General features: G+C 43.8%; 53 protein-coding genes and 1 riboswitch (2 of these 54 only partly in view). Of the genes, 50 read left to right on the top strand and 3 right to left on the bottom strand.

Annotation, left to right across the window (positions count from 1 at the left end):
• Together carB and ACTNA4_RS03670 are read left to right on the top strand one after the other, a co-directional pair.
• A protein-coding gene (carB, locus tag ACTNA4_RS03675; RefSeq protein WP_441028575.1) for a carbamoyl-phosphate synthase large subunit crosses the window boundary here: on the top strand, window positions 1-34 show its 3' end. It extends 3167 nt beyond the left edge of the window; the window shows 34 of its 3201 coding nt (coding positions 3168-3201); its start codon lies off the left edge, out of view; it ends in the stop codon at window positions 32-34.
• Between the two features lie 17 nt (window positions 35-51).
• On the top strand, window positions 52-396 hold the full coding sequence (locus ACTNA4_RS03670) for a cupin domain-containing protein (protein ID WP_427805871.1): 345 nt from the start codon (window positions 52-54) through the stop codon (window positions 394-396).
• Window positions 397-653: 257 nt separating this feature from the next.
• Here ACTNA4_RS03670 and ACTNA4_RS03665 read toward each other — a convergent pair whose 3' ends face one another.
• Complete coding sequence (locus ACTNA4_RS03665; protein ID WP_441028573.1) at window positions 654-1787, bottom strand: pyridoxal phosphate-dependent aminotransferase; 1134 nt, start codon at window positions 1785-1787, stop codon at window positions 654-656.
• 124 nt (window positions 1788-1911) lie between these two features.
• Between ACTNA4_RS03665 and ACTNA4_RS03660 the strand changes: the two genes are divergently transcribed.
• The 18 genes from ACTNA4_RS03660 (at window position 1912) to ACTNA4_RS03575 (ending at window position 25278) form a co-directional block, all read left to right on the top strand.
• Window positions 1912-5196, top strand: a complete 3285-nt coding sequence (locus ACTNA4_RS03660) for a DUF5717 family protein (RefSeq protein ID WP_441028571.1) — start codon at window positions 1912-1914, stop codon at window positions 5194-5196.
• Window positions 5197-5262: 66 nt separating this feature from the next.
• On the top strand, window positions 5263-6546 hold the full coding sequence (locus tag ACTNA4_RS03655; protein ID WP_427805773.1) for a DUF5716 family protein: 1284 nt from the start codon (window positions 5263-5265) through the stop codon (window positions 6544-6546).
• Window positions 6521-7282, top strand: coding sequence for a hypothetical protein (locus ACTNA4_RS03650; RefSeq protein ID WP_441028569.1), 762 nt, complete (start codon window positions 6521-6523; stop codon window positions 7280-7282). The genes ACTNA4_RS03655 and ACTNA4_RS03650 overlap by 26 nt, the downstream gene beginning before the upstream one ends.
• Before the next feature lie 99 nt (window positions 7283-7381).
• Window positions 7382-8812, top strand: a complete 1431-nt coding sequence (gene purF / locus ACTNA4_RS03645; RefSeq protein WP_427805771.1) for an amidophosphoribosyltransferase — start codon at window positions 7382-7384, stop codon at window positions 8810-8812.
• A 59-nt stretch (window positions 8813-8871) separates the two neighbouring features.
• Window positions 8872-10305: an adenylosuccinate lyase gene (purB, locus tag ACTNA4_RS03640; RefSeq protein WP_441015731.1), complete on the top strand. Its 1434-nt coding sequence runs from the start codon at window positions 8872-8874 to the stop codon at window positions 10303-10305.
• Between the two features lie 294 nt (window positions 10306-10599).
• Window positions 10600-11961: an alanine/glycine:cation symporter family protein gene (locus ACTNA4_RS03635; protein WP_427820386.1), complete on the top strand. Its 1362-nt coding sequence runs from the start codon at window positions 10600-10602 to the stop codon at window positions 11959-11961.
• 171 nt (window positions 11962-12132) lie between these two features.
• Window positions 12133-12256, top strand: a riboswitch (glycine riboswitch).
• Between the two features lie 204 nt (window positions 12257-12460).
• Entirely contained in the window at window positions 12461-12847 is a 387-nt protein-coding gene (locus tag ACTNA4_RS03630; RefSeq protein WP_427805869.1) for a GrdX family protein, read from the top strand.
• Window positions 12848-12923: 76 nt separating this feature from the next.
• Entirely contained in the window at window positions 12924-14204 is a 1281-nt protein-coding gene (locus ACTNA4_RS03625) for a glycine/sarcosine/betaine reductase component B subunit (RefSeq protein ID WP_427805868.1), read from the top strand.
• A 19-nt stretch (window positions 14205-14223) separates the two neighbouring features.
• Window positions 14224-15537 carry a glycine reductase complex selenoprotein B gene (gene grdB, locus ACTNA4_RS03620; protein ID WP_441028567.1) on the top strand — a complete coding sequence of 438 codons (1314 nt, stop codon included), beginning with the start codon at window positions 14224-14226 and terminating at the stop codon, window positions 15535-15537.
• Window positions 15538-15684: 147 nt separating this feature from the next.
• The gene (trxB, locus tag ACTNA4_RS03615) at window positions 15685-16632 is read left to right on the top strand and encodes a thioredoxin-disulfide reductase (RefSeq protein WP_427805768.1); all 948 of its coding nucleotides are present in this window, start codon (window positions 15685-15687) and stop codon (window positions 16630-16632) included.
• A gap of 25 nt (window positions 16633-16657) precedes the next feature.
• Window positions 16658-16975 (top strand): thioredoxin TrxA, encoded by a 318-nt coding sequence (trxA, locus tag ACTNA4_RS03610; protein ID WP_427805767.1) that lies wholly within the window; start codon window positions 16658-16660, stop codon window positions 16973-16975.
• Between the two features lie 151 nt (window positions 16976-17126).
• Complete coding sequence (gene grdA, locus ACTNA4_RS03605; RefSeq protein WP_441028565.1) at window positions 17127-17600, top strand: glycine/sarcosine/betaine reductase complex selenoprotein A; 474 nt, start codon at window positions 17127-17129, stop codon at window positions 17598-17600.
• 171 nt (window positions 17601-17771) lie between these two features.
• Window positions 17772-19304 carry a glycine/sarcosine/betaine reductase complex component C subunit beta gene (grdC, locus tag ACTNA4_RS03600; protein ID WP_441028563.1) on the top strand — a complete coding sequence of 511 codons (1533 nt, stop codon included), beginning with the start codon at window positions 17772-17774 and terminating at the stop codon, window positions 19302-19304.
• Between the two features lie 14 nt (window positions 19305-19318).
• A complete protein-coding gene (grdD, locus tag ACTNA4_RS03595; protein ID WP_427805764.1) occupies window positions 19319-20473 on the top strand; it encodes a glycine/sarcosine/betaine reductase complex component C subunit alpha in 1155 nt (384 codons plus the stop codon).
• A 111-nt stretch (window positions 20474-20584) separates the two neighbouring features.
• Window positions 20585-21343 carry a threonine/serine ThrE exporter family protein gene (locus tag ACTNA4_RS03590; protein WP_441028561.1) on the top strand — a complete coding sequence of 253 codons (759 nt, stop codon included), beginning with the start codon at window positions 20585-20587 and terminating at the stop codon, window positions 21341-21343.
• 15 nt (window positions 21344-21358) lie between these two features.
• Window positions 21359-21865: a threonine/serine exporter family protein gene (locus ACTNA4_RS03585; protein ID WP_427805762.1), complete on the top strand. Its 507-nt coding sequence runs from the start codon at window positions 21359-21361 to the stop codon at window positions 21863-21865.
• Window positions 21866-21938: 73 nt separating this feature from the next.
• A complete protein-coding gene (gltX, locus tag ACTNA4_RS03580) occupies window positions 21939-23396 on the top strand; it encodes a glutamate--tRNA ligase (RefSeq protein ID WP_427805761.1) in 1458 nt (485 codons plus the stop codon).
• 25 nt (window positions 23397-23421) lie between these two features.
• Window positions 23422-25278 carry an ATP-dependent helicase gene (locus ACTNA4_RS03575; protein ID WP_441028559.1) on the top strand — a complete coding sequence of 619 codons (1857 nt, stop codon included), beginning with the start codon at window positions 23422-23424 and terminating at the stop codon, window positions 25276-25278.
• 110 nt (window positions 25279-25388) lie between these two features.
• Here the strand turns inward: ACTNA4_RS03575 and ACTNA4_RS03570 are convergent, their stop codons facing one another.
• Window positions 25389-25724: a DUF1292 domain-containing protein gene (locus ACTNA4_RS03570; protein ID WP_427805759.1), complete on the bottom strand. Its 336-nt coding sequence runs from the start codon at window positions 25722-25724 to the stop codon at window positions 25389-25391.
• A gap of 126 nt (window positions 25725-25850) precedes the next feature.
• On the opposite strand from ACTNA4_RS03570, the gene ACTNA4_RS03565 reads away from it, so the two are divergent.
• The 27 genes from ACTNA4_RS03565 (at window position 25851) to ACTNA4_RS03435 (ending at window position 54466) form a co-directional block, all read left to right on the top strand.
• Entirely contained in the window at window positions 25851-26837 is a 987-nt protein-coding gene (locus ACTNA4_RS03565; RefSeq protein ID WP_441028557.1) for a sugar ABC transporter substrate-binding protein, read from the top strand.
• A gap of 10 nt (window positions 26838-26847) precedes the next feature.
• Window positions 26848-28545 carry an alpha-amylase family glycosyl hydrolase gene (locus tag ACTNA4_RS03560; protein ID WP_427820347.1) on the top strand — a complete coding sequence of 566 codons (1698 nt, stop codon included), beginning with the start codon at window positions 26848-26850 and terminating at the stop codon, window positions 28543-28545.
• A gap of 8 nt (window positions 28546-28553) precedes the next feature.
• Window positions 28554-29123: a DUF5662 family protein gene (locus ACTNA4_RS03555; protein WP_427805756.1), complete on the top strand. Its 570-nt coding sequence runs from the start codon at window positions 28554-28556 to the stop codon at window positions 29121-29123.
• Complete coding sequence (locus ACTNA4_RS03550; protein WP_427805755.1) at window positions 29120-29299, top strand: DUF4250 domain-containing protein; 180 nt, start codon at window positions 29120-29122, stop codon at window positions 29297-29299. Before ACTNA4_RS03555 ends, ACTNA4_RS03550 begins: the two co-directional genes overlap by 4 nt.
• Window positions 29300-29322: 23 nt before the next feature.
• Window positions 29323-30780, top strand: coding sequence for a tRNA (N6-isopentenyl adenosine(37)-C2)-methylthiotransferase MiaB (gene miaB / locus ACTNA4_RS03545; protein ID WP_427805754.1), 1458 nt, complete (start codon window positions 29323-29325; stop codon window positions 30778-30780).
• A gap of 146 nt (window positions 30781-30926) precedes the next feature.
• Complete coding sequence (locus tag ACTNA4_RS03540; protein WP_441028555.1) at window positions 30927-31655, top strand: ABC transporter transmembrane domain-containing protein; 729 nt, start codon at window positions 30927-30929, stop codon at window positions 31653-31655.
• A gap of 5 nt (window positions 31656-31660) precedes the next feature.
• Window positions 31661-32149, top strand: coding sequence for an ATP-binding cassette domain-containing protein (locus ACTNA4_RS03535; RefSeq protein WP_427805752.1), 489 nt, complete (start codon window positions 31661-31663; stop codon window positions 32147-32149).
• Between the two features lie 59 nt (window positions 32150-32208).
• The gene (locus tag ACTNA4_RS03530) at window positions 32209-32640 is read left to right on the top strand and encodes a putative ABC transporter permease (protein WP_427805751.1); all 432 of its coding nucleotides are present in this window, start codon (window positions 32209-32211) and stop codon (window positions 32638-32640) included.
• A 165-nt stretch (window positions 32641-32805) separates the two neighbouring features.
• Window positions 32806-33456 carry a hypothetical protein gene (locus ACTNA4_RS03525; RefSeq protein ID WP_441028553.1) on the top strand — a complete coding sequence of 217 codons (651 nt, stop codon included), beginning with the start codon at window positions 32806-32808 and terminating at the stop codon, window positions 33454-33456.
• Window positions 33457-33693: 237 nt separating this feature from the next.
• Complete coding sequence (gene mutS, locus ACTNA4_RS03520; protein ID WP_441015761.1) at window positions 33694-36363, top strand: DNA mismatch repair protein MutS; 2670 nt, start codon at window positions 33694-33696, stop codon at window positions 36361-36363.
• A gap of 34 nt (window positions 36364-36397) precedes the next feature.
• Window positions 36398-38536: a DNA mismatch repair endonuclease MutL gene (gene mutL / locus ACTNA4_RS03515; protein ID WP_441028551.1), complete on the top strand. Its 2139-nt coding sequence runs from the start codon at window positions 36398-36400 to the stop codon at window positions 38534-38536.
• Window positions 38537-38585: 49 nt separating this feature from the next.
• Window positions 38586-39569, top strand: a complete 984-nt coding sequence (gene miaA / locus ACTNA4_RS03510) for a tRNA (adenosine(37)-N6)-dimethylallyltransferase MiaA (protein ID WP_441028549.1) — start codon at window positions 38586-38588, stop codon at window positions 39567-39569.
• Window positions 39570-39604: 35 nt separating this feature from the next.
• Window positions 39605-40864: an aminotransferase class I/II-fold pyridoxal phosphate-dependent enzyme gene (locus tag ACTNA4_RS03505; protein ID WP_427805866.1), complete on the top strand. Its 1260-nt coding sequence runs from the start codon at window positions 39605-39607 to the stop codon at window positions 40862-40864.
• A complete protein-coding gene (locus ACTNA4_RS03500) occupies window positions 40864-42102 on the top strand; it encodes an NAD(P)/FAD-dependent oxidoreductase (RefSeq protein WP_441028547.1) in 1239 nt (412 codons plus the stop codon). Before ACTNA4_RS03505 ends, ACTNA4_RS03500 begins: the two co-directional genes overlap by 1 nt.
• Window positions 42095-43786 (top strand): NAD(P)/FAD-dependent oxidoreductase, encoded by a 1692-nt coding sequence (locus ACTNA4_RS03495; protein ID WP_441028545.1) that lies wholly within the window; start codon window positions 42095-42097, stop codon window positions 43784-43786. Before ACTNA4_RS03500 ends, ACTNA4_RS03495 begins: the two co-directional genes overlap by 8 nt.
• Window positions 43787-43867: 81 nt before the next feature.
• Entirely contained in the window at window positions 43868-44128 is a 261-nt protein-coding gene (locus ACTNA4_RS03490; protein WP_427805738.1) for a DUF4321 domain-containing protein, read from the top strand.
• A gap of 69 nt (window positions 44129-44197) precedes the next feature.
• Window positions 44198-44908 (top strand): RadC family protein, encoded by a 711-nt coding sequence (gene radC, locus ACTNA4_RS03485; RefSeq protein WP_441028543.1) that lies wholly within the window; start codon window positions 44198-44200, stop codon window positions 44906-44908.
• Between the two features lie 20 nt (window positions 44909-44928).
• Entirely contained in the window at window positions 44929-45951 is a 1023-nt protein-coding gene (locus ACTNA4_RS03480) for a rod shape-determining protein (RefSeq protein WP_427805736.1), read from the top strand.
• The gene (gene mreC / locus ACTNA4_RS03475) at window positions 45952-46812 is read left to right on the top strand and encodes a rod shape-determining protein MreC (RefSeq protein WP_427805735.1); all 861 of its coding nucleotides are present in this window, start codon (window positions 45952-45954) and stop codon (window positions 46810-46812) included. It begins immediately after the preceding gene.
• A 2-nt stretch (window positions 46813-46814) separates the two neighbouring features.
• A complete protein-coding gene (gene mreD, locus ACTNA4_RS03470) occupies window positions 46815-47342 on the top strand; it encodes a rod shape-determining protein MreD (protein ID WP_427805734.1) in 528 nt (175 codons plus the stop codon).
• Window positions 47343-47403: 61 nt separating this feature from the next.
• Window positions 47404-50274 (top strand): penicillin-binding transpeptidase domain-containing protein, encoded by a 2871-nt coding sequence (locus tag ACTNA4_RS03465; RefSeq protein ID WP_427820352.1) that lies wholly within the window; start codon window positions 47404-47406, stop codon window positions 50272-50274.
• Between the two features lie 5 nt (window positions 50275-50279).
• Window positions 50280-50936 (top strand): septum site-determining protein MinC, encoded by a 657-nt coding sequence (locus tag ACTNA4_RS03460; RefSeq protein ID WP_427805733.1) that lies wholly within the window; start codon window positions 50280-50282, stop codon window positions 50934-50936.
• 11 nt (window positions 50937-50947) lie between these two features.
• Window positions 50948-51739: a septum site-determining protein MinD gene (gene minD / locus ACTNA4_RS03455; protein ID WP_441028541.1), complete on the top strand. Its 792-nt coding sequence runs from the start codon at window positions 50948-50950 to the stop codon at window positions 51737-51739.
• Window positions 51740-51750: 11 nt separating this feature from the next.
• Window positions 51751-51981: a cell division topological specificity factor MinE gene (locus tag ACTNA4_RS03450; RefSeq protein ID WP_427805731.1), complete on the top strand. Its 231-nt coding sequence runs from the start codon at window positions 51751-51753 to the stop codon at window positions 51979-51981.
• Entirely contained in the window at window positions 51978-53102 is a 1125-nt protein-coding gene (locus ACTNA4_RS03445; RefSeq protein WP_441028539.1) for an FtsW/RodA/SpoVE family cell cycle protein, read from the top strand. Before ACTNA4_RS03450 ends, ACTNA4_RS03445 begins: the two co-directional genes overlap by 4 nt.
• Window positions 53103-53115: 13 nt before the next feature.
• Window positions 53116-53511 (top strand): methylglyoxal synthase, encoded by a 396-nt coding sequence (locus ACTNA4_RS03440; RefSeq protein ID WP_427805729.1) that lies wholly within the window; start codon window positions 53116-53118, stop codon window positions 53509-53511.
• The gene (locus tag ACTNA4_RS03435; RefSeq protein WP_441028537.1) at window positions 53495-54466 is read left to right on the top strand and encodes a D-alanyl-D-alanine carboxypeptidase family protein; all 972 of its coding nucleotides are present in this window, start codon (window positions 53495-53497) and stop codon (window positions 54464-54466) included. Before ACTNA4_RS03440 ends, ACTNA4_RS03435 begins: the two co-directional genes overlap by 17 nt.
• Window positions 54467-54503: 37 nt before the next feature.
• Here the strand turns inward: ACTNA4_RS03435 and ACTNA4_RS03430 are convergent, their stop codons facing one another.
• The gene (locus ACTNA4_RS03430) at window positions 54504-54710 is read right to left on the bottom strand and encodes a DUF378 domain-containing protein (protein WP_427805727.1); all 207 of its coding nucleotides are present in this window, start codon (window positions 54708-54710) and stop codon (window positions 54504-54506) included.
• Between the two features lie 110 nt (window positions 54711-54820).
• Here ACTNA4_RS03430 and ACTNA4_RS03425 point away from each other — a divergent pair, with 110 nt between their 5' ends.
• The 3 genes in view from ACTNA4_RS03425 to ACTNA4_RS03415 are tightly spaced (at most 32 nt apart) and all read left to right on the top strand, a layout consistent with a single transcriptional unit that may run on beyond the window.
• Entirely contained in the window at window positions 54821-55792 is a 972-nt protein-coding gene (locus ACTNA4_RS03425; protein ID WP_427805726.1) for a TIGR01212 family radical SAM protein, read from the top strand.
• Between the two features lie 32 nt (window positions 55793-55824).
• Window positions 55825-57249 carry an HlyD family efflux transporter periplasmic adaptor subunit gene (locus tag ACTNA4_RS03420; protein WP_441028535.1) on the top strand — a complete coding sequence of 475 codons (1425 nt, stop codon included), beginning with the start codon at window positions 55825-55827 and terminating at the stop codon, window positions 57247-57249.
• A 13-nt stretch (window positions 57250-57262) separates the two neighbouring features.
• Window positions 57263-57671, top strand: partial view of a YggS family pyridoxal phosphate-dependent enzyme gene (locus ACTNA4_RS03415; RefSeq protein ID WP_427805724.1) — the 5' portion only. 284 nt of this gene lie beyond the right edge of the window; the window shows 409 of its 693 coding nt (coding positions 1-409); its start codon is at window positions 57263-57265; its stop codon lies beyond the right edge, outside the window.

The following is a 57671-nucleotide window of genomic DNA, read 5'->3' as shown; positions in this document are numbered from 1 at the left end:
ACTTACGTTGATCGATATCGCGAAGATTAAATAAAAGTGCAGGTGAGAATGATGACAAAAGCAAATGAAAGAGAGACGCTCAAAATTGAAAACATGTCCGGAGGAGCAGGCTATATCCTGAAAGAAGTGCTGCTTGGCAAAGAAGAAATGGGAGAGTACTGCAAGCTGTTCGGACAGGTGACTCTCAAACCGGGATGCGAAATCGGATACCATGAGCATCACGGAGAGACAGAGACTTACTATATCGTAAAGGGATCCGGAGTCTATACAGATAATGGGGAAAAATACCCGGTGGAGACAGGGGACGTAACCTTCTGCAAAGATGGAAGCGGACATGGGCTGCTGAATACCGGTGATGAAGATATGGTGATTATTGCATTGATTTTGTTTGTTTAAATCGGACGGCCCCGGAGGAGACACAGGGATTTCTCACTCCGGAGAACGGACAAAATTCGGCAGGCTGTTCGCCCTTTTGGGCGGACAGTCTGCCTTTTTTTGTTCGTTCTAGTCGCAATACAATCCCTGTGTCTCCTCCGGGGCCTGGGGATTTAAGACGGGAATTCGTAGGGGCAAGACGGGAGGGAGTCGACTAAGATCTACTGATTGGATTAAAATGATTTGACGCCTTTGGGAGGCGCGAATCATTTTAGCTTTCATTTTAAAGTATGTGTATAGTTGTTCAGTTCATTCAGGAGTCGGATGTTATCCTGGGGAGACATGATGCAGAAGCGGATGTATTCGCCTTTGAGCTGTTCGAAGGCGGAACAGTCGCGTATCATGAGGCCCTGGCGGATGAGGTGATCGAAGGCTTCCTGGGAGGTGAGGCCGGGGGTGAGCAGGCGGACCAGGATGAAATTGGCGTAGGCCGGGTAGGTTTTCAGGTGGCTGTTGCCTGCCAATGTTTCCAGCATGCGGGCGCGTTCGCTAAGGATCAGGGAGCGGGTTCTGGAAATATAGGATTCGTCGGTGAGCATGAGCCTGCCGGCGAGTGCGCCGATGCTGCTAAGGCTCCATGGGTTCTGCATCTGGATCAGGGATGAGAGAAAATCGTGGTTGCTTGTGGCACCGTAGCCCAGGCGCAGTCCGGGGGCTGCAAAGAATTTGGAGACGCCGCGCAGAACCATTAGTTCGGGATAGTCCGGGACGAGCTGCATGGCGGTGATCTCACTGATGTCGGGAGCAAATTCGACATAGGTTTCATCGATCATGAGAAAGCTTCCGGCACTGCGGCAAGTTTCCAGTATGGTGCGAATCTCTTCCTTGCTGAGGGCGGAGGAGGTCGGATTATTCGGGTTGCAGATGATGACAAGATCGTAGTCATTTTCCCGGATCGTACGGCAAAAATCCGGAATATCCAGATGGAAATCCAGTTCTTCTTTTAAATTATAATAGGAAAGAGTGCTTTCTGTAAGGGTAAGCTCTCGGCTGTATTCGGAATAGGTAGGGCCGAGAAGCAGCGCTTTTTTGGGGCGTCTAGTCTGAATGAGAAGTGAAATGAGTTCCGTGGAGCCATTTCCGACGATGATATGTTCCGGAGATGGAGTTTTGGCATCACAGGAACCGTGTGTGCCAAGATATTGGCTGATCGCAGTCTTTAGTTCGGTGTAATTCCGGTCAGGGTATGAGGACAGGACATCCAGATTCGCGGCGAGCTGTTCTTTTACGTAGGAAGAAAGTCCGAGTGGGTTGACATTTGCTCCAAAGCTTACGATCTGCTCTTTTGGTATGTGGTAATAGGCCTCGACCGCTTCCAGATCGCTGCCGTGAAATTGTGGTTTTGTATTCATAATATAGTTCTCCTTTTCTGAAGTACGTTTTTTCAGATTTGCGTTGCCTGATAAGTCGAATAATGTTATAATTCATTATAATGCCTTTTTGAAAAAATGCAATGCAAGAAGTAGGTGGCTTAGCATGAAGAATAAAATTAAACGATTTTCCAAGGGAGATTTTGGCATGGCCAGACCGGATGTTGTACTTCCGGAGACGAATCTCGTACTGACAATTGGAGAAGGTGAAGTGTATCGCGGATGCTTTACCCTGAAGAACAGGAAAGAAGGAGATATCAGAGGACTTGTATATCCTTCTTCTTTTCGTGTACATCTTGATGAACAGGGATTTGAGGGGAATCCGGTAGAAATCTGGTTCACATATGACGGGAAGGGACTGAAGCCGGGACATGTAGAATCAGGGAAATTTACGATCGTGTGCAGTGGCGGAGAATTTGAAGTAACATACACTGTGATTATAGAGAAACCATATATCATGACTTCTTATGGAAAGGTGCAGAATACCCGTGATTTTAAGAAACTGGCACTTCAGGATTTTACAGAGGCTCAGAGACTGTTCCGTTCCAGAGATTTCTATGAAGTGATTAAGTATGAAGAGCCGCGGATCCGCGCCCTTTATGATAATATGCGAAAATGGTCGCTGGGCGAACAGGCAATGGAAGAGTTTCTGGTGGGAATCAAGCAGAAAGAGTGCATTTTCCTGACAATGGGAAGGACTCAGAGAACGTTCCGTAACCTGAAGGAAGCGACGAAAGAGATCATTCATTTTACAAAGAATACTTGGGGATATATGCCGGTGAGAGTCCATGTGGACGGGAAGTTTATCCAGATCGCAAGAGACAATTTTTCGACAGATGATTTTGTCGGAAATCTGTATGATTTCAGCTATATCATCCATCCGGAGAAGACCCATGCCGGGAACAATTACGGAAAGATCGTGTTTGAGAGTCCGTATGAATCACTGACCTATGAGATCATGGTGGCGGATCACAAGGATCATGCGGAAGACCACAGAGATGCGGATATGATCTTTGCAGAGGTGATGAAGGAGTTTCTCGCCAGCATGTCGGGAAGAATTCCGGTAAAAGAATGGGCGGAACATACGAGAGAGAAGCTCTCGAAGCTGGATATCTACACGGGCGAAGGCGATGTGTATCCGCTGATCGATGCACATATGCACCTGCTCTGCGGAGAGGTCAGCGAGGCAAATGATATTCTGGACGACTATAATTACAGTCGTTTCGGGATTGGAAAGGATGCAATCGTTTCTGCATATTACCTGTATCTTACAGCCTTGATCCGCAAGACAGGAAGCCATGTAAATCGAGTGGTGGAAGAACTGAATAAAGCATATATGAAGCGGCCTAGATCATGGCAGCTTGTCTGTATGCTGGTCGAGATCGATCCGGAATATAAGAATTACAGCAAGAGACTCCACGTTCTGGAACGACACTACTATAACGGAGCGAATCAGATCATCCTTTACTGGCAGGCATACCGCTGTTTCCTGGAACATCCGACTTCGCTGAAGAAGCTCGGCTCTTTTGAGGTGCAGATCCTGAATTTCGCTGTGAAATATAAATTACTCACCAAGGACATTGCGTTTTATATGGCAAATCTTGCGACGCAGCAGAGAAATTACGACAAGAATCTGGATCGGGTCCTTCGAAAAGTGTATGCGATGTATCCGGATACCATGATTCTCACTGCAATTTGTACATTGCTCATCCGCGGAAACAGAACGACTCCGGATTGCTTTGAATGGTATGAAAAAGCAGTCGAAGCCGATCTTAAGATTGCGCAGCTGTATGAGTATTATATGATGACGATCGACGATGATCATCTCAAAAAAGAATTTCCGAAATCGGTATATCTGTATTTTATGCATGGAAATAATCTGAATTATAAAAAAGCGGCGGTACTGTATGCGAATATGATTTCCTATCAGGATGAGACAGGACCATTGTATGCAGCGTATCGTGAACAGATGGAGCGTTTTGCGTGGGAGCAGCTGGAACAGCGGAGAATCAATGAGGCGCTGCGGATCATTTACAAACGCTGCTGCACCGAGCGTGATATGACACCGGAACGGATGAAGGCGATGTACGATATCTGTCATGCTTACGAAGTAAAAACGCCTATGAAGAATATGGCGTATATCCTGGTTCTGGAACCGGATGGGACGATTGGACAGAGAGTGGCCTATAATCCTGCCGGAACGATCGTTTACTTATACAGTAAAGACTCTCGGATCGTGTGGGAGTCCAAGGAAGGAAGGCATTATGTGGATTCGATTCCCTATGATACAATCCGGCTGTTTTATGAAAGCCGTTATATGGGAATTTTCCGCAAATACCAGCTTGAAAACGGCGATGGTGGATACAAGAGAGAACAGGAAGAATTAAACTGGAAGAGTATCCGTGAATATGGAATAGATGCGTTTGAGGAAGCGGATATTTTCCGCCTCTGCAGTATGCGGATCCGGGAAGAAGGATATGAGGAAGACGATTTCCTGAGTTATGTATGCTTTGAACTCTTTAAACGAGATCAGTATGATAAAGTGACACTGACGTATCTTTCCGAATACTATTGCGGCGCTACGGAAGATATGAAGAAATTGTGGCATAAGGCGAGAGATTACGATATTACCACTTATAAACTGTCAGAGCGTATCATCACGCAGATGCTTTTCTCTGAAATGATGTTCGGAGAAGAAGAAATTTTTGCGGATTATTATGAGGGCCGCACCTATTTCCGCCTGAAACAGGCATATCTGGCCTATGTATCGCGCGAGTATGTGGTATGCGGGCGTCAGGTAAAAGGATGCGTTTTTACAATTATTGCAAATGAATACCGGAAGGAAGAGGAACTGGCCGACATCTGTAAGATCGCTCTTCTGAAATACTATTCCAGCCGGGAAGTGCACAAGGAACTGGAGCCGATGCTGAGAGAGTTTCTGAGAGAAATGTGTGAAAAGCAGGTTTTCTTTTCATTCTATTTGAACTATCCCGAAACCTGGCTGAGAGAAGTACAGCTTTATGACAAGACGATGATCGAATATCATGCGAAACCGGGCAGCAAAGTGACGGTATCTTATCAGATCAGGAAAGATGGCAACGACAGTCTGAATTATCAGCAGGAAGCATTAACGCCTGCATATGAAGATACTTATATTAAGACCTGGATTCTCTTTGGAGACGAATCGCTCCGGTATTATTTTACTGAAACCGGAAATGGAGAAGTTACGGTAACGGAGAAACATGTCTATGAACCAAAGCAGGTGAAGCCGATCGGCCGTTACGGAAGGCTGAATGATATGGTCGGATTGAAAGAAGACGCATTGCAGATCGCCATGACCGAATATGCTGCGGAACTGGCGCTGGCGGAAGACATTTTCGTCGCTTATTAAATGAAATTACGGAGTTAAGGTCTTTTGCCCCACGATGCTTACGGATAATTTAAGGAGGAATACTTCATGTCACATGGAAGTATCATAGGATACGATATTAATTCGAAGATTTGCCAGATCAGTTTTCTGAATGAAGAAACGCAGGAACCGGATACACTGGATACCGGGTCGGAGAATCATCAGATCCCGCTGGCAATGACATATTATAAAGAAGTGTGGACATATGGAAAAAATGCGAAAAGAATGGGCAGTGTACGCGGGAGTGTGCAGGTTACCGATATCTGGGAGAAAGCACTGAAAAAGGAACGGCTTCAGATTGCGGGAGAAGAGTTTGAAGCGGTATGGCTTCTGGCAGAATTTATACGGCAGACGCTGCAGTCTTTTGAAAAGATAGAAAGTATCACTTTTACTGTACCGGAGATGAGCGAGGATATTCGTTATTTAATGAAAGGAATCGGGCAGAAACTGGGTGTTATGAAGGAAAATATTTACGTTCAGGATTATAAAGAAAGTTTCTGCCATTATATGTTTAACCAGCCCAAGGAACTATGGCAGTATGAATCGGCACTTTTCTATTGTGATCAGGATGTGATACGTGCTTTTATGCTTCGGGAGCTGAAGACCGGTTACCGGAAAGGAAAGGAAAGCTTTGTGACGGTCGATAAAGTGGCTGAAGCGCAGATGGAAGAGCTGGAATCCGTGTATCCGGTTTTAAATGTGGATAAGGCGAAAGCAGCAGATGAACATTTCAAAAGCTTTATTCAAAGCGTGTTTGATAAGAAAGTGGTTTCCTCCGTCTTCCTGACCGGTGACGGGTTTGAGAATAACTGGTATCCGAATTCGCTGAGAGTTCTCTGCAACGGACGAAGAGCCTTTATGGGAAACAATCTCTACAGCAAAGGTGCATGCTATACGGCGATGCAGCGCAGTATGGATCTGATCGACGGACCAGTCTACCTGGATGAGACGAAGATGACGGAACAGATCTGTCTGAAAATGCGCAGCCGGGGAGAAGAAGGGTGGTATCCACTGGTTGCGTGGGGATCACACTGGTATGAATCGGACCGGCAGTGTGAGGTGCTGTTGGAGGATAATCAGGATATCGAGATTCATATCGAATCTCTGGTAACGGGAAAGCTCCGTGTGGAGACGGTTTCACTGGAAGGGCTTCCGGAACGTAAGAATTATGCCTTGCGGCTTCGGATACGCACGATGTTCACCGATGAACGGACCTGCCACATAACATTTGAGGATGTGGGATTCGGAGAATTCTTCCCGCCGACGGGATTTTTTACGGAAAAAGTGATTGAATTAGGAGGAAGCAATGGGCAGTTTAATTCTTTGTCATAAAAAACGCGCGAAGCATCCATATGAAATAACCCGTATCCACAAGCGGATTTATACAATTGAAGAGCTGTGCTATTACCTCTGTAATAACCTGTATCTGATTGATTATACGATTATCAACGAACAGCTTTGCCGCTGGATCCGGGATGAACTGGAATTGGTTTCGTTGGCGGAGTCTTTGATGGAAATGTTGAAAAATCATGTTTCTGTGGAGCAGTTTGTACTGTATGTCCTGAACGATGCCAAGATATATACTCAGGGCGAACTGGCTCATATTCAGAATGTGCTCGAAAAGTTGAAAAACCAGAAAGAAGTGGAACGCCAGAAATACAAGGCTGACACACTTATGGAAAGTGGAGAGTTGGAGTCCGCGATTCTTGTCTATATGTCGATCGTGAACAGTGAGCGGGATGACAGCGTGGACAAACGTTTTTATGGAAGAGTATATGCCTGTCTTGCGAGTGCATATGGAAGAGCGTTTCTTTACGAGGAATCCGCCAGGATGTACGAGAAGGCATATAAGATATGTGAAGACAGCCGGATGCTGGAAGGATATGTCTATGCCTGCTACCGGTATATGCCGGTGGACGAGTATCAGAAAATGATCTCAGGAAACCAGATTTTCCTTGAAGTGGATAATAAACTTGCAGAAAAAATTGCCAGGGAAAAGGAAAAAATTTCGTTAAAGGCATCGCCGGAGCTTCTGGAAGAGTGGAAGAGAGAATACAGAAGAGGGTAAAAAAGATTGATTTTCTATATTCGGTGTATTATACTCTCTTTGTAATAAGAATTAATATGAAAAATTGACTACATTCAATTGAACAGGAGAGACAGACCAATGAGCAGACTTGAAAGAGTTGAGACAGGATTAGGCGAAGAGTGCGGTGTGTTTGGAGCTTACGATATGGATGGTGGAGATGTCGCGCCGTCGGTGTATTATGGGCTATTTGCTTTGCAGCACCGTGGACAGGAGAGCTGCGGTATTGCAGTGACCGATACGTATGGAAAGCGGAAAGTGCTCTTCAAAAAAGGGCTTGGGTTGGTCAATGAGGTTTTTGATGAAGAATGCCTGGAAGGCCTGAAGGGGAATCTTGGGGTAGGCCATGTAAGGTATTCTACGGCAGGCGGTACAAGAGCTGAGAATGCGCAGCCGCTTGTCATTAATTATGTGAAAGGAACTCTTGCAATCGCGCATAACGGGAATCTGACGAATGCGGTGGAACTCCGGCATGAACTGGAATATACGGGAGCTATTTTTCAGACAACGATCGATTCCGAAGTGATCGCATATCATATTGCAAGAGAACGTCTGAAGACACCGAATGCCGAGATGGCGGTGAAGAATGCCATGGGGAAGATTAAAGGTGCGTATGCGCTGGTGGTCTCCAGTCCCCGTAAGATGATCGGGGCAAGAGATCCGTTCGGATTCAAACCGCTTTGTATCGGAAAACGTGATAATACGTGGTTCCTTGCTTCAGAAAGCTGTGCACTGGCTGCTGTGGGGGCAGAGTTTGTGCGCGATGTAGAGCCGGGAGAAATCGTGAGCTTTACGAAAAATGGAGTTACTTCGGATAAGAGTATGGCGATCGCACCGGAGAAACAGGCGAGATGTATTTTTGAATACATCTATTTTGCAAGAATGGACAGCACGATCGATAATGTCAACGTTTACCATTCCCGTATCATTGCCGGGAAAGCGCTGGCTGAATCGTATCCGGTTGAGGCGGATCTTGTGGTAGGTGTTCCGGATTCGGGACTTGTTGCTGCAAAGGGGTATTCCGAACAGTCGGGAATTCCCTACGGAATGGCATTCCATAAAAACAGCTATGTGGGCAGAACGTTCATTAAACCGAAGCAGAGTCAGAGAGAATCCAGCGTTAAGATCAAGCTGAATGTAATTGAAGAAGTGGTGCGCGGAAAGCGGATCGTTATGGTGGATGATTCCATCGTGCGTGGGACAACCTGCGCAAATATTATCAAAATGCTGAAAAAAGCCGGCGCAAAGGAAGTTCATGTGAGGATCAGTTCTCCGCCGTTTTTGTATCCGTGCTATTTTGGAACCGATGTGCCTTCGAATGAACAGCTGATCGCACATTCGCATACAACCGAGCAGATTCGTGAAATGATTGGGGCCGATTCACTTGGTTATATGGAAATTGCGAAATTGAAAGATATGGTAGGCGATCTGTCATACTGTGATGCCTGCTTTACCGGCAGCTATCCGATGGAAGTGCCGGGAAAAGATGTTTCACATGCGTTTGAAGAATAATTGATTTATTCCCGAATGCATTCAAATATGAAAAGTATATGATAAGAGAGGAAGAAACTATGGGATACGACAGATATCAAAGTCCGCTTTCCGAGCGGTATGCAAGTAAGGAGATGCAGTATATTTTTTCTCCGGATATGAAGTTCAGAACCTGGAGAAAGCTGTGGATCGCTCTGGCTGAGACAGAAAAAGAACTGGGACTTAATATTACGGACGAACAGATTGAAGAGCTGAAGAGCCACGCGGATGACATTAATTACGAAGTGGCCAAGGAAAGAGAAAAAATCGTGCGCCATGACGTTATGTCACATGTGTATGCATATGGACAGCAATGCCCGAAAGCAAAAGGAATCATTCATCTTGGAGCTACTTCCTGCTATGTCGGCGATAATACCGATATCATCATTATGTCAGAAGCTTTGAAGCTTGTGAAAAAGAAACTGGTAAATGTAATTGACGAGCTCTCCAGATTTGCGGATCAGTATAAGAGTCTGCCGACACTTGCATTTACTCATTTTCAGCCGGCGCAGCCGACCACGGTGGGAAAGAGAGCAACACTCTGGATGCAGGAATTCACCATGGATCTTGCTGATCTTGACTATGTTCTCGGAAGCCTGAAGCTTCTCGGATCAAAAGGAACGACCGGAACCCAGGCAAGTTTTCTGGAGCTGTTCGAGGGAGATCAGGAGAAGATCGATAAGATTGATCCGATGATCGCCCAGAAGATGGGATTCGAGGCATGCTATCCCGTATCCGGACAGACTTATTCCCGTAAAGTTGATACCCGGGTAATGAATGTCCTTGCCGGAATCGCAGCAAGTGCACATAAATTCTCCAATGACATCCGTCTCCTTCAGCATTTGAAAGAGGTAGAAGAGCCGTTTGAGAAGACACAGATCGGTTCTTCCGCAATGGCATACAAGAGAAATCCGATGAGAAGTGAACGAATCGCATCTTTGTCAAGATATGTGATGGTTGATGCACTGAATCCTGCGATTACTTCTGCCACACAATGGTTTGAAAGAACACTGGATGATTCTGCAAATAAACGTCTCAGCGTTCCGGAAGGCTTCCTTGCGATCGACGGTATTCTGGATCTTTGCCTGAATGTTGTGGATGGACTGGTTGTATATCCGAAAGTTATTGAAAAACGTCTGATGTCTGAGCTCCCGTTTATGGCTACAGAGAATATTATGATGGATGCAGTAAAAGCCGGTGGAGACCGTCAGGAACTTCATGAAAGAATCCGTGAGCTTTCTATGGAAGCAGGGCGTAATGTGAAAGAAAAAGGACTGGACAACAATCTTCTGGAACTGATTGCGCAGGACGATGCGTTCAACCTGAGCCTTGAAGACCTTCAGAAGACCATGGATCCTTCTAAATATGTAGGACGTTCTCCTGAACAGGTGGATGCATTCCTGAAAAATGTAATTGCGCCTATTCTGGAAGAGAATAAAGAACTTCTTGGAGTCAAAGCCGAAATCAATGTATAGTGGTCAGATTGTTAAAAGTTTGGATATATTGACGAAAATTAAGAAATAGAAAAAATCTATAATAAAATCGTAATGTGCCAAACCGCGTAAAATGGGCGGTTTGGCATTTTTGTTGGATTATATGACAATTTTAACATTTTGCAAAAAGACAATATGCACAAAAATGATTGTTTTGAACAAAAAAACTTGAATAAATTAGACAAATACGATATTATAGATATAACAAATGATATTCATAAAAAATATCTATGAGACAAAAAAGGAGGGTATGTTGTGTACGAAGTATTTAACAGCATGGTTTTGAAAGTCAATGATTTATTGACTGGATCGGTTCTTCTGATTGCCCTTGTGGGAGCTGGTATCTGGTTCTCGTTCAAATTAGGGTTTATTCAGGTGAGAGGTTTTGGCGAAAGTATGAGGAGAACATTCGGAGGATTGTTTTCCAAAAAAGGTGATGCAGGCAAGGACGGTATGTCATCTTTTCAGGCTCTTGCAACCGCAATCGCAGCTCAGGTAGGTACAGGTAATATCGCCGGTGCCGCAACTGCAATCGCAGTTGGTGGTCCTGGAGCGATCTTCTGGATGTGGATCAGTGCATTCCTCGGAATGGCAACGATCTTCGGTGAGGCTTGCATGGCTCAGAAGTATAAACAGGTCGGAGAAGACGGAACAGTTACAGGTGGTCCTGTTTATTACATCCGTGCAGCATTTAAGGGAACGTTCGGAAAAGTATTTGCAGCTATATTTGCAGTCCTGATCATCTTGGCGCTTGGCTTTATGGGAAATGCAGTTCAGGCGAACTCCATTGCAGCATCATGGAACACCGCTTTCGGAATTCCGAAGATCGTTATGGGTGTTATCATTGCAATCGCTTCTCTGTTCGTATTTACAGGTGGTATGAAACGTATTGCGAAAGTTACAGAGACGATCGTTCCGATTATGGCAGCGTTCTATATTATCGGTTCTCTGATTGTTATTTTTGCTAACTTTACAGCAATTCCTGGAGCATTCAAGGACATCGTAGTTGGCGCTTTCAATCCTTCAGCAGTTGCCGGTGGTGCACTTGGTGCAACGATCAAACTTGCAATCACAAAAGGTGTTGCCAGAGGTCTTTTCTCTAACGAAGCTGGTATGGGTTCTACCCCGCACGCTCACGCTGTTGCGAAAGTAAATCATCCGGTTGAACAGGGATTCGTAGCTATGGCAGGTGTATTTATTGATACATTCGTAATCCTGAACCTGACAGCACTCGTTATTATCACAACCGGTTCCAGAGCAACCGGAAAGACCGGTGCTGAACTTAGCCAGTATGCTTTCTCTACATTATACGGTAAGTTTGGTGAAATCTTTATTGCAATCTGTATGTTGTTCTTCGCATTCTCTACCATTATCGGATGGTATTTCTTCGGAGAAGCAAATATCAGATACCTGTTTGGCGGAAAAGCAGTTAAGATTTATTCAGTACTTGTTTGTGTATGCGTAGTATTTGGTTCTCTTCAGGAAGTGGAACTCGTTTGGAATATGGCAGACTGCTTCAACAGTTTGATGGTTCTTCCTAACATTATAGCTCTATTGGCATTGACGGGAACAATTAAGGAAGTATATAACGATTACTATCATAATTTCCTGCCAAAGCAAAAGAAGACAAGCAAATAATTCCAATATGTAACGGAATATATTTATTGAAAAAATCTATAATAAAAAGTGTAAAAATCTATAAAAGAGACTAGCATTTTAATTTTAGATGTGTTATACTGACTTTGTTAAAAAGAGTATCGTTAATATATGAACGATATCAAGTTTAATGCAGTTAACTGAATAGTAGGCAGATATTTCCTGTGAGAGAATTGCGTACATAACAGCAGTCGCCGAAGATGCAAACCGGATGTCGGATAATGTAAGCTGATCTTGACAAGGTGAAACTTTCAGGCAAAAGGAACAGGAAAGGTACTACACTCTGAATCCAGGCAGTTTGTGGATAGAAGCAGGAAACAGAAGGACGACAAAGCAGTAAAATGTTTGTGTCGTCCTTTTTTAAAAGCATTTTGTCCGGGTGCTGTAAACAGAACCGTTCGCTGTGTACCGTCAGGTACGGCTCCGACAGTGATGATTCGGAAACTGATTAATCAACATTTATTACTGAAAGGTGAAGACAATGAACGACGGATTTCTAATTATTACGAACAACACTCTGGTAAAGGAAAAACTTGGTGAGAATTACCATGTTGAATATGAGGATCTTTCCTATGAAGATACTTTGAGAAAAGTTCGTGACAGAGTGTATCTCGGACATAAGCTTCTTACACATCCTCTTTCGGGAAGTGTAAAACCGAACGAGACACCATACAAATCAGTGATGATTTCTATGAAACCCGGTGAATTAGATATGCGATCTATGGAAATCATAGAGAATGCAATCCATGCATGCGGCAAATTCCAATTCAAGTCGGACAAGTACAAACCGGAAGTGTATGATGATTTCAGATTGATTGACTGCACGCTGCTGGAAAGCGCGTTACCGTCCGCTGAATGCTGGACATAAACAAAGGCTATAGAAGTACGAAAGTACTTTTGGGGCATATAGTAAACAAATTTTTTAAAGGAGGGAATTTACAGTGATAAGATTAGAAATGGGTCACATTTTCATCAAGGACATTCAGTTCGCAGCTGAGTCCAAAATTGAAGACGGAGTTCTTTATGTATCCGAAGAAGCTGTAAAAGAAATCGTTCTCGAAGACGAGAAGATCAAAAGCGTAAAATTTGATATTGCCAGACCGGGCGAAAGCGTACGTATTACGCCGGTTAAAGACGTTATCGAACCACGTGTTAAGGTTGAAGGAAGAGGAGGAGTCTTCCCGGGTGTTATCGCGAAGGTTGATACAGTAGGAAGCGGTAAGACATATGCACTGAAAGGCATGGCTGTTGTTACAGCTGGTAAGATCGTTGGTTTCCAGGAAGGTATCATCGATATGACAGGCCCGGGTGCTGATTACACACCATTCTCTAAACTGAACAACTTTGTAGTTGTATGTGAACCTGTTGAAGGAATCAAACAGCATGACTATGAAAAAGCTGTTCGTCTTGCAGGATTCAGAGTAGCTGTTTACCTTGGTGAACTTGCTCGTGAACTTACACCGGATGAGACAAAAGTTTATGAAACATACGGCGTGATGGAAGGAAAAGAAAAATTCCCGAACCTGCCGAGAGTAGCTTATGTTCAGATGTTACAGAGCCAGGGACTTCTTCATGACACCTATGTATACGGTGTTGACGCAAAGAAGACACTCTCTACAATCATGAATCCGACAGAAGTTATGGACGGAGCTATTGTATCTGGTAACTGTGTATCTGCATGTGATAAGAACCCAACTTATGTACATGAGAACAACCCGGTAGTTCATGACTTGTTCGAGCAGCACGGAAAAACTATCAACTTTGTATGCCAGATCCTTACAAACGAAAACGTATACCTTGCTGACAAGATGCGTTCTTCTGACTGGACAGCTAAGATGTGCCGTTTCCTTGATCTGGATGCAGTTATCGTATCTCAGGAAGGTTTCGGTAACCCGGATACTGACCTTATTATGAACACCAAGAAGATCGAAGCTGAAGGCGTTAAGACTGTAATCATCACAGACGAATATGCTGGACGTGATGGAAAATCTCAGTCACTTGCTGATGCTGATCCAGCTGCAGATGCAGTAGTAACCGGCGGAAATGCTAACCAGGTTATCGTACTTCCGAAGCTTGACAAAGTAATCGGAACTCTGGATTATGTAAACACAATCGCTGGTGGTAACGAACATTCACTTCGTGAAGACGGAACAATCGAAGTTGAAATTCAGGCTATCACAGGCGCTACAAACGAAACAGGTTTCAACTACTTAAGCGCACGATAGGAAGGGAGGACGTAAAACAATGAGTAAACTTAGAGTTGTACATTATATCAATCAGTTCTTCGCTAATATCGGTGGAGAAGAAAAAGCTGATTACCCGGCTGAACTTCGTGTTGGCGAAGTAGTAGGACCAGGTATGGCACTTGCACAGAAATTTGGAGAGGAAGCAGAAATCGTTGCTACGATCGTTTGCGGTGACTCTTACTTCAATGAAAATCTTGAAAAAGCAAAAGCTGATATCCTTGGATGGGTTAAAGAACAGGCTCCGGATGTATTCGTAGCTGGACCAGCTTTCAACGCTGGACGTTACGGTGTAGCCTGCGGTACCATCGCAGATGCAGTTCAGGAAGAACTTGGAATTCCTGCAGTGACCGGTATGTATGTTGAGAACCCGGGCGCTGATATGTTCAAAAACAAAGTATATATGGTTTCTACAAAGAACAGCGCAGCTGGTATGAGAGATGCGGTTGGCAAACTTGCTCCACTCGCTCTGAAACTTGCTAAAGGCGAAAAGATCGGTGCTTCCTGCGAAGAAGGCTATATGCCGAACGGAATCCGTGTAAACTTCTTCGAGAAGAAACGTGGATCTCAGAGAGCAGTTGAAATGCTTCTTAAGAAACTTGCTGGAAAACCGTACGAAACAGAGTATCCGATGCCGACATTCGACAGAGTTGCTCCGAACCCGGCTGTTAAAGACCTCAGCAAAGCTACAATCGCTCTGTGTACATCAGGCGGTATCGTACCGAAGGGAAATCCGGACCATATCGAAAGTTCAAATGCTTCTCACTATGGCGAATACGATATCACAGGTGTTATGGATCTGACAGAAGAGACATACGAGACAGCTCATGGCGGATACGATCCGGTATACGCTAATGAAGATGCTGACCGTGTACTTCCTGTTGACGTACTCCGCGAACTTGAAAAAGAAGGCGTTATCGGAAAATTACACAACAAGTTCTACACAACAGTTGGTAATGGTACTGCAGTTGCTTCTGCTAAAGCTTTCGCTGACGAATATGCTCAGAAACTGATCGCTGACGGCGTAGATGCAGTTATCATGACCTCTACTTGAGGTACCTGTACACGTTGCGGTGCAACGATGGTAAAAGCTATTGAAGCAGCAGGACTTCCGGTAGTTCATATGTGTACTGTAACTCCAATCTCTATGACAGTTGGAGCTAACAGAATCGTTCCTACAATTGCTATTCCTCATCCACTTGGAAATCCGGCTCTGGATAAAGATGAAGAATATGCACTTCGTAAAGACCTTGTTATGAAAGCATTAAATGCTTTGACAACAGAAGTTGAAGATCAGACAATCTTTGACAAATAAGCATAATTGTTAAGAAAAAATATTTGCAAAATACTAGTATGATTTAAAATTGTGTGGTATAATGTAAATAGATGGGATGTAATCGCGATAACTTAGTTATTGTGACGAATCGGATAATCTTAAAAATATGTGAAGGAGAAATGCGTTATGAGTAAAATTTATGACGTAATTGTCCTGGGTGCAGGACCGGCAGGCTTAGCTGCCGGTCTGTACGCAGGAAGAAGCCGTCTTTCTACATTAGTAGTAGAAAAAGGCAAAGATGGCGGACAGATCGCTATTACAGATGATATCGAAAACTATCCTGGACAGATCGTTGAAGGTGAGAGCGGACCGTCTCTTATCGCCAGAATGACACAGCAGTGTGAGAAATTCGGTGTTGAGCGTGTGTCAGATGTCATCAATGCGGTTGAGCTTGAAGGCGACGTTAAGAAGCTGAAAAGCGCAAAAGGTGAGTACTGTGGAAAGACAGTAATCATCGCAACAGGAGCTTTTGCAAGACCGATCGGATGCAAAGGCGAGAAAGAATTCATGGGCAAGGGCGTTTCTTACTGCGCTACCTGTGACGCAAACTTCTTTGAAGATTTTGAAGTATTCGTAGTTGGCGGCGGCGATTCAGCTGTTGAAGAAGCTATGTATCTTACAAAATTTGCAAGAAAAGTTACGATCATTCACAGACGTGATGAACTTCGTGCAGCTAAGTCCATTCAGGAGAAAGCATTTAAGAACGAAAAACTTCACTTTATGTGGGATTCCGTTGTAGAAGAAGTCGGCGGTGAAGGCATTCTTTCATGGATGAAAGTTAAGAATGTTAAGACTGGTGAAGTTACCACGATTGAAGCAGATGAAGAAGACGGAATGTTTGGTGTATTCGGATTTATCGGAACTCTGCCAAGCACAAAGATCTTCGAAGGAACTCCTCTTCAGCTTGATGAAAGAGGATATATTCCGACAGACGTTGATATGCATACAAATATTCCTGGTGTATTCGCAGCAGGTGATGTACGTGTAAAGAGCCTTCGTCAGGTTGTTACTGCAGCTGCTGACGGAGCAATCGCAGCTACTCAGTGCGAAAAATATCTTAACGAACATGAATAATTAGACTTCGAGGAGGAACAGATCAATGTTAGAAGTAGATAAAAATACATTTAAAACAGAAGTACTTGAAGCAGAAGGCTACGTTTTTGTAGATTTCTTCGGTGATGGATGTGTACCTTGCCAGGCTCTTATGCCGTTCGTACATGAAATGGCAGACAAATATGGCGATAAGCTGAAATTCACATCTCTGAATACTACAAAAGCTCGTCGTCTTGCTATCGGACAGCAGATCTTAGGACTTCCGGTAATGGCTATCTACAAAGATGGACAGAAAATAGAAGAAGTTGTTAAAGAAGATGCTACTCAGGAAAGCATCGAAGCAATGATCAAAAAATATATCTAATTTTTTGAACGCCGGATTTGATCGGCAAAATGACCGGGAATAACCGGTAAACAAGCGAAAATGCGTACAAAGCCATCGGGCTTTTACGGAAATGCAATTGGCTTGCATTTCATTAATAAAAAATAAAATGAAGGGAAGGAGGAAAAACATCATGGCAATTTTAGAAGGTAAAAAAGTTGTAATTATTGGTGACCGTGATGGTGTTCCAGGACCGGCTATCGCTGAATGCGTTAAGACAGCCGGAGGAGAAGTTGTTTTTTCTTCAACAGAATGTTTCGTCTGAACAAGCGCAGGCGCAATGGATCTTGAAAATCAGAAGAGGGTAAAAGAATTCGCTGAAGAATACGGCCCGGAAAACGTAGTCGTAATCGTAGGTGCTGCTGAAGGTGAAGCTGCAGGTCTTGCAGCTGAGACTGTAACAGCAGGTGACCCGACTTTTGCAGGTCCATTGACAGGAGTCCAGCTTGGACTTACGACATATCACGTATGTGAACCAGAATTGAAGGAAGAATTTGACGAAGCAGTTTACGATGAACAGGTAGGTATGATGGAAATGGTACTTGATGTTGATGATATCGTAAGCGAAATGTCAGCTATCCGTGACGAATACTGTAAGTATTTATAAGAAGAATCTTTGACGACGTCTTAGATTTCAAAAAGCGGTGAGGTAAATACTTACCTCATCGCTTTTGCTTTACAGAGTCTATCCTTGAATTCATTTAATTTGAGGAAATATAGTCAGATAAATGGCGGGGGCATATTTATCTGATATCTTTAAGAAAGGTGGACACTTGCGATGAACAGTGTAATTAAAGGAGCCAGCTATGTTCTGGCACATACTCCGCAGATGGTAGTATACAACGGAACAACTCAGACAACAGAGCGGGTTGTGAATCCAGAATCAGAATACTTAAAAGAATTAGAAAGTCATCTTCGTTCTTATGAAGAATGCGTAAACTACTGGCCGAACCAGGTATATATCGGAAATGCACATCCGGATGAACTGGCTCAGGTAGAGTTCCCTTATTATGATAAAGTTAAAGAAGGCGCTGAAAGATATGGAAAATACGGCGAGATTATGCCGGAAGAAGAATTCATTCTTTTAGCTCAGACCTGCGATATGTTCGAAGTTGTTAAACTTGACAAAGAGTTTGTTGCAGCTCACAAAGAAGCTTTCGCAGCTGATCCGATTATCACAGAAGATATCGTTGCTAAGGTTGAAGATGGTGTTGAACTTTCTGAAATCGAACACTTTGTCAGCGAAGAACATGCTGAAGGTATTTACCATGCCGGAAAGCTTGTTGGATGTGTTAAAAGAGCACATGATATCGATGTAAACCTTTCTGCACATGTTATGCATGAAAATATCATGAGCAAAGCTACCAGCGTTCTTGCATTATTATACGGTGTAAGAAATGCAGGTATCGAAAAAACAGATATTGAATACGTTATCGACTGTGCTGAGGAAGCATGTGGTGATATGAACCAGAGAGGTGGCGGTAACTTTGCAAAGGCTGCAGCTGAAGTTGCAGGACTTCTGAATGCTACCGGATCTGACTCTCGTGGATTCTGTGCAGGACCTTCTCACGCACTGATTGAAGCAGCAGCTCTTGTTAAGTCCGGAGCATACAAATGCGTAGCTGTTACAGCCGGCGGATGTACTGCTAAACTTGGTATGAACGGTAAAGACCATGTAAAGAAAGGCCTTCCGATCCTGGAAGACTGCCTTGGCGGATTCTGTGTAATCCTCGCTGAGAACGATGGTGTAAATCCGGAAATCAACCTTGACATCCTCGGACGTCATACAGTAGGAACAGGAAGTGCTCCGCAGAACGTTATCGGAAGCCTTGTAGCTGATCCTCTGGAAAGAGCTGGATTGAAGATTACTGATATTGATAAATTCTCTCCGGAAATGCAGAACCCGGATATCACAAAACCGGCTGGAGCAGGAGATGTACCACTTGCTAACTACAAGATGATCGGTGCACTTGCTGTTAAGCGTGGTGACCTTGACAAGAAACAGCTTGCAAGCTTTGCAACCGAGCACGGACTTACAGGATGGGCTCCGACACAGGGACACATTCCTTCAGGTGTACCGTACATCGGATTTGCAAGAGAAGATATTCTTGCAGGCAAGATCAAGAATGCAATGATTATCGGAAAAGGAAGTTTGTTCCTTGGACGTATGACCAACCTGTTTGACGGTGTTTCTTTTGTAATCCAGGCTAATACCGGAGCAGAAGACAACAGCGGAGTTTCTGAAGAAGAAGTTAAAGGATTAATCGCTAAAGCTATGAAAGACTTTGCTGCATCAATGCTGGCAGAATAGAGAGGTGGACGATTATGGCAAGTGGAATTGAAAAAATGATCGCCGAGACCTTCATGAGCATGGCAGAAGGACTTGAGACCGGAAGCTTCGGAAAACGTCCGAAAATTGCTCTGACCGGTATGGGCAGCGAGCATGGAGAAGAAAACTCTATGGCTGCTGCTATTGAGGCGGCAAAAGACGGAATCGATGTATACTACATCGGTACGTTAGAAGCAGAGGGTGTTACGACCGTTAAAGTGGCTAACGATGAAGAAGGCCATGATAAGATGGAAGAAATGCTCAAAAATAAAGAAATTGACGCTGCTGTAACGATGCACTTCCCATTCCCGATCGGTGTTTCAACCGTTGGACGCTGTGTAACACCTGCAAAGGCAAAAGAGATGTTTGTTGCTAACACAACAGGTACATCCAGCACAGACCGTATCGAAGGAATGATCAAGAATGCGATCTACGGAATTATCGCAGCAAAAGCATGCGGTAAAAAGAATCCGACAGTTGGTATTCTTAACGTTGACGGTGCACGTCAGACAGAAAAAGCTCTGAAACAGCTGAAAGAAAACGGATATGATATCACATTTGCTGAATCTACCCGTGCAGACGGCGGATGCGTAATGAGAGGTAATGACGTTCTTCAGGCAGCTCCGGACATCATGGTAACAGATTCCCTGACCGGTAACATCCTTGTTAAGATGCTTTCATCCTTCATGACAGGCGGAAGCTTCGAGGCAACTGGATTCGGATATGGTCCTGGTATCGGAGAAGGATATGAGCAGCTCGTTATGATCGTATCCCGTGCGTCAGGCGCTCCGGTTATTGCAAATGCAATCCGTTACGCAGCACAGCTCGTAAGAGGAAAAGTATTCGAAGTAGCAAAAGCTGAATTCGCAGCAGCTAAAAAAGCTGGCCTGAAGGAAATTCTGGATGCTCACAAAGCAGCACAGAAACCTGCAGCTGCAGAAGAAGAAGTTAAAGAACCGCCGAAGGAGATTGTAACTGCACAGATTCCTGGAATCGAAGTTATGGACCTTGAGGATGCGGTAAAAGCACTCTGGAAGATCAACATCTACGCAGAGAGCGGAATGGGATGTACAGGCCCGATCATCCGTGTATCTGATGCAAATCTTGCGAAAGCAGAAGAAGAGCTGAAGAAAGCGGGATACATCAATTAGTTGATTAATTGATGGAAATAACGTATAATATTGGGAGACGTAGCGTTTTTTGCTGCGTCTCCTTTCGTACTTTTTGGCGCAGTTGAATAATCGAGGAGACAGGAGTGTAGTATGGATTTACAGTTGCTAATCAAAACAGCGATGTCTGCAGGAGAGCTGATGCTTTGCAGCGGAGCTGAGACTTACCGGGTGGAAGATACCATGCACCATATTTTGAAGACAGCAGACAATCTGGAAATGTCAGAAGTACTGGTCGTGATGACAGGAATCACAGCTTCTGTGAAGGTGAAGGGTGAGAAAGTTGTGACGCTTGTGAAGCGTGTGGAAAGCCGTGAAAATAATCTGAGCCGTGTGGTTTCGGTTAATGATATTTCGAGACGTTACTGTGGTGGAGAATTGTCCTTGCAGGCGGCATATGAGGAGCTGAATTCACTGAAAAAGAAAGAATATCGCCGTTTGTCCTATAGTATTGCAACGGTTGCTGTTTGTGTGGGATTCTCCCTTTTCTTTGGAGGAGGAATCTGGGAGGTTGTGTCATCGCTGATTGTAGGCGCATTTCTCGCATTTTGTATCGAAGCAGTGCGTGATCTTAAGGTCCATGCTTTTATAGAAGACGTATTTTCGTCTATGGGCATTGCAATGGCAAGTGCAGTTATGAAAATCATGCTTGGCGGCAGAATGGATATTGATATTGTAATCATCTCTTGTATCATGCCGCTTGTTCCGGGAATGGCAATCACAAATGCAGCGAGAGATACACTTAGAGGCGATTATCTTTCAGGCATTGCCCGAATGCTGGAAGCATTCATCAAGGCGGCAGGAATTGCTATCGGTATTGGTATCGGTCTGGCAATTATGGGGAGTTATTAGAAGGAGGAGACAGTTATGAATCGAGAGATGTTTAGAATAATGATTCAGGTTTCCGGAGCATTTCTGGCAATCTACGGTTTTGCCGTACTGCTTGATACTCCAAAAAAGTATTTGTTTCATGCAGGGGGTGTTGGTGCGGCAGGAGGATTGGTGTATCTGATCTGCATTCAGAATGGATTGGGTGTTGTTTTTTCATCTTTTATCTCTGCACTTGTAGTGGCAGTGATATCCCATATTTTTGCACGTATATTTAAGACTCCGGTCACTCTGTTTCTGATTGCAGGATTTTTGCCGACTGTACCGGGAGCCGGCATGTACCGGATCGTCCATTATATACTGGAAGGAAATGAGAAAATGACTGGGTACTATCTGATTCAGACGCTTCAGATTGCGGGGGTTTTTGCGCTGGCAATCTTTATTATAGATACTGTTTTTTATTCGTTCCAGAAGGGTGAATGGAAGCAGAATTCCATGAAATACATTCGAAAAGAAGAGGGAAGTAACGATGCCCACTTGAAGTAAAAATCGGAATGTGGTAGTATATTTTGGGACATTTAAAGATAGAAAAGATTAAGATAAAGAGAGGGAACCGATTATGAGTAAAGTTAGAACAAGATTTGCGCCGAGTCCTACCGGACGTATGCATGTTGGAAATCTTAGAACCGCATTGTATGCATATCTGATTGCAAAGCATGAGAATGGCGATTTTATGCTTCGTATTGAGGATACAGACCAGGAACGATTTGTGGAAGGTGCACTGGATATTATTTACCGTACGCTGGAGAAAACTGGGCTTGTTCATGATGAAGGCCCGGACAAAGACGGCGGATATGGACCGTATGTTCAGAGCGAGCGTAATGCGTCCGGCATTTATTTGAAATATGCTAAACAGCTCATCGAACAGGGAGATGCTTATTATTGTTTTTGCGACAAAGAACGTTTGGAATCTTTGAAAACTTCTGTTTCTTCTGAAGGTACTGAAATTGTAAACTATGATAAACATTGCCTGCATCTCAGTAAGGAAGAGATTGAGGAAAATCTTGCATCAGGAAAGCCTTATGTTATTCGTATTAATATGCCGACAGAAGGTACAACGACATTCCATGATGAGATTTATGGAGATATCACCGTTCCGAATGCCGAGCTGGATGACATGATTCTGATTAAATCAGACGGATATCCGACTTATAATTTTGCTAATGTCATTGACGATCATCTGATGGGAATCACACATGTCGTGCGAGGTAATGAATATTTATCGTCTGCACCGAAATACAATCGTCTTTATGAGGCGTTCGGATGGGAAGTTCCGATTTATGTACATTGTCCGCTTATCACAGATGAAAACCATAAGAAGCTTAGCAAGAGATGTGGACACTCTTCTTATGAAGATCTGTTAGATCAGGGATATGTGAGTGAGGCAATCGTCAATTATGTTGCACTGCTTGGATGGTGTCCACAGGATAACCGGGAGATTTTCTCTCTTCCTGAGCTGGTGGAGGCATTTGATTATCATCATATGAGTAAATCGCCGGCTGTTTTTGATACAACTAAGCTGAAATGGATGAATGGTGAATACCTGAAAGCTATGGATTTCGATACCTTTTATGAGATGGCTGAACCATATATCAGAAAAGTTATTACAAAAGATTATGATCTGAAGAAGATTGCTGCACTTGTTAAGAGTAGAATTGAGATCTTCCCGGATATCGCAGAGCAGATTGATTTCTTCGAAGAACTTCCGGAATATGATACGGCTATGTATTGTCACAAGAAGATGAAAACGAATGAAGAGACTTCTCTTGAGGTATTGAAAGAACTGCTTCCGCGTCTGGAAGCATGGGACGATTACAGTAATGATGCGCTGTACGGTCTTCTGAAGGATTATGTGGCAGAAAAAGGTTGTAAGAACGGCTATGTAATGTGGCCTGTCAGAACGGCGGTTTCCGGTAAACAGAACACACCGGGCGGAGCGACCGAACTGATGGAGATACTTGGAAGAGAAGAATCCTGTGCCAGAATCAGAAAAGCAATTGAAATGCTGAGTAAATAATTAATATAATAAGGGGTTTTGGTGAATGCTGAACAAAGGACAAGAAGAGGCGGTACATCACCTGGAGGGGCCATGTATGGTGATTGCACCGCCGGGGTCAGGTAAGACACTGACCATAACCAGAAGAATCCGGTATTTGATTGAAGAGGCCGGAATCGATCCCGCTCAGATACTTGTGATTACATTTACACGGCTTGCTGCGCGTGAAATGAGAGAACGATTTACTTCTTTGACCGAAGGAAAGCATTATCCGGTCACGTTCGGAACTTTCCACAGTGTTTTTTATGGGATACTGAAATGTGCTTATGGCATCAACGGTTCGAATCTGCTTGCCGAGCAGGAAGGACTTGAGATCCTGAAACAGGCAATGGATGAACTGAAACTTGAATCACTCCAAGGACCGGAAGACGATGAAGAACCGACACATGAATTGATGCAGGAAATCGGAATCGTGAAGAACAGCCTTCTCCATTTGAAGGACTTTCACAGTCAATATTTGAATCAGGAAGAATTTACGCTTTTGTTCCGCCAGTATGAAAAAAAGAAAAAAGAACGAAAGAAATTTGATTTTGACGATATGCTGGTTCAGTGCTATGCATTGTTTCAGAAACGTCCGGACATTTTAAAAGCGTGGCAGGAACGTTTCCAATATATTCTGATCGATGAGTTTCAGGACATCAACCGAGTGCAGTATGAGGTGATTCGGATGATTGCGGCTCCTGAATACAATTTGTTTGTTGTAGGGGATGATGACCAATCTATCTATGGATTCCGTGGGGCAAAGCCTGAACTTATGCTTTACATGAAGCAGGAATTTCCAAATATCAGGCAGATTCCGCTTACAACAAATTACCGTTCTACCGAGTTTATCGTAGGTGCCGCATCGCGGGTGATCCTGCATAATGAGTCGAGATTCTATAAAAGGGTCCAGTCATCGAAAGGAAAAGGAGAAAGTGTCCATGTTCAGGAAGTGCTGGATGAGAATGAAGAAAGCAGATATGTGGCAGGTGAGATTCAGAAACATCTGGATCTTGGTGAGAAGCCGGGAGAGATTGCAGTACTTTTCCGTGCCGGAATTCAGGCGCGGATGCTGACGGAGATCCTGAATGAATACCGGATCCCGTTTGAGATGAAAGAACATATTCCTAATTTTTATGATCATTTCATTGTCCGGGATATGATCGCTTATATGCAGCTTGCGGCCGGGAATCGGGAAAGACGTTGGTTTTTGATGATTGCAAACAGGCCAGTGCGATATCTTGGCAGAAACAGTATGGATGGTGCCAGAGTGGAATTTGAAGATCTGCGAAGATTTTATCTGGATAAAGAATGGATGCAGGACATTATTGACCAGTTTGAGGTTGATATCAAAATGCTGGAGAACATGACGCCCTATTCGGCGATCCAGTATATCAGGAAGCGTATCGGTTACGATACATTTCTGAAAGAATATGCGAAAGAACATCAAGTTCCCTGGAATACTCTGCTTGAAGTCATGACCGAACTGGAAGAACGATGCAAGCCCTATCGTACCTTTCAGGATTGGATGTGTCATATTGATACATACACCGCTGATCTGGAAGAGCAGGAGAAAGCTCGTAGAAATCGACAGTCGGCAGATCCTGAAAAGGTACAGTTAATGACGATGCATTCCTCGAAAGGTCTGGAATTTACGACTGTATTTCTGATTCATGCCAATGAGGGAGAAGTGCCTTATCAGAAGGCGGTGACACCAGAACAGATGGAAGAAGAACGACGTATGTTCTATGTTGCAATGACAAGAGCAAAGGAGCATCTTACAATTTCTTATATAACAGAGAAAAATGGGAATCCAGTCAAAGCTTCCCGGTTTGTAGAAGAGCTTCTGGGAAGACATGTTTGACAACACGATGTTCACCGGATATTTATCTCTTTAAAAATGCAGTTTTCTATAGAGCAGGAAAGAGCCTGGCATGCCAGACTCTTTCATTTAATGGATTGAAACAGACGGTTCTAGTCATCAATACCAAACTCTTCGAATTGCTGCTCGTCCAGCCATTCATCGAATGCATCCGCAGCAAGTTCGTATTCATCATCATCTTCGATGTTTTCGAGATCATGATTGTTTCCACCGGTCGTATCCCTGATGAAACGATAAATCCATACATCGCCGTCTTCGTTCTCCCCGTTCTCGTCTAATGGAAGAAGTACAATGTATTCTTTTGAATTAACCTCAAATGTAGTAATGATGGAGCATTCAATCTCCTCGTCGTCGTCAAGAGTAATCGTGACTACCTGTGTTTCAAGAAGATCGTTATCTTCATTTCCGCCTTCATGATTATGTCCCATAATTCGGCTTCTCCTTTCATATGATACTTCCACTCTAACAGACTATGCAAGGATTTGCAAGGGGAAAAACTATTGACATTGACGATAAAAAAGTTACAATAAAAGAAAGGTTTAGGGAGGTTTGGTATGTATAAGAGAAAAATAGCACTGTTTCTTACATTTCTTATGTGTTGTATGATGGTTACAGGTTGTAAGAAAAATGTGGGGACCAGTGAGGATAATGCAATAAAGCCGGAAGAAGATCAGGAGGAAACGGTGTCTTATACCTTTGGGTTCAGTTGTATCACAATGGAGAATCCTTATTTTATTACACTGGAGCAGTCGCTTCGTGAGTATGTGGAGAATGAAGGGTGCACGATGATTACGATGGATCCGGAGCTGAATGTGAATACGCAGATTCAACAGATCGATGAGATGATAGAGCAGGGAATCGATGCCATTTTTCTGTGCCCGGTCGAATGGGAAGAAATCACACCGGCGCTGGAACATCTGAAAGAAGCGGATGTCAAAATCATTAATATCGACTCAGAAGTAAAGGAAATGGATTATGTAGATGCTTTTATAGGATCCAACAACTATAATGCAGGTTATATTTGTGGAGAAAATCTGATTAAGCAATGTCCGGAAGGAGGAAAGGTTGCGATCCTGGAAAGTCCGACTCAGAATTCGGTCAATGAGCGCATTACCGGATTTGAGGAAGCGATTATGGATAAAGGCTTTGAAGTGGTTGCTCGCATGGATACGCAGGGGGATCTCAATCTGGCGAGAGAAGCGGCGAACCAGATCTTTGCTGAGCATAAGGACATCACGGCGGTCATGTGCGGAAATGATCAGATCGCACTTGGTGCGCTGGTGGCAGCTCGTACGGAAGCATTGCATGATATCATGATTTATGGTGTTGACGGTTCACCCGATCTCAAAAAAGAGCTTTTGAAACCGGGGAGCTTGATTCGGGGGACAAGTGGTCAATCCCCTATTAATATAGGAAAAGATGCCGCAAAAACAGCATTTGCCATTTTAAATGGGGAAAAATATGAAGAGGCGATTTATGAAGATGTCTTTTTTATTGATGCAGATAATGTAGAAATGTATGGTGCTGACGGATGGCAGTAAAGAGGAGAAGATGATGATAAAAGTAACAACAGGTTATCCATTGCCGCAGGGCTGTACAGTGCGCGGCGAAAATGTGAATTTTTCGGTATGTGTTCCTTCTGGAAAAAAATGTGAGCTCCTTCTTTATAAAAAGGGGAAGAAGGTTCCGGAGCAGATATTTGACATGCAGGAAACGGGTTCTTCCGGGCTGATTCGCTGTATTGCGCTTCGTATACCAAGAGCTGAAGCTTATGAATATAATTACAGAGTTGACGGAGAAATCGTAATTGACAGTTATGCAAGAGCTTTTGCGGGACGTAAAGTCTGGGGTGAAGCCAGAAATATAGAACAGCATGAAGTCCGTGCCCGGATTATTGATACGGAATTTCCGTGGGAGGATGATAAAAGGCCTCATCTGGCACAAAATGAAGTGATTGCATACAGCCTTCATGTTCGTGGCTTTACCAAACACAGTTCTTCAAAGGTGCGATATAAGGGAACTTTTGCAGGTGTTCTGGAGAAATTGCCATATTTAAAGGATCTTGGAGTGAATCAGATTCATGTAATGCCAATATATGATTTTGAGGAGAATAAATCCTACCTGAATTATTGGGGATACGGAGAAGGGTATTATTTCGCTCCTAAGAGCTCCTATGCTGCCAAAGAGGAAGTTACAGAACTGAAGAATCTGATTAAAACTCTTCATTCGGAGAATATGGAGTTGATCCTTGAAATGCCTTTTACGGGAGATACTCCGAAAATGATGATTCTGGGATGTCTTCGTTTCTGGGTGATGGAATATCATATTGATGGGTTTATTCTCAATCCATGTATTATAGACAGAGAGTCTCTGATCAACGATCCTGTTCTCTATGGTACCAAGATCATGAAGAAAATGGATGATTTCCAGAATACCATGCGCCGCTTCCTGAAAGGAGACGAGGGTATGGTTCCGGGGGTCATGTGGTGGCTGAGACATCAGTCAGAAGAGGAAGAGACCTTTAATTATATCACCGGACAGACAGGTTTCACTCTGAATGATCTGGTTTCTTATGATCAAAAACATAATGAAGAAAACGGAGAGGAGAATCAGGACGGACCGGATTATAATTTTAGTTGGAACTGTGGCGTAGAGGGGCCGACCCGCAAACGCTCTGTCGTGGAATTGCGAAGAAAGCAGATCTATAATGCATTTTTCCTCCTGCTCCTTGCACAGGGAACACCTTGTATTCTTGCAGGTGATGAATTCGCGAACAGCCAGAAGGGAAATAATAATGTCTATTGCCAGGACAATCCGGTTTCCTGGCTTGACTGGAGCAAACTTCAAAAAGAAGAGAAGTTGCATCAGTTTGTAAAAGATCTGATCGCTTTCCGCAAGGCACATAAGGTGCTTCATCCGGAACATGAAATGATGGGAATTGACAGTACCAGCTGCGGAATTCCGGATATCTCTTATCACAGTGAAAACGCATGGCAGACATCCTCCGAGGTTTCAAGTAGACAAATCGGTGTATTCTATCACGGCAGCGACGAGGAGGAAAGCTGCTATGTTGCATATAATATGCACTGGGTTTCGCATCTTTTTGCGCTTCCGGCACTTCCAAAGGGTAAACACTGGTATCTTGCAGCTTCTACGGATGATGGAGTATTGAAAGAACCGGTACTCATTGAAGAAGCAAAGTGTGTGGAAGTAGAGGAACGTACCATCAAAGTATTCATTGTGAAGTAGGAGGAAATATGAAAGCCTGGCAGCATTTTTGCACCATTACAAATCATAAAATTCTGGTTATGAAGAATTGTTTCCGGGTAGGATTGTACCGTCAGGGGCTTTTGCATGATATGTCCAAATATATGCCGTCTGAGTTCCTTGTGGGATGCAGATACTATCAGGGAACCAGAAGCCCGAACAATGCGGAGCGTGAAATAACCGGTTGTTCGACGGCCTGGCTACATCATAAAGGACGCAATAAGCATCATTATGAATACTGGATCGACTATGGATTAGAACAACCGGGACTAACCGGTATGAAGATGCCGAAAAAATATGTGATTGAGATGTTTATGGATCGGATTGCGGCATCGAAAGTATATATGAAAGAGAATTATACGGATTCTTCTCCCCTTCAGTATTATGACAATGGGATTGCCGGACAGCTTATTCATGAAGATACTCGGGCACTGCTGGAAGAACTGCTGCATATGCTTGCCGAGAAGGGAGAAAGGGAGACATTTGCCTATATTAAAAATACGGTGCTGAAGACGCACGATTATGAAAATATGGGGAAGAACAGGAGGAGTAGGAGATGATATCATTGCCAAATGATCCGATGATCCTGCTGAGTGTGATCAACATGAAACTGAGAGACTCATATTCCGGGCTGGATGAGCTGTGTGAGGATATGGAAGTGGATCGGGAAATGATTGAAAAGAAACTGGAACAGATCGACTATCGCTATGATGAGGAAACGAATCAGTTCATATAACAGGATTATGGAAGGATAATAACATGTTTGATATAAATTTTGATGAAATTGATTTGACAAAGCAGCCGCCGGTAGAAGAGCCGCAGCGTCAATACTATTTTATGGCCAAAGCAAGGCATTATGTGCAGGAAAAGAGCAGGGAACTGGGGAGAGATCTCACGTTCTGCGTGACCACTTTTGGTTGTCAGATGAATGCCAGAGATTCCGAGAAGCTGGTCGGCGTGCTGGAACAGATCGGGTATGTGGAGGAGCCGGACGAGGAGAAGGCTGATTTCGTCATCTTTAATACCTGTACTGTCCGCGAGAACGCAAACACAAGGGTGTATGGACGTCTGGGGCAGTTAAACCGTGTAAAGAAGCAGAAACCGTACATGTTTATCGGACTTTGCGGATGCATGATGCAGGAGCCGGAAGTGGTCGAGAAGATCAAGAAAAGCTATCGTTTTGTGGATCTGATTTTCGGGACTCATAATATTTACAAGTTCGCGGAATTAATCGTGACGCGTTTTGAATCAGAACGAATGGTGATCGATCTCTGGAAGGATACAGATAAGATCGTAGAAGATCTGCCGAGTGAGAGAAAGTTTTCTTTTAAATCAGGCGTTAATATCATGTTCGGCTGCAATAATTTCTGCAGCTACTGTATCGTACCGTATGTGCGCGGACGCGAGAGAAGCCGGAATCCCAAAGACATTATCCGCGAAATCGAGTCGCTGGTCGCGGACGGAGTTGTGGAAGTCATGCTCCTTGGACAGAATGTTAATTCGTACGGAAAGACACTGGATGAGCCGATGAGCTTCGCCCAGCTTCTGGAAGAAATTGAGAAAATTGATGGCCTGGAAAGGATCCGTTTTATGACATCACATCCGAAAGACCTTTCCGATGAATTGATCGCAGTGATGGCAAAATCAAAGAAGATCTGTCGTCATCTGCATTTGCCGATCCAGTCAGGAAGCAGCCGGATCCTTCAGAAGATGAACCGCCGCTATACCAAAGAACACTATCTCGAACTGGTAGATAAGATCCGCGCCGCAGTTCCGGATATCTCACTTACGACCGATATTATTGTAGGATTCCCGGGAGAGACAGAAGAAGATTTCCAGGAAACACTTGACGTAGTCAGAAAAGTACGTTACGACAGCGCCTTTACATTCATCTATTCCAAACGTACAGGCACACCGGCAGCGGCGATGGAAGAACAGATACCGGAAGATGTAGTAAAAGACCGATTTGACCGACTCTTGAAAGAAGTACAGGAAATCTCCGCGGAAGTATGTTCTGTACATGAAGGAACGGTTCAGGAAGTACTTGTCGAAAGCGTGAACGATCACGATCCAAGTCTTGTTACCGGGCGACTTAGCAATAACCTGCTGGTGCATTTCCCTGGGGATAAAGAGTTGATTGGGAAAATCGTACCGGTTCATCTGGATGAGGCGAAGGGATTCTATTATTTGGGGACGGTTCTTTTGCCACGACCATAGCCCTTTGGCTTTTGTAAGCGGAAAAAAAGAAATATTCTAAGAGAATTGGAAAGCAGTCTTTAGGAGGCTCTGATTGAAAAAGGAATGCTCGTGCCGCCGGAAGACGGTGTGGGTGCAGAAGGATGCTGGATGGGAGTTGAAAAATAATGCTTTCATTCATCAGAAGTTACAAATATCAGAATGTTTTCATAATTATGCTGTTGTTACTCCAGAATCTGCTTCTTTTAGCGAGTACTCTGACTACGATGCGCATGGCGCGTCTGGTGATGGACGGAGATTTCGAGGGAATCGTGGCATGTATGATTTTTGTAATTATCGTGTATCTGACGCTGCATTTCCTGTTCTGGATCTATGATGTGCAGACTGCCAGAACGATAGCGCATATGAATCAGGATGTAAGGGCAAGCCTCAATCGGCAGATCATAGAGAGGAATGCAGAAGAGCTTAACGGAACGGACACGGGAGAATATATCTCCTGGTACACCAATGATTTAAAAAAAGCAGAAACACAGGGATTTCAGAATTTTTATTCTGCTGTGGACGCAGTGATTAAACTGACCATCGGTATCGCGGTACTTGCCCGGATCCAGTGGAAATTATTAATATGTACGCTGCTGACGTCCGGAATGGTTTATGTGTTTTCTCACTATTTTCATGGAAATGTGGAAGAAGAGTCCGGGAAAGTGTCCAAGGGATGGGAGACATTTACGCAGGCGGTAAAAGAGCAGGTAGGTGGAGTACATGTTCTGAAATCATTCGGACACGAGATGGATTTTAAGGAAAATATCCAGACGGCATCCAGGGAGCTGGAAAGGCAGAGATGCAGGTACGTAAAGACCCGTGAAAAAGCGGCTGCGGGAAAACGACCTTACTGAAGCTCATGCTCGGACAGCTTACGGGATATCAGGGAAGTATCCTCTATGATAAAAAAGAATTGTCCTGCTATGATATAAATACATTTTATGAACAGATGGCATACATCGAACAAAATGTATTCCTGTTCGATACCTCTATCCGGAATAATATTACACTGGGGGATTCGTATTGTGAAGACGAGATAGATAAAGTGCTTAAAATGAGCGCACTGGAAGAAGATATTCGGACATTTCCGGAAGGATTGGATACCAAAGTCGGAGAAAACGGGAAGAATCTCTCCGGAGGGCAGAAACAGAGAATAGCGGTGGCCAGAGCTTTAATTCATGATCGTAAAATTCTACTCGTAGACGAAGGAACATCTGCATTGGATCAGGAAAATGCATTGATAATCGAACATGCACTTTTGAACTGCCCGGAACTTACCTTAATTCTGATCATACATCATTTGAAAGAAGAGTATGTAATGCTTTATGAAAATGTATATCGGCTGTAATAATTTTCCCAAAATCGCTCACACTATGTAGGAAGATTTGCATAGTGAGGGCGATTTTTATGAAGAGCAGAAGATCAAAATATATCAGTGAAGTGTTGTTTATCTGGGCACTGGGCGGAACGATTTACTATACGATTGAGATGGTGACGCGAGGTTTTTCGCATTGGAGTATGTTTGTGGTTGGCGGACTTGCGCTTTGTTTCTGTACATTTCAGGGGCAGGCGATGAAGTGGACGGAGCCATTATGGATTCAGGTCATCAGATCGGTCGTATTTGTTACTTCACTGGAATTTATAACAGGGATTATTGTGAATAAATGGCTTCATCTTGAAGTGTGGGACTATAGCGACCAGCCGTTTCAATTATGGGGGCAGATCTGTGTGCCGTTTATGATCTTATTTTCCGGGCTGATTGTGATTGGAATTCTTTTGGGCGGGACATTGACATATTGGATTTATGGGGAAAGAAAGCCGGATTTTCATATTCTTTGATATTTCTGATTTTTCCATTAAACCGTTTATGTCGTGAACATGACCGTTCATGTCGAATTGGTTGATTTTATGCATATATTTGTTATAATTGGGATAATATGAAGAGGAAAATCTTGGAATCTTTTTGAAAATTTTGAATTTGCAGAGAAATATCATGTACACTGGATGGAAGCCATCCAGATTTCCCTCCGAATAAAAGGGCAGTCCGCTCCGGGAAGCACAGAAAACGCATTCCAGCAGGGCGGATCCGCATCGAAATCCAGCCTGTCCAGTAAGCTTGGCGTAAACCCAAACGCAATCGTAAGTGAACTGATAATGCATCAATTTGATGATTACTATTTGAATACAAAATATGTTGGACTCAACCCAAATAAAGATTTCAAATTATGTATGCGCCCGTATGGTGAGTATGCGAACAATAACCCCGGAATGAACTGTACCGGCTTTGTAGCATTCGTTTTCCAGAAGTGTGGAGCAAATCTGGAAATAATCGGGAATATGGGTCTTAGAGGAAGTTACTGCAATGCCTCCAACTGGTTGAGATACTTCAAAAAATATAATGTCACCTACTATCAGTATTCAACAGTAGGAGAATTACTTAATAGTGGGAAAGCAGAAAAAGGGGATATCATTTTCTGCGATCCCAAGGATTGGAGCCAAAGCGGTGCGGATTGTCACATCGGTTTTTTCTGGGGAAACGATTCTTCCGATAATCGTTTCTGGCATTCTTCTACAAAACCGGGAAGCGGAAACCAGATATCTGTGATTACTCCTGTTACGAATCCATCATACATTTATTTAATTAAGCTTAAATAATATTATCGAGGAAAACAAGAAAAGGACAACCATCCAGATTCTCGATAAAACAGACCATTGTTTGTGGGGGCGATTTCAGCTTTTGCTTGAAATGCCTCCATAAATTTGTTAAGATTTGAATGTGACAAATGCCCCTATCCATTTGGCTGCAAATGCGAAAGGATAGGTGAAGTAACGTGGGAAGCAACTACTTTCAAAACTGTGAAAACCCTTGAAAAATAAGGAGAATTTGGAAATATGATAGATAAAACCAACATGGCATCGAAAATGACCCCAATGATGCAGCAGTACCTTCAAACGAAGGAAGAATATCCAGACTGTATCCTCTTTTACAGACTTGGCGATTTTTATGAAATGTTTTTTGACGATGCAATAACCGCATCAAAAGAACTGGAAATAACACTGACAGGAAAAAACTGTGGTCTCGAGGAAAGGGCTCCCATGTGTGGAGTCCCTTATCATGCTGTGGACAGTTATCTGAATCGTCTTGTATCAAAAGGATACAAGGTGGCAATCTGCGAGCAGATGGAAGATCCGAAGCTTGCGAAGGGAATAGTTAAAAGGGACGTTATTCGTATCGTCACCCCAGGTACCAATCTTGACATGCAGGCACTGGATGAGACGAAAAACAACTATATCATGAGTATCGTATACATCGCAGATCGTTTCGGGCTGTCTGTTGCTGATGTAACGACAGGTGAATACATGGTCACAGAAATCGAATCTTCCGGAAAAATGATGGACGAACTTACGAAATTTATGCCCTCGGAGATCATTTGTAATGAGGCGTTCTATATGAGCGGAATGAATCTGGATGATCTGAAAAACCGGCTTGGAATCACCATCTATTCTCTGGACGCCTGGTATTTTGACGATGCACTCTGTCGAAAGACACTGATGGAGCATTTTCAAGTGAAATCGCTGCAGGGACTCGGCCTTGAAGACTATGACTGTGGTATGATTGCAGCGGGCGCATTGTTGAAATATCTGGAAGAAACACAAAAAAATTCGCTGTCCCATCTGAGCCGGCTTACCACCTATACGACGGGAAATTATATGGTCCTTGACAGTTCGACGCGTCGAAATCTGGAACTGGTTGAGACGTTGCGGGAGAAGCAGAAACGAGGTTCGCTTCTGTGGGTGTTGGACAAGACGAAAACAGCAATGGGTGCCCGAACTCTTCGAAAATATGTGGAGCAGCCACTTATCGATAAAGCTTCTATTAAAAAGAGACAGGATGCGATAGAAGAATTAAAGAACAACGCTATTTGCAGAGAGGAAATACGGGAGTACTTAGGTCCTGTGTATGATCTGGAGCGCCTGGTCGGAAAGATCACCTACCAGTCTGCAAATCCGCGTGATCTGATTGCATTTCAGAGCTCCCTTTCCATGCTGCCTCCGATTAAATGCATCCTGGAGGATATGCAGTCAGAGCTTCTGAAAGAGATTTACGGGGAAATGGATACACTTGAGGAGCTTTGCACTCTGGTCAAGGAAGCAATCATGGAAGATCCGCCGCTTGCAATGAAGGAAGGCGGCATTATTCGTGAAGGCTACAACGAAGAAGTAGACCGCCTGCGCAGAGCTAAATCGGATGGAAAGGGCTGGCTCGCTGAGCTGGAAGCAAAAGAGCGGGAGAAGACGGGAATTAAAAATCTGAGGATCCGTTATAACAAGGTGTTTGGCTATTATCTGGAAGTGACGAATTCGTTCAAAAATCTGGTGCCCGATTACTATGTGAGAAAACAGACGCTGGCCAACGCGGAACGTTATATCATCCCGGAGCTGAAAGAACTGGAAGACACGATTCTGGGAGCTGAGGACAGGCTTTGTGCACTGGAATATGAACTGTACTGTGAAGTGCGGAACAAAATCGCCGGAGAAATCCTTCGCATCCAGACGACTGCAAAAGCGATTGCCAAGCTGGATGTGATTGCCTCCCTTGCCCTGGTTGCGGAGAGAAATAATTATGTCCGCCCGAAAATTAACGAGAAAGGTGTCATTGATATCAAAGACGGACGTCACCCGGTGGTGGAGAAAATGATCCCTAATGATATGTTTATCTGCAATGATACCTATCTAGATGATAAAAAGAACCGCATTTCGATTATCACCGGACCGAATATGGCCGGTAAATCGACGTACATGCGTCAGACTGCATTGATCGTATTGATGGCACAGATCGGTTCATTTGTCCCGGCATCGTCCGCGAATATCGGACTTGTAGACCGTATTTTCACGCGAGTAGGTGCCTCCGATGATTTGGCATCCGGACAGAGTACCTTTATGGTGGAAATGAACGAGGTGGCGAATATCCTGAGAAATGCAACCAGCAAAAGCCTTCTGATCCTGGACGAGATCGGAAGAGGAACCAGTACCTTCGATGGCTTAAGTATCGCATGGGCGGTCGTGGAACATATCAGCAATAGTAAGCTTCTGGGGGCGAAGACATTATTTGCTACACATTATCATGAATTAACGGAGCTGGAAGGGAAAATCGATAATGTCAATAATTACTGTATTGCTGTAAAGGAAAAGGGAGATGATATCGTCTTCCTTCGAAAAATAGTAAAAGGCGGTGCGGATAAGAGCTACGGAATCCAGGTTGCTAAACTGGCGGGGGTTCCGGATTCTGTCATTAATCGTGCGAAAGAAATCGTGGAAGAGCTGGTCAATGCGGATATTACGGCGCGGGTGAAGGAAATCGCCGTACAGGGAGAAAACCAGAAGAAAAAGCCACAGAAGAAGCTGGATGAAGTTGATCTGGCACAGTTTTCTCTTTTCGATACGGTAAAGGATGATGATGTTCTGAAAGAATTAAAAGAACTGGATATCAGTCATATGACTCCGATCGATGCGATGAACAAATTGTATCAGCTCCAGAATAAACTGAAAAATCGATGGTAAGATAAGATACTTAGAATGAATAAAGGAGAACAATATGCCGCATATTGAATTGTTGGATCAGATCACAATTGATAAAATAGCAGCCGGGGAAGTGATAGAAAGGCCGGCCTCGGTGATCAAAGAATTGGTGGAAAACGCAATTGATGCCGGTGCAACGGCGGTTGTAGTAGAGATAGAGGATGGTGGTATCACATTTATGCGGATCACCGATAATGGATGTGGGATTGAGAGGGACGATGTTAGAAAAGCATTCCTACGCCATTCGACGAGTAAGATTCGAAGCGCAGATGATTTAGTGCACATCTCTTCGCTTGGATTTCGTGGTGAGGCGCTTTCCAGTATTGCCGCTGTTGCTCAGGTTGAATTGGTGACAAAAACGGCGAATGATATATTTGGAACCCGGTATGTTATAGAAGGAGGACAGGAAAAGGTTCTGGAAGAAACGGGAGCTCCCGACGGAACAACGTTTTTGGTACGTCAGCTCTTCTATAATACACCTGCAAGGAGAAAATTTTTAAAAACACCAATGACAGAGGCAAGCCATATCAGCGATCTGCTGACACGGCTTGCACTTTCGCATCCAGAGGTTTCCTTCCAGTTCATCAATAACCATCAGCCGAAGATACATACATCCGGAAACGGACGTCTAAAAGATGTGATTTATCATATTTACGGACGAGAGATTGCCAATAATCTGCTCCCGCTGGAATATGATTGTGAAGGGATGCGTGTTAATGGATTTCTTGGAAAACCGCTTATCTCCCGCGGAAATCGAAATTTTGAAAACTATTTTGTAAACGGACGATATATCCGCAGTAACATCTTGTCGAAAGGGATTGAAGACGCATACAAAGATTTTACGATGCAGCATAAATATCCGTTTGTAGCGTTTCACATTCAGGTGGATCCAGAGAAGATCGATGTCAACGTACACCCGACAAAAATGGAACTTCGCTTCAGCAATCAGCAGGAGATTTACAACCGGATTTATCAGGCTGTCAGTGACGGCCTGCACGAAAAGAATCTGATCCCGGAAGTGGAGATACCGGAACCGCCGTCGCTTGAAAATAAAATAAATGACCGGAGAGCAGGTGCGAGGAAAAACGCTGTATTGGTACAGGAGGTCCCAAAACGGCCTTACGGGAATTTGAATCCGGAACCAGTAAAAAAAGAAGAGAGCGATGAAGAGAAGAATCTTGATTATTTCATGAAAAAAATGAAGGAGAGAGTACAGGCTTATCATAATCAGGTTTCGCATGCGGAAGTGGAAAGCACGGAAGACATATCGAAAAAGGCACAGGAAACGGACAAGGTAAAAGAAGCTGTAAAAAGGCGCTTGAATTCCGAAAAAACAGAGTGCGCTCTACAAAATAGTCCTTCAAAAACAGAGCGCACTCCACACAATACAGCAAGTAAAACAGAGTACGATCCAATAAAAAAAGAGCAAACTCTGCAAAAAGACAATAGCGATACCCAAAAAACAGAGCGCGATCTGCAAAACAATCCGCAATTTCCAGATAATAATCCACGAAAGTCAGAAAAAAACAAACAATTAGATTTGTTTGAGGAAAATTTACTCAAAAAAGAAGTAAAACAGGAGTATAAAATAATTGGTCAAGTGTTCGATACTTATTGGTTGGTACAATTTCGGGATAGTCTCTATATTATCGATCAACATGCTGCACACGAAAGAGTATTGTATGAACGTACACTTGCAGGAATGAAAAATCGGGAGTATACTTCTCAGTACCTGAGTCCTCCGATCATCTTAAGTTTATCTATGCAGGAAATTGATGTACTGGAGACTTACAAAGACCGGTTCACATCGATTGGATTTGAGATGGAACCATTTGGCGGCGATGAGTATGCTGTGAGAGCAGTTCCTGATAATCTATTCGGAATTGCTAAGAAGGAACTCTTGCTTGAGATGTTGGATGGATTGTCTGAAGGCCTGGCTTCTAATCTGGAACCTTCATTGATTGATGAGAAAATTGCATCCATGTCTTGCAAAGCAGCGGTCAAGGGTAATTCCAGATTGTCTGCTGCAGAGGTTGAGGCTTTGATCGGTGAACTTCTGACGTTGGATAATCCATACCATTGTCCACACGGCAGGCCCACGATTATTTCAATGACCAAACGGGAACTTGAGAAAAAGTTTAAGCGTATCATTTAATAAGCGCATATTTTTCAATGAATTAAGAAATGTAGAGGAGGTGTCCGTAATGGAAGAAAAACGGAAAGAAACGGACGATGTCACAAAACCGCCGCTTATTGTATTGACCGGACCTACCGCTGTGGGAAAAACGAAAGCTTCGATCGGACTGGCAAAGGCGGTCGGTGGAGAAATCATTTCTGCAGATTCTATGCAGGTATATCGGCATATGGATATTGGGTCCGCAAAAATCCGCAGGGATGAAATGGAAGGAATTCCTCATTATCTTGTGGACGTACTTGAGCCAGACGAAGAATTTCATGTAGCCAGATTTCAACAAATGGCAAAGCAGTCGATGGAGCAGATTTATGCAAACGGACATATCCCGATCGTGGTGGGCGGAACAGGATTTTATATACAGGCACTTCTGTATGACATTGATTTCTCCGAAGGAGAAGAAAATACTGCGTATCGAAAGGAACTGGAAGCATTTGCAAATGAAAATGGTGCAAATGCGCTGCATGATCGTCTGCGCGAGGTGGATCCGAAATCTGCCGATGAGATTCATGCGAATAATGTGAAGCGTGTGATAAGGGCACTGGAATTTTACCATCAGACGGGGATGCCCATCTCTCAGCATAATGAAGAAGAGCGTAAGAAAGAATCTCCGTATTCTTTTGCATATTTTGTTCTGAATGATGAGAGAAGCCGGCTTTACGAACGGATAGACAGGCGGGTAGATAAGATGATCGATGAGGGACTTGTGGACGAAGTCCGGGCACTAAAGCTGCGAGGCTATGACCGTAAAATGGTGTCTATGCAAGGGCTGGGCTATAAAGAAATTCTGTCATATCTTGAAGGGGAGTGTTCCCTTGAAGAGGCTGTTTATATTTTAAAGCGGGACACCAGACATTTCGCAAAACGGCAGATTACCTGGTTTAAGCGGGAGCGTGATGTAATCTGGCTGCCCAAGGATCAGTACAATTATGATGAAACTGCGATATTGGAAGCAATGCTGAGAATCTTAAGAGAAAGGAAAATAATAGAATCATGAGTTTAAATCAAGAAACAGAATCACTTTATATTCAGATGGGAATTGACCCGAACGTGCTGCGGTACGGACTTGAAATCGAAGCAGGACTGAAGGATCGGTTCGCTGAAATCGACCGGATGGCTGAATTTAATCAGCTCAAGGTTCTGCATGCAATGCAGGAGGCGAAGGTGAGCTCGGAATGTTTTAATTATGCGTCCGGATACGGATACAGTGATTTCGGAAGAGATACATTAGAACAAGTGTATGCAAATGTATTTCATACTGAAGATGCACTGGTGCGTCCTCAGATTACATGTGGAACCCATGCGCTGGCGCTGGCGCTTTCAGCCAATTTAAGGCCGGGAGACGAACTTCTTTCGATTGCAGGTAAACCTTATGATACGCTGGAAGAAGTGATCGGAATTCGTCCTTCCACCGGTTCACTTGCTGAATATGGAATTACCTATCGCCAGGTGGATCTGCTGCAGGATGGCAGTTTCGACTATGATAAGATACGTGAGGCGATCAATGAAAAAACCAAACTGGTTACGATCCAGCGTTCGAAAGGGTATCAGACACGGCCAAGCTTTTCGGTAGATCAGATTGGGGAAGGGATTGCGTTTGTGAAAAAAATAAAGCCGGAACTTATTTGCATGGTGGATAACTGCTACGGTGAATTCGTAGAAGAGAAGGAGCCGAGTGATGTCGGTGCCGATATGGTTGTCGGATCCCTGATCAAGAACCCCGGCGGAGGCCTTGCGCCGATCGGAGGCTATATTGCGGGAAGAAAGGATCTGATCGAGCAGTGTGCGTACCGTCTTACCTCACCGGGACTGGGGAAAGAGGTCGGTGCCTCTCTTGGTGTAATGCAGTCCTTCTATCAGGGGCTTTTCCTCGCACCGACCGTAGTGGCAGGCGCGTTAAAAGGAGCTGTTTTTGCAGCGAATATTTATGAAAAACTCGGATATCCGGTCATTCCGAACGGAAGTGAACCGCGTCATGATATTATTCAGGCGGTGACACTTGGAACACCAGAAGGCGTGATTGCGTTTTGCCAGGGAATCCAGGCTGCTGCACCGGTTGAAAGCTATGTGACACCGGTTCCGTGGGCGATGCCGGGTTATGACAGCGAAGTTATCATGGCAGCCGGAGCGTTTGTGCAAGGATCCTCGATCGAACTTAGCGCCGATGGACCGATCAAACCACCGTATGCCGTTTATTTCCAGGGAGGATTGACCTGGGAACATGCTAAATTCGGAATCCTGATGTCACTTCAGAAACTCTATGACGCTGGAATCGTAAAGGAGCTTCCATAATGGGAAAACAGATTGTGGTTGCAGGAGGAGGTGCTGCCGGTATGATGGCTGCACTTTCCGCTGCGGAAGAAGGGGCAAGCGTTACAATCGTGGAACACAATGATCGCGTCGGCAGGAAAATCCTTTCTACCGGAAACGGAAGATGCAATTATACAAATCTGTTCCAGAGCCCACAGTGCTACCGAAGCGATGAGAACGATTTCCCCTGGAAGATCATCAGCAGATTTCCGGCAGAGTGGGTCATTCGTAAATTTGAAGAAATGGGTGTTATGCCAAAAGACAAAAATGGCTACATTTATCCGTTTTCCGAACAGGCAAGTGCGGTGCTGGATGTACTTCGTATGGAACTCGATCGATGCGGGGTCCGTATTGTGACATCTGCCCATGTGTCGGATATTTTAAGAACAAAAAAAGGCTGGCAGGTTGAAATTCTCCAAGGTGGTAAAAAGAAAGAAAAAATGAATTGTGATTCCGTAATTCTTGCCTGCGGTTCGAGAGCAGCTTCAAAGCTCGGAAATGACGGAAGCGGTTACGATCTTGCGAAGAAGCTGGGGCATAAGATCATTCCTGTGGTCCCGGCACTTGTACAGCTCAAATGCCGGGAAAACTTTTATCCCTCTTTAGCAGGCGTGCGTGTGAATGGAAAAGTTTCTATATGGATTGACGGAAAGAAGCATGGAGAGGATACGGGCGAGCTACAGATGAATGCTTACGGTATTTCCGGAATTCCGGTCTTTCAGATCAGCAGGATCGCGGCGAAAGGACTTTACCGGAAACAATCTGTCTGTGCAGAAGTTGATTTTATGCCGCAGTTAACGGACGATGCATGGAGACAGATGCTTGAAGAGAGGAAAAGGCTTCATCCAGAAAAGGAAATGAGTGTCTTTTTTACCGGAGTATTTCACAAGAAACTGTCGGAGGTGCTGCTCAAAATTTCAGGGATACCGCGGATGAAAAAGGCGGGGGAACTTACGGAGGCTGAACTGGAACGCCTGGTGAAAGAAGGGAAACATTTTCGGACAGATATTATAGATACGAATCCATTTGAACAGGCTCAGATTTGCGCAGGAGGTGTTTCGACAGCGGAACTTTCTGCTCAGACGATGGAATCACGCATCGCAAAAGGTATTTATTTCGCGGGTGAGCTGGTCGATGTGGACGGAATCTGCGGAGGATACAATCTGCACTGGGCATGGGCAAGCGGATATCTGGCAGGGAAAGGAGCAGCGAATGCTTAGAATCAGTCAGTTAAAAATGCAGGTGGGGCATACCGAAGAAGAATTGAAAAAGAAGGTACGAAAGCGTCTCGGAATTCAGGAAATGCAGTTGCTGGATCTTACCATTCGGAAAAGATCTCTGGATGCCAGGCGCAAGCCGGAACTTTATTATGTATACACCATTGATGTGAAAGTAAACGATGAGCAGGCTGTCTGGAAACGGGTGTCGAAGAAGAAAGGCAATTCAGATGTCAGCGTCTGCCGGGAAGAACGGTATCATTTCCCCGAAGAGGGCTCCTGCCGTCTGAAAGAAAGGCCGTTCATAGTCGGATGCGGTCCGGCGGGGATTTTCTGCGCGTATTTTCTGGCCAAGTGTGGGATGCGTCCGATCTTGATCGAGCGGGGAGCTCCTGTGGAAGAACGACAGGAGGATGTGAAGAAATTCTGGGAAACCGGAGTGCTTAAGCCGGATTCCAATGTTCAGTTCGGAGAGGGAGGAGCCGGAACATTTTCCGACGGAAAACTCAATACACTGGTCAAAGACCCGAACGGAAGGATCCGGGCCGTGCTGGAAACCTTCGTCAAACACGGAGCGCCGGAGGAGATCCTGTATGACGCAAAACCGCATATCGGAACGGATATTCTGTGTACGGTCATTCGGAATATGCGCGAGCAGATTCTTGCATGGGGAGGAGAAGTTCATTTTCATACGAAAATGACGTCACTTATCCTGAATGAGTCCGGACGAAAATTGAAGGGAATCTGGGTAGAAACAGATGCCGAAGAGAAAAATAACGTGAGGGAATTACCGGTCGAAGTTCTGGTTTTGGCGCCGGGACACAGTGCGAGGGATACATTTGGCATGCTTTATGAGACCGGGATCCCAATGGAAGCAAAATCATTTGCGGTGGGGGTGCGTGCGGAGCATCCTCAGGAACTGATCAACCGTTCCCAGTACGGGGCAGAATATCCGGATTCACTCCCGGCTGCGGCTTATAAACTGACAGCAAAACTACCGAATGGGCGTGGTGTGTATTCATTCTGCATGTGTCCGGGTGGATATGTGGTCAATGCATCATCGGAAGAAGGACACCTGGCGGTAAACGGAATGAGTTATCATGCGAGAGACAGCCGGAACGCCAACAGTGCTATCGTCGTAACCGTATCTCCGGAAGATTTTGGTTCCAAGCATCCGCTTTCTGGTGTGGAATTTCAGCGTAAACTGGAAAAGGCGGCCTATGAAGCGGGAAATGGCAGAATCCCGGTTCAGCGCTATGGGGATTTTTGCCAAAGTCTTCAATTGGATGCCGGGAAGTTGGACACACGTCCTGTGTGCATGGAATTCAGAGAAATGGTTCCGTGTATGAAAGGCGGTTGGAAAAAAGCGGAGCTAAAACAGATTTTCCCGGAGCAGATTGCAAGATCTCTGGTTGAGGGAATGGAAGAATTTAATACGAAAATCCGAGGATTTTCGCATCCGGATACGATTCTTTCGGCGGTGGAAAGCAGAACCTCTTCCCCGGTCAGAATTCTCAGAAATGAAACGATGGAGAGCCGTATTTGCGGACTATATCCGTGTGGAGAAGGCGCCGGATATGCAGGCGGGATTACGTCAGCCGCAGTGGACGGCATAAAGATCGCGGAAACGATCCGCAAAAAATATGCTTCATTCGACAAAAATGAAGATGCTTTAAGAAAAATTTAATGTCTAAAAAGGCTATACACGTTTTTTAAAATATGCTAAAATAATCACAGTTTGTGATTCAAAAAAAGAGGAGGAGTACAGATGAAGGGAGCCGGAAGCAAGAATACATGGGCTCTGTTTCTGTTTGTTTTAACAGGAATTGTGCTGGGAGGTTTTATTGCCATGATGACAGAGAATGTACCGGCACTTAGCTGGCTGTCCTATGGACAGACATTCGGATTTGACAGTCCGATCATTCTAAATCTCGGTATGGTGGTAATTACCTTTGGGCTTAGCATCAAGATTACGATAGCGAGCATCATCGGTGTAGTGCTTGCCATATTTATTTATCGTTTCTTATAGATGCCGTAAGGCATTTTTTGTGCTGTATGAGAACGTCTTTTTCGAATTATCGAATCCTATATAAGGATTATGAATCAAAACAAAACCATGAAAGACATGATAGCAGATGAACGCCCGTATGAAAAATGCGAGCGTTTTGGGGCGGGCAGTTTGACAGATATTGAATTGCTTGCCGTTCTGCTGCGTACAGGTACAAAGGGAGAAAATTCCCTTGAACTGGCCAGAAAACTTTTGTACCCGGATACCGGTGTACAGAATAAGGATGAGACTCATCTGCAGAACTGGACCAAAGAAGAACTGATGAAAGTGCAGGGAATCGGCAGGGTAAAGGCGATACAGATTCTTTGCCTTTGTGAACTTTCCAAAAGAATGGCGCAGCTTTCTGCCGGGAAAGAACTGGATTTTTCCAAACCGGATACCATAGCGGACTATTATATGGAAGATATGCGTCACCGCAGGCAGGAGCATATGAAGCTGCTTATGCTGAATACCCGATCAAAACTGATCGGTGAAAGTGAGATATCCAAAGGAACGATCAATATGTCGCTGGTTTCCCCGCGTGAGCTTTTTGTGGAAGCTCTTATGAAAAATGCAGTATACATCATACTTCTGCATAATCATCCCAGCGGTGATCCGTCGCCGAGCCGGGCTGATATTCTGGTGACCAGAAGGGTGAAGGAGGCAGGGGAAATCCTGGGAATTGAGCTCCTTGACCATATTATTATCGGAGACAACTGTTATGTCAGTCTTGCCCTTGAGGGGTATTTAGGGAATGCGTAGCTGTGAAAGGAATATAGCAAATGGCAAGAAATGTTTACGGTATTGATCTTGGAACTTATGAGATCAAAGTTTATGATAAAAAAAAGGACACCATATGGAAGGAAAAGAATGTCATTGCAATCGCCAATCAGAAAACAATTTTTGCTGTCGGTGATGAAGCATATGAAATGTATGAAAAAGCCCCGGGAAATATACAGGTTGTGTTTCCTATGAAGGAAGGGGTCATCAGCCGATTTAACGATATGCAGTATCTGCTTCAGAATCTGCTGAAAAAAGACCGCCAGTTTGCAAGAGGTGCTGAATACGTGATCGCTGTTCCGACCGATGTTACTGAGGTGGAGAAACGGGCTTTCTTTGATCTCGTGGTCCATTCGACAGCAAGAGCCCGGGAGGTCAATATTGTAGAACGGGGAATTGCACACTGCATCGGACTCGGAATGGATGTTCAGAATACAAAAGGGGTTATGATTGCAGATTTCGGAGGTGAGACGACGGAAATTTCGGTTGTCGCATCCGGTGGTATGGTGCTGAATAAACTGATCAAAATCGGTGGGAATACATTTGACAATGCTGTGGCGAATCTGGTGCGGCATAATTATGATTTCCTGATTGGAAGGCTTACGGCAGAAACACTGAGGCGGCGTTTCGGTGTGTTTGGCGGAGAGAGCAGTGAGACTATGGTCGTTGCCGGAAGAAATCTGGTAACCGGAGTTCCGAAACAGCAGGAAATTCCGATCAGCCTGGTACGTGCCGCCATGAAGGAGCCGCTTTCGGAATGTATCATGCAGATCAACCTTCTGCTTGAAAGAACGCCTCCGGAAGTATTGAAGGCCATACAGAAGAACGGTATCTTTCTGACAGGAGGTCTTTCCTATCTTCCGGGTCTTTCCAGTTACATAGAAGGGGCAACCGGTTACCGGGTTCATACTGCGCGTCATCCGGATATTTGCGCGGTGGAAGGACTGAGTCAGATTATCCGGTCCAAAGAGCTTAGAAAACACGCATATTCAATGTTAGACGAGAATTATAGGTGGATGAGATAGATGAAAGCAAAAAACCAATTTTCACTTGCAAGCAAATACTGGCTTCTGATCCTTGCAATAATTTGTATTATATTAATGGGACTTTCCGGTTTTGCAGATACCGGGAAAGGGCCGCTCGCATGGGTAGCCGGATATACGGTGGTACCAATGCAGAAGGGCATCAACCGTGTGGGGATGTGGATCAGTGATGTGTCCGATAATTTTGCAACGCTTCAGGAAGTGAGAGAAGAAAATAAACAACTGAAAGAAAAAGTTGCGGAGCTGACGATTGAAAATAATCAGCTTCAACAGAATTCCGCAGAGCTGGAACGACTTCAGGAACTTTTTAAAATGCATCAGGATACGGCAGATTATCCAAAGGTCGGGGCGAATGTTATTGCCAGTGAAAACAGCAACTGGTTTTCAAGATTCACGATCGACAAGGGAAGCAACGACGGTATTGAAGTGGATATGAATGTGCTTTCAGGTGCAGGGCTTGTCGGCATCGTTACAGAAGTCGGGCCGAATTATTCCATTGTAAGTTCCATCATTGATGATAAAAATGTGAGTGCCATGATGCTGGAAACTTTTGACAAATGTATTGTCAGCGGCGATCTGAAGCTGATAGGTGAAGGTGTTGTCAAATTCGAGCAACTTGCAAACAATGAGAATGAAGTTAAGGTAGGCACTCAGGTCGTAACTTCCAATATCAGTGACAAATATCTTCAGGGGCTTCTGATTGGATATGTCTCCGAGGTTACGGTTGATGCAAACAATCTGACACGTTCTGGATATATTATCCCGGCTACGGATTTTCATGAATTAAATGAAGTGCTGGTTATCACTACCACAAAGAAAGACTTGATTGATAAAAAGGAGTAAGGATGAAGAAATTAAAACGGATTGCAGTCTGTACCGTTATCATACTGATCTGTTTCCTACTGGAGACGACAATATTTCAATATCTGGCCCTGGCATCGGTCATCCCGAATCTACTGATCGTAGTCACTTCTTCCTTTGGTTTTATGCGCGGAAGAAAGGAAGGTCTGTTCATCGGATTCTTTTGCGGATTACTCAAAGATATTCTGGGTGGCGATTTAATTGGATTTTATGCCTTGGTGTATATGGTGATTGGATATTGCAACGGATTTTTCAGCAGGGTATTTTATGATGAAGACATCAAGCTTCCGCTGGCGCTGATTTCGGCGAGTGAACTGGTTTACAGCCTAATTGTTTATATTTTCCTTTTTATGCTGAAAAGCGATTTTAATTTCTGGTATTATTTCAATCATATCATAATGCCGGAACTTGTTTACACCATTCTGATCACACTGGGCTTATATCAGGTGATCCTGCATACGAATCGACGACTGGAAGAGGAAGAAAAAAGGAGTGCAAGTAAATTTGTATAAATTATGGGAACGCCTGAAGGCATGGGCAATCGAGATAGTTAAATCCAGGGCTTTTGTTGTAATGATCGCGTTCTGTGTGATGTCAGCAATTCTTGTTCAGAGAGTTTTTTATCTGCAGATCGTAAAAGGACAGGAGTATCTGGATGACTATAAATTACAGATTCAGAAGACAAAAGAAGTACAAGGAACAAGAGGCCGGATTCTGGACCGTAACGGTGTGGTTCTTGCCGACAATAAGCTTGCCTATTCTGTCACAATAGAAGACAACGGGGATTACAGCAACAGTACTACTGCCGAAAAGAATCAGATTATCAATGAGACGGTTCTGAAAGTAATTGATATTGTAGAATCTAACGGGGATTCCATCATCAATAATTTTAAGATTGTTCTGAATGATAACGGGGAATATCAATATACGATGGATGAAGATTCGACTCAGAAGCTTCGTTTTCTTGCGGATATTTTCGGATATGCCACAATTGACAAGCTTTCTGATGAACAGAAGGCATATACCGCAGAAGATATCATCAACTATCTCTGTACGGATAAACGATGGGGATATGGAATTGATCAGGAAGAATTTTCGAAAGAGATGGTTCTGAAAATGGTCAATATCCGTTATGCCATGAGTCTGAACCGGTATCAGAAATATGTCGCTACAACGGTAGCAAGTGATGTGAGTGAAGAAACAAAAGCAGCCATTATGGAGAATATTGATACACTTCAGGGCGTCAATATCGCAGAAGATTCTCTGAGAGTTTATCCCGACAGCAAGTATTTTGCATCTATTCTCGGATATACCGGTACCATTTCCCAGGAAGAGTATGACTCCATGGACAAAGAAACGCAGGAAAGATATTCCCTTACAGATATTGTTGGTAAAGCTGGATTGGAACAGGTTCTGGACGAGACGCTCCAGGGGCCGAAAGGAGAAATCAAGCTTTACGTAAACAGCGTGGGGAAAATCATAGAAACAGATGAAGTTTCCGAGGCAAAAGCAGGAAATGATGTCTATCTTTCAATCGATGCAAACCTACAAAAAGCAGCTTATGACTTGCTGGAAGAAAAGATTGCCGGAATTGTGGTTGCAAAGATGGCGAATGTCATGAACTATGATCGGAGTCAGCTTACAGATGAGAGTGATGTTATCATTCCAATCGATGACGTCTACAATGCATTTATTTCAAATGAGATCCTAGATACCGGACATTTTGAAGATCCGGATGCCAAATCGACAGAACAGGCTGTGTATCAGGCATACATTACGAGACATGAAGAAGTGATTTCAGAAGTTCTGGAACAGCTGGGAAATCCGAATGCTCCTGCATATAAAGAATGTTCAAAAGAAATGCAGGCTTATTTGAGCTATGTGATCAGTGATCTTCTGACAACCAATGCAAAGATATTACAGACAGATAAGATTGATACGAAGGACAAGACATACCTTGCCTGGGAAGAAGATGAGACGATCAGCTTATATACATATTTGAACTATGCAATTTCCCAGAACTGGATCGATACATCGAAACTGAAGGAATACATGGATGAGGAGAGCAGTTATTCTGATCTTGGTGAGACTTACCAGGGACTCGTGAACTTCATTGGGAAGAAACTGTCGACGGATTCCGGATTTGAGAAACTGATTTATAAATATATGATCAAGACAGGCCGGATTACAGGTACGCAGATCTGTCTGCTCTTGTATGAACAGGAAGTCCTGGATTATGATGAAACCCAATACAATAACCTTGTAAGTGGTGCGACCGGTCCTTATGATTTTATTCGCGGTAAGATTCAAACGCTTGAAATCACTCCGGGGCAGCTTGGACTGGAACCATGTACAGGATCTGTTGTAGTGACGGATGTCAATACAGGAGAAGTGCTGGCATGCGTCTCTTATCCGGGATATGATAATAACCGTCTGGCGAACAGTATGGATTCTGATTATTATAGCCAGCTGCGGCAGAATCAGGCGGCACCGCTTTATAACAATGCCACACAGGAGCGGACGGCACCGGGTTCTACTTACAAACCGTTGGTTGCGACTGCAGGATTGACAGAGGGTGTGATTAGTTCTGATACATATCTGAACTGCAGCGGTGTTTATAAAAAAGTATCACCGAATCCGAAGTGCTGGGTTTATCCGAGCTCCCATGGATCACTGAATGTATCCGGTGCGATTCAGAAATCATGTAACCTGTTTTTCTATGAGGTGGGATATCGTCTGGGACTTACGAACGATGCGCTTAATGAGAATGATCTTTCGGATACAAGTGGCGAAGCTACAGCTACAAGATATTCGTCCGATAAAGGCCTTGCGGTTTTGAAGCAGTATGCGACTTTATTTGGTCTCGGGCAGAAAACAGGTATAGAGATACCAGAATCGGAGCCTCAGATTTCCGATCAGGATGCGGTCCGGTCTGCGATTGGACAAGGAACCAATAACTATACAACGACACAGCTTGCCAGATATATTACTGCTGTTGCGAACCGTGGAACCGTATATAATCTGACATTGATCGACAAAGTTACAACTGTGGAAGGCGATGTGATTGAACAGTCTGAGCCGAGTGCTCTGAATCAGATTGAAAATGTTTCCAACAACACCTGGGATGCGGTGCATCAGGGAATGCGTGCCGTTGTCACCAGCAGCAGTACCTATTCTTCTTTGAATGGATTTGCGATGTCCGGTAAAACGGGTACTGCCCAGCAAAGTAAATCGCATGCGAACCATGGTCTGTTTGTTGGATTCGCGCCGAGTGACGAACCAGAGATTGCATTTGCAATCCGAATTAAAAACGGATATGAATCGTTGTATGTTTCTGAAATTGGACGTGATCTGATGCGGTATTATTATGGATTGGCTGATCGTAATGAACTTATCACCGGTCATGCTGCAGAAATTACTGTGACAGGAGTTCACGGAGATTAGAAGGAGTGGGGGACTTGAATCAGAAAGTCGTAATTAAAAGTAATAAATACGGCTTGATCGTTCATATGGATCCTGAGGCAGAATATAAGCAGATCCTTGAGGAACTTAGGACAAGTTTCACTGAATCGGCAAAATTTTTTAAAGATGCAAGCATGGCGATTACCTTTGAGGGGCGAGTGCTTACCAAGCCGCAGGAAGAAGAAATCATAGATTTGATCACAGATATTGCGCACATCCATATTGTATGTATTTTCGACAAAAACGAGAATACAGAAAGATTGTACAAAAGCGTGGTGGAAGAATGTCTTGAAGATTTGCCCAGAAGAGAAGGACAGTTCTACCGGGGGACACTGAAGAAGAGGCAGGTACTGGAAACGGAAAAAAGCATCATTATATTAGGCGATGTAGAATTTGGAGCGACTGTCGTTTCACGCGGTAATATTGTGGTGCTCGGTACGATCCGTGGTACTGTACATGCAGGAGCGGCAGGAAATAAAAATGCGTTTGTCGTTGCGTTGGCTATGAAGCCTCAGATGCTGAAGATTGCAGGAGTCGGTGCAAATCGTGTGTATTTGCGTAAAGGGGAAAAGCCGGAAGCGCGGATTGCACGGCTGGACGAAGAACACATTTCTATTGGTCCGCTTAAGAATCAAATTTGGTAGGAGGACGTGTTATGGGCGAGATTATTGTTGTGACATCAGGAAAAGGCGGAGTCGGAAAAACGACCACTACAGCAAATATTGGAGCGGGACTTGCAAGTCTTGGCCAGAAGGTACTTGTAATTGATACAGATCTGGGGCTCAGGAACCTGGACGTAGTTATGGGACTGGAGAATCGGATTGTGTACAATCTCGTAGATGTAATTGAAGGAAGCTGCCGACTGAAACAGGCGGTTATTAGGGACAAGAGGCATGAGAATCTGCATCTGCTTCCTTCTGCTCAGACAAAAGACAAATCTGCTGTTTCCCCGGAACAGATGATCAAGCTGACTTCGGAACTCCGGGAAGAATATGATTACGTGCTTCTGGACTGTCCGGCTGGAATCGAACAGGGATTTCAGAATGCGATTGCCGGAGCTGACCGGGCAATTGTTGTAACTACTCCTGAAGTTTCATCGATTCGTGATGCTGACCGGATCATTGGACTTTTGGAAGCTCATCATATGGCAAAGATGAATCTGATCATAAACCGTATCAGGATCGATATGGTAAAACGGGGGGATATGATGTCCATTGACGATGTGACTGAAATACTTTCCATTGACCTTCTGGGGGCGATCCCGGATGATGAACAGGTCATTGTCGGTACCAACCAGGGAGAGCCGGTTATTGATATGGATTCACTGGCAGGAAAAGCCTATATGAATATCTGCCGGAGAATTTTGGGAGAAGATGTTCCGTTTCTGGATTTTGATAAACAGAATAGTATGCTGCATAAGTTTATTCGCAGATTTCGGAAAAATTAGGAGGCAGGCTTATGTATGTATTTGAAACAAAATATCGGAAACCATCTGTTTCGATTGCAAGAGACAGGCTGAAAGCACTGATCGTAGCAGATCGTATGCAATGTCAGCCGGATACATATGAGTTTCTGTGCCGGGAATTATTCCGCACAGTTTCAAAGTACATGAAAGTAACTGAAGAACAATTTGACGTGGATATCACACGGTCAAGGATTACTATTGATTTAACGGGAGACGAATCGTGAGATTACCAAAAAAAACGAAACCTTATCATTTGAAGGATTACAAATTTTATCTGATCATTTCTGTGGTTGCGCTGACAATTCTGGGAATTCTGGTTATCGGAAGTGCCCAGAAATCAGTGCAGAATAAGCAGATCATTGGTCTTGTACTGGGACTGATCGTTATGGTCATCGTATCACTTATTGATTATGTATGGGTCTTGAACTTATACTGGATGATCTATGCGATTAATATTGTGATGCTGGTGAACACATTGATTTTTGGCACAGAAGTAAACGGTGCGAAGAGATGGATCAATCTGTATTTTACCAATTTCCAGCCTTCGGAACTCACTAAGATATTGATGGTTCTGTTTTTTGCAAAATTTCTTATGAATCATGAGGAAGATCTCAACAGTTTTCGCACGATTATAACTGCTGTATTACTGTTTGCTCCAACCGCACTTCTGATTGTAATGCAGCCGGATTTGTCTACTACGATATCGATTGTTCTGGTGTTCTGTGTCATGATGTATATCGCGGGACTGAGCTATAAATTTATTGGTACAATGCTGGCAATCCTCATACCAACGGCAGTGATTTTTATCAGTATTGCGGTACAGCCGAATCAGCCGTTCCTAAAAGACTACCAGCAGGAGCGAATTCTGGCATGGCTTGAGCCGGAAAAATATGCCAGTGATCAGGCATTTCAGCAGAACAATTCTATGATGGCGATTGGATCCGGACAGCTCACGGGGAAAGGGCTGAACAACAATACGACGACATCTGTGAAGAATGGAAATTATATACCGGAGCCCCAGACAGACTTTATTTTTGCAATTGTTGGTGAAGAATTAGGTTTTGTGGGTTGCTGTATTGTGATTGGTCTGTTATTATTAATAGTAATACAGTGTATTTTGATAGGGATTAAAGCACAGGATATGGCGGGGCGAATCATCTGCTGCGGAATAGCCGCGCAGATAGCGGTGCAGTCGTTCGTCAATATCAGCGTGGCTACAGGAATTTTCCCAAATACAGGTATTCCGTTACCTTTTGTCAGTTACGGGCTGACATCACTTGTCAGTTTGTTTATGGGAATCGGTTTTGTGTTAAATGTTGGCCTTCAGCCGAAAAAATACCAATAAAGGAGTGGTGAAAATGAACATAGGACTTATTGCTCATGATTCCAAAAAAACTTTAATGCAGAATTTCTGCATCGCTTACAGAGGAATTTTAAGTAAGCACGAATTATTTGCTACCGGCACTACCGGACGTTTGATAGAAGAGGTCACGAATCTTTCTATCCATAAGTATCTCGCCGGGCCGCTTGGCGGAAAACAGCAGCTGGGAGCACAGATAGGACAGAATGAGATCGATGCGTTGATTTTCCTTCGTGATCCATCGAATCCAAAGCCGCATGAACCGGATGTAAACGATGTTATCCGTTTGTGTGACATGCACAATATTCCGATGGCTACGAACCTTGCAACAGCGGAGATCCTGATTTTAGCAATTGACAGAGGAGATTTAGACTGGCGTGAGATGTACAAGTAAAGGCAGACTATGTTTGATCGGATGTATGGCTTTTGCATTTCTGTACTTGATTGGTTGTTCGGGGGAACCAAAAGCGCTCGTAACAGAATTTGAGAAAGCTCATTATAATGCAGAATTATATGAGAGCACCCTTTATGCAGAAGAGTTGTGCGTAGCTGAAACGGATGTGGCGCTTGAAGGATATGAAGGGGATACAGCGTTACACGCTTCATCCTTGTTTGACCTGGAGAATAAAAATGTTCTCTATTCCTGGCAGTCCCATGAAAGACTGTATCCGGCAAGTACGACAAAAATCATGACAGCCCTTCTTGCACTGGAAAATGGAAATCTGGAAGATACGGTTACGATCAGTAAAACAGCCGCTGCTGCAAGTTTTCCTTCCGATGCACAGGTGTGTGGTCTGAGAGAAGGAGAAGTCTGGACATTAGAAGATCTTCTTAATGCACTACTTCTGTATTCAGGGAATGATGCCGCTTCTGCCATCGCCGAACATATAGCAGGAACTGAAGAATCATTTGTAAATATGATGAATAGCCGTGCCAGAGAATTAATGGCGAATAATACGCATTTTACCAATCCGCATGGCCTGCATGATGATGAACATTATACTACTGCTTACGATTTATATTTGATTTTTAATGAATGTATTAAAAATGAACATTTTGTAGAGATTATCAGCAGCGATTCTTATACTGCAGTCTATACCGCGGCAGACGGTTCTCAGCAGGAGATGACGTTTACGCCTACCAATCTGTATGCAAAAGGGGGTGTTGAAGAACCGGATAATGTTACGATCGTTGGCGGTAAGACAGGGACAACAGATGAAGCCGGATGTTGTCTAATCCTCCTTGTAAGGGATTCACAGAATCGTCCTTATATATCCATCGTGATGGGAGCACCTGATAAATCAACACTTTATGAGGATATGACATCTTTAATTGAGAAAATCACATAAAAAGAGGGGCATCCATTTGGTGGGATACCCCTTTTTACTATGATTCAGATATGCTGTTTATACGACCGAACAGGCTGATTAAATAAAGACCGCACAGTCCGACCAGCGTATAGATAATTCGTGACAGCCATGACAGGTTGCCGAAGATGTAGGCTACCAGGTCAAAGCGAAATATACCGACGAGAAGCCAGTTAAGTGCACCAATAATTACGATTGTTAAAGCTGTGTTATCAAACCATTTCATGACAGTTTCCTCCTTATATGGTTTCTGTCTACTAGTATGTACAGTAAATAATGCAGTTATACCACTCTGATGCAAATAGTTTCTATAAACAGTAACTACAGGAAAGAATAATGGAAAAGGAAAGAAAGTTTGAAAATAAAGGATTGTATTATCCTTATTCTGATTATTTAAAAGAAAAATATCATGAAAAAGTCTATAAACTGCCCGTAAATCTGCCGGTCTCCTGTCCGAACCGTGTGGATGGGCCGGGATGTGCGTTTTGTGCAGGAGCCGGTACGGGATTTGAAGCAATGGACGCACAGATCTGCGTCTCTGAGCAGATTCTCCGTACCAAGGAACGAATTGAAGAAAAATATCATGCGCATAAATTTATAGCTTATTTTCAGAATTATACGAATACATTTCAGCCGTTGGAGCATTTCACTAAGTATCTTAGGGAGGCTGCGGCGGTGCCGGATATCGTGGAAATATCTGTTTCTACCAGACCGGATTGTTTGAACAGAGAATATTTGGATGTAATGGATGCCATTCAACGTGAGACCGGGATTCAGATGAACATTGAGCTGGGGCTGCAGACCGTTAATTACCATACACTGGATCGAATAGGAAGAGGACATGGGCTGGCGGAATTCCTTGATGCCGTTTTGATGATTAAGGAATACAAAGGGTTTACTATTTGTGCCCATGTGATTCTGAATCTTCCCGGAGATGACAGGAACGATGCCTGCGAAACGGCACGTGTTCTCACTGCGCTTGGGATAGATATCGTGAAACTGCATTCTTTATATATTGCAAAAAATACCTTATTGTGTGATTGGTATGAAAATGGTAGAATATGTTTGTGTTCCAAAGAAGAATACCTGGAAAGGGTTGCTTCTTTTCTAGAACTGATTCCTGAAAATATGGCTGTGGAACGGCTCTTTTCAAGGATTCCGGAGAAGGATTCTGTTTTTTGCAATTGGGGAAACAGCTGGTGGAAACTCAGGGACGAATTATTTGCAAAAATGAAACAAGAGGGACGATATCAGGGAAGACTATGTAATTACCTTAACGGAGCTGCCCTGAAAAAATTAGATCAATAATTTGACATTATGGTATTGAGGAGGCTGAAGTATTGGCTGGAAGGAATAAAGATGTTATCAGTTTGAAACGCTATAAAAGAAAAGGAACCTGGAATATTGGAACGATACTTTTTGGTGTCATTTTTATTTACCTTGTTGTCACGGTTCTTACCTATCTTACCAAAGACAGAATTGCTGTTTATGAGGTGCGTGAAGGCAGTATTTTAAAAAATACTTCTTTTACATGCATTGCACTGCGTGATGAAAATCTGGTATATGCCGATCAGGAAGGATATGTGAATTATTTTGTCGAAGCCGGACAGAAAGTAGCAGTCGGAAACAATGTCTATACGCTGAGCACGAATAAAATTGCAGATACTTCTTCGACGGAATCGAATGATGAAGTGGATTTGTCTACGGATGAGTGGAACAGTATACTGATGAAAGTTCAGTCGTTTCATGAAAATTTTCGATTGCAGAATTTTAAAGATGTACGAGTCCTTAAGGAAGAAACCACAGCTTTGCTTCAAAGTAATACAAACCAGAACAGGGTAACCCAGCTCAATACACTACTGGGAGAGGGAAGCATTGATGGACTTCAGGTATTCCAAACTCAGGATGACGGTATTATCGAGTATTCTTATGACGGTTATGAAGGATTGTCCATGGAGGATCTCACGGAAGATGAGTTTTCTAAAGAAGGATATGCACAGACTGAGATTCTGAATAACACGAAAATCAGTGCCGGTTCGCCTGTTTATCGTTTGGTTACCGGTGAGGCGTGGAGTATTGTATTTAAGCTCAATAAAGAGACAGAAGAGATGCTGTATAAAAAGATGGGCGATAAGGATAAGCTGTCTGTAAAAATCCGTTTTGATAAAGATAATAAGACGATGTGGGGAAGTCTGCGTATTTTTAATAGAGGAGAAGATGAGACTTACGGTTATATCCAGTTTACTGATTCCATGATTCGATATGCACAGGACAGATATCTCGATATTGAACTGATTCTTGAGGATGAATCAGGCCTTAAGATTCCGAAATCCGCTGTGACGGAAAAGGAATTCTATCTGGTTCCTGAGGATTATCTGACTACAGGCGGGGCTTCTAACAATAAAGGAGTTCTTCGGCAGACAAAAAATAAAAAAGGAGATTCTATTGTAGAATTCCTTGATGTAAACGTGTGTTATCGTGATGTGGAAAATAGTATGGTTTATCTTGATCCGGGAGATTTCCAAGCCGGAGATGTTCTGGTACGTCCGGAGTCAACCGAGACTTTTACATTAAGTAAAACGGGAACGCTAAAAGGGGTTTACAATGTTAATAAGGGATACGCCGTATTTAAACAGGTTGAGATCCTCTGTGAAAGCGAAGAGTATTATATTATAGAAGAAGGAAACAGCTATGGGCTGTCCAATTATGATCACATTGCTCTGGATGGAACTTCCGTCCGGGAAAATGATATAGTAAGTCAGTAAGGAGTGACAAAACATGGTAGCAGAGAACTTAATGGATGTAGAACGACGCGTTTGTGAAGCCTGCAGACGTGCCGGGAGAAGCCGTGACGAGGTGACTTTGATCGCAGTGAGTAAGACAAAACCGGTGGAAATGCTGGAAGAGGTGTATGGTGCAGGTACCAGATATTTCGGTGAAAATAAAGTTCAGGAGCTGGTGGATAAATATGAAGTGATGCCGAAGGATATCCATTGGCAGATGATCGGTCATCTTCAGCGCAATAAGGTGAAGTATATTATTGATAAGGCGGAGCTGATTCATTCCGTTGATTCCATTCGTCTTGCGGAAACTATTGACAGAGAAGCCGAGAAAAAAGGTATCGTTGCAAATGTGCTTCTCGAGGTAAATATGGCAAGAGAAGAAACAAAATTCGGATTGATGCCGG

Origin of the sequence: Bariatricus sp. HCP28S3_A7 (genome assembly GCF_052066375.1) — a bacterium.
Classification (GTDB): domain Bacteria; phylum Bacillota; class Clostridia; order Lachnospirales; family Lachnospiraceae; genus Allocoprococcus.
The sequence above is the reverse complement of the archived record's forward strand: the minus strand, read 5'-3'. Positions and strand labels throughout refer to the sequence as shown.

Coding starts and splice junctions, on each gene's coding strand:
- ACTNA4_RS03630 (WP_427805869.1), top strand. CDS start 12,461: ATGAACGACGGATTTCTAATTATTACGAACAACACTCTGGTAAAGGAA.
- mreC (WP_427805735.1), top strand. CDS start 45,952: ATGAAAGCAAAAAACCAATTTTCACTTGCAAGCAAATACTGGCTTCTG.
- ACTNA4_RS03655 (WP_427805773.1), top strand. CDS start 5,263: ATGTCACATGGAAGTATCATAGGATACGATATTAATTCGAAGATTTGC.
- miaA (WP_441028549.1), top strand. CDS start 38,586: ATGGAAGAAAAACGGAAAGAAACGGACGATGTCACAAAACCGCCGCTT.
- mreD (WP_427805734.1), top strand. CDS start 46,815: ATGAAGAAATTAAAACGGATTGCAGTCTGTACCGTTATCATACTGATC.
- ACTNA4_RS03650 (WP_441028569.1), top strand. CDS start 6,521: ATGGGCAGTTTAATTCTTTGTCATAAAAAACGCGCGAAGCATCCATAT.
- ACTNA4_RS03570 (WP_427805759.1), bottom strand. CDS start 25,724: ATGGGACATAATCATGAAGGCGGAAATGAAGATAACGATCTTCTTGAA.
- trxA (WP_427805767.1), top strand. CDS start 16,658: ATGTTAGAAGTAGATAAAAATACATTTAAAACAGAAGTACTTGAAGCA.
- ACTNA4_RS03660 (WP_441028571.1), top strand. CDS start 1,912: ATGAAGAATAAAATTAAACGATTTTCCAAGGGAGATTTTGGCATGGCC.
- ACTNA4_RS03590 (WP_441028561.1), top strand. CDS start 20,585: ATGGATTTACAGTTGCTAATCAAAACAGCGATGTCTGCAGGAGAGCTG.
- purF (WP_427805771.1), top strand. CDS start 7,382: ATGAGCAGACTTGAAAGAGTTGAGACAGGATTAGGCGAAGAGTGCGGT.
- trxB (WP_427805768.1), top strand. CDS start 15,685: ATGAGTAAAATTTATGACGTAATTGTCCTGGGTGCAGGACCGGCAGGC.
- ACTNA4_RS03480 (WP_427805736.1), top strand. CDS start 44,929: ATGGCAAGAAATGTTTACGGTATTGATCTTGGAACTTATGAGATCAAA.
- ACTNA4_RS03555 (WP_427805756.1), top strand. CDS start 28,554: ATGAAAGCCTGGCAGCATTTTTGCACCATTACAAATCATAAAATTCTG.
- ACTNA4_RS03495 (WP_441028545.1), top strand. CDS start 42,095: ATGCTTAGAATCAGTCAGTTAAAAATGCAGGTGGGGCATACCGAAGAA.
- ACTNA4_RS03665 (WP_441028573.1), bottom strand. CDS start 1,787: ATGAATACAAAACCACAATTTCACGGCAGCGATCTGGAAGCGGTCGAG.
- mutL (WP_441028551.1), top strand. CDS start 36,398: ATGCCGCATATTGAATTGTTGGATCAGATCACAATTGATAAAATAGCA.
- ACTNA4_RS03585 (WP_427805762.1), top strand. CDS start 21,359: ATGAATCGAGAGATGTTTAGAATAATGATTCAGGTTTCCGGAGCATTT.
- ACTNA4_RS03540 (WP_441028555.1), top strand. CDS start 30,927: ATGCTTTCATTCATCAGAAGTTACAAATATCAGAATGTTTTCATAATT.
- grdD (WP_427805764.1), top strand. CDS start 19,319: ATGGCAAGTGGAATTGAAAAAATGATCGCCGAGACCTTCATGAGCATG.
- ACTNA4_RS03430 (WP_427805727.1), bottom strand. CDS start 54,710: ATGAAATGGTTTGATAACACAGCTTTAACAATCGTAATTATTGGTGCA.
- purB (WP_441015731.1), top strand. CDS start 8,872: ATGGGATACGACAGATATCAAAGTCCGCTTTCCGAGCGGTATGCAAGT.
- ACTNA4_RS03670 (WP_427805871.1), top strand. CDS start 52: ATGACAAAAGCAAATGAAAGAGAGACGCTCAAAATTGAAAACATGTCC.
- ACTNA4_RS03505 (WP_427805866.1), top strand. CDS start 39,605: ATGGGAATTGACCCGAACGTGCTGCGGTACGGACTTGAAATCGAAGCA.
- ACTNA4_RS03490 (WP_427805738.1), top strand. CDS start 43,868: ATGAAGGGAGCCGGAAGCAAGAATACATGGGCTCTGTTTCTGTTTGTT.
- ACTNA4_RS03560 (WP_427820347.1), top strand. CDS start 26,848: ATGATGATAAAAGTAACAACAGGTTATCCATTGCCGCAGGGCTGTACA.
- ACTNA4_RS03450 (WP_427805731.1), top strand. CDS start 51,751: ATGTATGTATTTGAAACAAAATATCGGAAACCATCTGTTTCGATTGCA.
- grdC (WP_441028563.1), top strand. CDS start 17,772: ATGAACAGTGTAATTAAAGGAGCCAGCTATGTTCTGGCACATACTCCG.
- ACTNA4_RS03550 (WP_427805755.1), top strand. CDS start 29,120: ATGATATCATTGCCAAATGATCCGATGATCCTGCTGAGTGTGATCAAC.
- mutS (WP_441015761.1), top strand. CDS start 33,694: ATGATAGATAAAACCAACATGGCATCGAAAATGACCCCAATGATGCAG.
- ACTNA4_RS03465 (WP_427820352.1), top strand. CDS start 47,404: ATGATCGCGTTCTGTGTGATGTCAGCAATTCTTGTTCAGAGAGTTTTT.
- ACTNA4_RS03565 (WP_441028557.1), top strand. CDS start 25,851: ATGTATAAGAGAAAAATAGCACTGTTTCTTACATTTCTTATGTGTTGT.
- ACTNA4_RS03535 (WP_427805752.1), top strand. CDS start 31,661: ATGCTCGGACAGCTTACGGGATATCAGGGAAGTATCCTCTATGATAAA.
- minD (WP_441028541.1), top strand. CDS start 50,948: ATGGGCGAGATTATTGTTGTGACATCAGGAAAAGGCGGAGTCGGAAAA.
- ACTNA4_RS03425 (WP_427805726.1), top strand. CDS start 54,821: ATGGAAAAGGAAAGAAAGTTTGAAAATAAAGGATTGTATTATCCTTAT.
- gltX (WP_427805761.1), top strand. CDS start 21,939: ATGAGTAAAGTTAGAACAAGATTTGCGCCGAGTCCTACCGGACGTATG.
- ACTNA4_RS03440 (WP_427805729.1), top strand. CDS start 53,116: ATGAACATAGGACTTATTGCTCATGATTCCAAAAAAACTTTAATGCAG.
- ACTNA4_RS03525 (WP_441028553.1), top strand. CDS start 32,806: ATGGAAGCCATCCAGATTTCCCTCCGAATAAAAGGGCAGTCCGCTCCG.
- ACTNA4_RS03575 (WP_441028559.1), top strand. CDS start 23,422: ATGCTGAACAAAGGACAAGAAGAGGCGGTACATCACCTGGAGGGGCCA.
- ACTNA4_RS03500 (WP_441028547.1), top strand. CDS start 40,864: ATGGGAAAACAGATTGTGGTTGCAGGAGGAGGTGCTGCCGGTATGATG.
- miaB (WP_427805754.1), top strand. CDS start 29,323: ATGTTTGATATAAATTTTGATGAAATTGATTTGACAAAGCAGCCGCCG.
- ACTNA4_RS03530 (WP_427805751.1), top strand. CDS start 32,209: ATGAAGAGCAGAAGATCAAAATATATCAGTGAAGTGTTGTTTATCTGG.
- ACTNA4_RS03635 (WP_427820386.1), top strand. CDS start 10,600: ATGGTTTTGAAAGTCAATGATTTATTGACTGGATCGGTTCTTCTGATT.
- radC (WP_441028543.1), top strand. CDS start 44,198: ATGAATCAAAACAAAACCATGAAAGACATGATAGCAGATGAACGCCCG.